The organism is Streptomyces sp. NPDC034085 (assembly GCF_055575555.1).
This window is the reverse complement of record NZ_JBVISL010000001.1, coordinates 1,071,184-1,111,557: the sequence shown is the minus strand read 5'-3', so window position 1 is coordinate 1,111,557 and position 40,374 is coordinate 1,071,184. Positions and strand designations below refer to the sequence as shown.

Sequence of the window (40,374 nt, the reverse complement as noted above, 5' to 3'; positions counted from 1 at the left end):
CAGATGTGGAAGCCCGGTAACGGGTGGAGCTGACTGGTACTAATAGGCCGAGGGCTTGTCCTCAGTTGCTCGCGTCCACTGTGTTAGTTCTGAAGTAACGACCGTGTTGTCATCCGGTTGGTTAACTTCATAGTGTTTCGGTGGTCATAGCGTTAGGGAAACGCCCGGTTACATTCCGAACCCGGAAGCTAAGCCTTTCAGCGCCGATGGTACTGCAGGGGGGACCCTGTGGGAGAGTAGGACGCCGCCGAACAATCATTGTGGGAAAGCCCCGCACCTTCTGGTGCGGGGCTTTTCTGCGTTTGCGGCCCTTTATGCGTGAGCACCGACGCCTTCCTGTTCCTTCACCAGTCGGCGGGGTAGCTCTTCAGGCTGCTGGTGTCGAGCGTCCAGCGGCCGGCGGTGACGGTGTCCCCGAAAGCGTGGGGGACCTTCTTGCGGTAGCGGATGCCGTCGGGCCCTTCCGAGGGTTCGCTGTGCACCGTCACGGTCTTCTTGTCCCTGCGGGGGTCCACGACGACGTACAGCGGGACCCCCATCCTCGGGTAGTCGTACAGCTTGTCGCGGATGTCGGTCAGCGAGTTCGTACGGGAGACGACCTCCACCACCAGCAGGACGTCGCGGGAGTTCACGACCTTCGCGGTGTCGTCGGTGTCCTCCTCGGCGATGACGCGGCTACAGGCGGCCCGCGGCTTTCAGGGCGAGGTAGGTGTCGGCCAGGGCGGGGGCCAGGTCGTCCGGGGTGGCGTCGACGACGTGGACGCCGTGGCGGCTGAGCTGCTCCGCCGTGCGGCGGCGCTGGGACTGGGTCTGGGTGGCGGCCGCGGCCTCGTAGACGGCGTCCAGGGAGCCGCGGGACGCGGCCATGGCGGCGATGTGGGGGTCGGCCACGGAGGCCAGGACGACCGTGTGGCGCTGCGTCAGCTGGGGGAGGAGCGGCAGGAGGCCCTCTTCCACGGGGGCGGCGTCCAGGCTCGTCAGGAGGACCACCAGGGAGCGGCGCGGGGCGCTGCGCAGGATGGTGGAGACCAGGGTCCGGGAGTCCGTCTCGACCAGTTCGGGTTCGAGGCCGGCCATGGCGTTCACGAAGGCGGGGAGGGTGTCGGCGGCCGATCGGCCCTGGACCTGGGCGCGGAGGCGGCGGTCGTGGGCCAGGAGGTCCACGCGGTCGCCGGCGCGGGTCGCCAGGGCGGCCAGCAGCAGGGCCGCGTCCATGGCGGAGTCGAGGCGGGGCGCGTCGCCGACGCGTCCGGCGGAGGTGCGGCCGGTGTCCAGGCAGATCAGGATGTGGCGGTCGCGTTCGGGGCGCCAGGTGCGGACGGCGACCTTGTGCTGGCGGGCGGTGGCCCGCCAGTCGATGGAACGGGTGTCGTCGCCGGGTACGTAGTCGCGCAGGCTGTCGAACTCGGTGCCCTCGCCGCGGGTCAGCAGGCTGGTGCGGCCGTCCAGTTCGCGCAGGCGTGCGAGGCGGGAGGGGAGGTGCTTGCGGCTGGTGAAGGGCGGCAGGACGCGGACCGTCCAGGGGGCGCTGTGGGAGCCCTGGCGGGCCCACAGGCCGAGGGGCCCGTACGAGCGGACGGTGACGGCCGCGGCCTTGCGGTCGCCGCGCCGGGTGGGGCGCAGGCGGGTCGTCAGGCGGCGTCGTTCACCGGCGGGGACGGTCAGCTCGTGGCGGGAGGCGGCCGTTTCGGTGCCGGGGGGCCAGCTGCTGGGGGGCCAGGCGTCGCGGATGCGGGCGCGGAGCGTGCGGGTGCCGGGGTTGGTGAGGGTGAGGTGGACGTCGGCGGTCTCGCCGAGGCGGACGGCGGTGGTGCCCGTCCGGGTGAGCCGCAGGCTCCGTACGGGCACCGCGAGGGCGCAGTCGACCGCGCAGGCCAGGGCGAGGGAGCCGTTGACCGCGAGGATGCCCGTCCAGCCCGGTTCGAGGATGCCGACGGGGAGGCTGCCGAGGGCCGCGAGCAGGGCGGCGCGTCCGGTGGGGGCCATCAGCGGGGGACGGGGACGTGGGTGAGGATCGCCGAGATGACGGAGTCGGCGGTGACGCCCTCCATCTCGGCTTCCGGGCGCAGCTGGACGCGGTGGCGCAGGGTCGGCAGGGCGAGGGCCTTCACGTCGTCGGGGGTGACGTAGTCGCGGCCGGTGAGCCAGGCCCAGGCGCGGGCGGTGGCGAGGAGGGCGGTCGCGCCGCGGGGGGAGACGCCGAGGGTGAGGGACGGCGATTCGCGGGTGGCGCGGCAGATGTCGACGACGTAGGCGGCGATTTCGGGGGAGACGGTGGTCTCCTCGACGGCCTTGCGGGCGGCTTCGAGTTCCCGGGCGCCGGCGACCGGGCGGATGCCGGCGGAGTGCAGGTCGCGCGGGTCGAAGCCGGCGGCGTGCCGGGTCAGGACGCCGATCTCGTCCTCGCGGGAGGGCAGGGCGACGGTGAGCTTGAGGAGGAAGCGGTCCAGCTGGGCTTCGGGGAGGGGGTAGGTGCCCTCGTACTCGACCGGGTTCATGGTGGCGGCGACGAGGAAGGGGTCGGGGAGCGGGCGCGCGGTGCCGTCGACGGTGACCTGGCGCTCTTCCATGGCTTCGAGGAGCGAGGACTGGGTCTTGGGGGGCGTGCGGTTGATCTCGTCCGCGAGGAGGAGGTTGGTGAAGACGGGGCCGTCCTGGAAGGAGAACTCGGCGGTGCGGGCGTCGTAGACGAGGGAGCCGGTGACGTCGCTGGGCATCAGGTCGGGGGTGAACTGGACGCGCTTGGTGTCGAGTGCGAGGGAGGCCGCGAGGGCGCGGACGAGGAGAGTCTTGGCGACGCCAGGGACGCCTTCGAGGAGGACGTGGCCGCGGCACAGGAGTGCGACGACGAGACCGGTGACGGTGGAGTCCTGTCCGACGACGGCCTTGGCGATTTCGGTGCGGAGCGCTTCCAGGGAGGAGCGGGCGCTGTCCGTGGTGGCCGTCATGAGGTGCGGACCTCTCTTTCGAGGGCGTCGAGGTGGTCGGTGAGCGCGACGAGTGCCGCGTCGTCGGCGGGGGTGGCGCCGAAGAGGGTGGTGGCCGGGTCGGGTCCGGCCGCGTGGGGCAGGCGGGCGGAGACGGCGGGGACGAGGGCCTCGGGGTCGTGGGCCCGGGCGGGCGGTACGCCGACCAGGGGGGCGAGGCGTTCGCGGGCGGCGGCGCGCAGCACGGTGGCGGCGCGGTCGCGGGCGGAGGCCTTGCGGTAGAGGCGGGCGCGGCCCTCGGTGGTCTCGGAGGCGCGGATGGCGACGGGCAGGTTCTCGGTGACGAGCGGGCCGAGGCGGCGGGCGCGCCAGAGGGCGGCGAGGACGGCGGCCACGGCCAGCTGGAGGAGGGCCCACAGCCAGCCGGCGGGGACGAGTTCGAGGAGGCTCTTGTCGTCGGCGGGGCCGTCGGGGGGCATGTCCGCGAGGGTGGGCAGGTACCAGACGAGGTGGGGGCGGGAGCCGAGGAGCTGGAGGGCGAGGGAGGCGTTGCCCTGTTCGGCGAGGTGCTGGTTGAGCAGGATCCGTTCGGAGCCGAGGAGGACGGTGTCGCCGCCCTTGGTGGTGCCGGGGAGTACGAGGACCGTGGGGTCGCCGTCGCTGGGGTAGCAGGCGGTGGCTGCGGGGAGGGCGGTGGTGTAGCGGAGGCCGTCGCCGGTGCCGGCGCGGCCGGCGGTGGTGGCGGGCAGGGCGCAGCCGGGGTCGAGGTCGTCGCTGTCGGTGGAGGACTTCGCGTGGGCGGCGGGTGCCAGGTCGGGGAGGCTGAGGCCGGTGGGGGCGATGAGGACGGTGCGGCCGCCGGAGAGGTCGATGGCGGAGCGGATGGCGCGCCGCTGGGGTTCGCCGAGCAGGTCGGGGGCGGTGACGAGGAGGGTGGTGCGGGGTCCGGCCGCGGCGGCGGCCTCGTCGGCGTTGGTGACGACGCGGGTGGTGACGCCGCGTTCCTTCAGGAGCTGGGCGAGGGCGCGGCTGCCGTCCCGGTCGGCGGAGCGGGGGTCGAGGAGGCCGTGGTGGTCGCCCGCCTGGAGGCCGGCGAGGGCGAGGGCCGCGGCGAGGAGGATGCCGAGGGCGAGGAGCAGGCCGCGGGCGCGGGCCCAGAGCTGGGCGCCGGTGAGGGCGGTGGAGGTAGCCGCGCGCCGGTCCGTGCCCTGGCGGGGCGCCGGGGTGGTCCGGGTGGTGTCCGGGCCGGCGGGGGGCGGGGTGGGGCCGGTCATGCGGTGGGTCCCGTCAGGAGCGGCTTGGCGCGTTCCAGGGTGAGGTCGAGGGTGCGCAGGCGGGCGTAGGCGTCGGCGTCGGCGGTGCGGCCGCCGTAGGTGACGTCGTCGAAGGCGCGGGCGGCGGTGCGGAGGTCGTCCGCGTGGGCGGGGAGGGAGACGGCGGCTTCGGCAGCGGCCTCGTCGGCGGTGCGGCCGGGCCGGGGGTCGAGGAGGGTGCGTTCCTCGAGCGAGCGGACGAGGGCGCGCATGCGTTCCTGGACGGCTTCGTTCCAGCGGCCGGCCGCGGCGTGGGCGTCGGCGGCGGCGCGGTGGTCGGCGGCGCTGCGGGGGCCCTCGGCGAAGAGGGTGCCGCCGGCGGCCGGGGTGCGGCGGGGGGTGCCGAGCCGCCACCACAGGGCGGCGAGGACCAGGAGGACCAGTACGGCGATGGCGAGGAGTCCGGCCCAGCCGCCGGGGGTGGCTCCGGAGGCGCGGTCGAAGAAGTCGCCGAGCCACTCCCAGAAGCGGTCCAGGGCACGCTGGAGCAGCCCCGGCTCGTCCTGGTGGTAGGCGGGCTTGGCCAGCTCGCGTTCGGCCGCCTCGCGGGCGGCGTCGCGCGGGGTGGTCAGCGGTGGTGTCTCGGCGGCGGGCAGCAGGGCCGTGGCGCCGGTGGTGATGAGTCCCCCCGTGCTCATCGGTGCGTCAGCCTCCGGGCCGTTCGGCGGCGGTGGGGGTGCCGTAGCCGTCGAGTCCGGCGGCTCGGGCGAGCTCCAGGTCGAGGGCCTCGCGGCGGATGCGCTGGTCGATGTAGAGGAGGGTGGTGACGCCCGTCTGCATGGGCACGGTGACGGTGGCGCCGACGACCCCGCCGATCGCGCTGATGATCAGGAAGGTCCAGCTCGTGGTGGCGGAGCCGTTGAACAGGCTGCTGATGCCTCCGGGGGCCGCGAACAGGGCGATGCCCGCGAAGGGCGTCACGATCACCATGCTGGTGATGGCGCGGATCAGCCAGGTCAGCAGGCTGATGCCGCAGATCCGCCACCAGGAGCCCTTGACCAGTTTGGCGGAGCGCTTGAGGGCGGCGACGGCCGTGCCGCGCTCCAGCATGAGCGCGGGCGGGGCCAGCACGAAGGTGACGTAGAACCAGGCCAGGAGCAGGAAGCCGACGGGGATGCCGAGGGCGGTGAGGGCGGCGCTGCCGGCGAGGATGCCGGGGAGCGTCGGGAGCCCGACGGCGGCGACGGCGCCCAGGAGCAGCAGGGCGATCAGGGCCAGCATGCGCGGTGCGAGGGGGCGTACGGCCTTCAGGGTGCCGGAGACGGTGGAGGCCTGGCCGAGGACCGCGCGGCTGACGACGGGCGCGAGGAGGGCGGTCACCAGGATCAGCCCGAGGATCTCCAGGTAGTACTGGAAGGCGTAGACGAGGGCGGTGTTGCCCATGACGCCGAGGGCCTGGGAGCGGGTGAGGTCCTCGTCGGCGACCGGGAGGCCGTCCAGCCAGGCGCGCTCGACGAGGAGCAGGGCGAGCTGGGAGAGGGCGGCGACGACCAGGCTGACGGAGAGCACGGAGCGCCAGTGGCCGCGCAGGGTGCCGACCGCGCCGTCGAGGATCTCGCCGAGGCCCAGGGGGCGCAGGGGGATCACACCGGGCTTGGCGGCGGGCGGGGGGCCGCCCCAGCCGCCGGGGTACTGGTACGGGGCTCCGGGGGCGGGGTGGGTTCCCCAGCCGGGGGCCTGCGGCTGCGCGGGCGGGGCCGGCTGCGGTGTCCGGGCGGGCGCGGGGCTCGACCACTGGCCGGCCGGCGGCTGGGCCGCGGACCACTTGCCGCCGGGGGTGCCGGCGCCGGGGTCGGCAGCGGAGCCCGGGCCGGATCCCGTACCGTCAGCGGAGCCGGGGTCGGCAGCGGAGCCGGACGGCTGAGCGGCCGGCCGGGCGTCGTCGGGGCCCTGGCCGTCGGACGGGGATCCGGGCGCGGCCCAGCCCGGAGAGTCGTTCATCGTCGCTCCTTCACGTGCACCTGCCGTGGCGGGCGCGCTGGTCGGCTGCCATCGTGCCATGGGGGAGCTCTGCTCGGACCGGCCGTCCCCCCGGATCCCGGGCCGCTCGCCCTTCAATTGTCGCGCGGATCCGGGGCAGACTGGTCGTCCTGATCTCCACGCAGGTCCGAGGGGCGATTTCCAGCCCTTTTGGCTGTGGGACAGCTCACCGCCTGGTAACGATTAGCTAATGGGATGATGTCAACCATGAAGGGACGCGTCCTTGTCGTCGACGACGACACCGCGCTGGCCGAGATGCTCGGCATTGTGCTGCGTGGAGAAGGTTTTGAGCCGTCGTTCGTAGCGGACGGTGACAAGGCACTGGCTGCCTTCCGGGAGGCGAAGCCGGACCTCGTGCTGCTCGACCTCATGCTGCCCGGTCGGGACGGCATAGAGGTGTGCAGGCTGATCCGTGCCGAGTCGGGCGTGCCTATTGTCATGCTCACCGCCAAGAGCGACACGGTGGACGTGGTCGTCGGCCTGGAGTCCGGTGCCGACGACTACATCGTCAAGCCGTTCAAGCCCAAGGAGCTGGTGGCCCGCATCCGGGCGCGCCTGCGCCGGTCGGAGGAGCCCGCGCCCGAGCAGCTGGTCATCGGTGACCTGGTCATCGACGTGGCCGGACACTCGGTCAAGCGCGACGGCGCCTCCATCGCGCTGACCCCGCTCGAGTTCGACCTGCTGGTCGCCCTCGCCCGCAAGCCCTGGCAGGTCTTCACCCGCGAGGTGCTGCTGGAGCAGGTCTGGGGCTACCGGCACGCGGCGGACACCCGCCTGGTCAACGTCCACGTACAGCGCCTGCGCTCCAAGGTCGAGAAGGACCCGGAGCGCCCCGAGATCGTCGTGACGGTGCGCGGTGTCGGCTACAAGGCCGGACCCAGCTGACGTGCAGCCCGGCAAGGCCCGGAGCGGCTCCCGCCGGGGAGCGCTGCGGGGCGGCCGGCAGCTCCGTCAGATCGCCGACGGAGCACCCGGCGGCCCCCTCCTGCGGCTGTTCGTACGCCTCGTACGCCGGCCGCTGCTCCCGGCTGTCCGGATCTGGCGGCGCAACATCCAGCTGCGGGTGGTCGCGGCGACCCTGCTGATGTCGCTCGCCGTGGTCCTCGCCCTCGGTTTCGTCGTCATCGCCCAGGTCTCCAGGGGGCTCCTCGAAGCCAAGGAGGAGGCCGCCCAGAGCCAGGCCGCGGGAGGCTTCGCGGTCGCACAGGAGAAGGCCAACACGCCCTTCGCCGCCGACGGGCCCGACGCCACCGACAACAAGGTCGGCCGGGACGCCAGCACCTGGATGAACTCGCTCGTCAAACAGCTCGCCAGCGGCGGCCAGACCGCCTTCGAGGTGGTCGCGCTCGGCGCCGGCACCGGTGAGCAGGCCGCCCCGGGCGCCCAGGGCGTCAAGGGCGCCCGCGCCTCCGGGAACGTCGACCCGACCGCCAGCGTCCCGCCGGCGCTGCGCCGCTCCGTCAACCACGCCACCGGCACTTTCAAGACGTTCTGGCAGATCCGGTACACCGCCGGGGCCGGGGAGAAGCCGCCGGCGCCCGCGCTGGTGATCGGCAAGCGGCTCACCGACATCAACGGCGACCCGTACGACCTGTACTACCTCTTCCCGCTGACCCAGGAGGAGGAGTCCCTCAACCTGGTCAAGGTCACCATCGCCACGGCCGGCGTGTTCGTGGTCGTGCTGCTCGGCGCCATCGCCTGGCTCGTGGTGCGCCAGGTCGTCACTCCGGTCCGGATGGCCGCCGGGATCGCCGAGCGGCTCTCGGCCGGGCGGCTCAAGGAGCGGATGAAGGTCACCGGCGAGGACGACATCGCCCGCCTGGGCGAGGCGTTCAACAAGATGGCCCAGAACCTCCAGAACAAGATCCAGCAGCTGGAGGACCTGTCCCGGCTGCAGCGCCGGTTCGTCTCGGACGTCTCGCACGAGCTGCGCACCCCGCTGACGACCGTCCGCATGGCCGCCGACGTCATCCACGACGCCCGGGTCGACTTCGACCCGGTCACCGCGCGCTCCGCGGAGCTGCTCGCCGGACAGCTCGACCGGTTCGAGTCGCTGCTCTCCGACCTGCTGGAGATCAGCCGCTTCGACGCCGGCGCCGCCGACCTCCAGGCCGAGCCCATCGACCTGCGGGACGTCGTACGCCGTGTCATCGACGGGGCCGAGCCGCTCGCGGAGCACAAGGGCAGCCGCATCCGGGTCCTCGGCGACACCCAGCCCGTCATAGCCGAGGCCGACGCCCGGCGCGTGGAGCGGGTGCTGCGCAACCTCGTCGTCAACGCCGTGGAGCACGGCGAGGGCCGTGACGTGGTGGTCCGGCTCGCCTCGGCCGGCGGGGCCGTCGCCGTCGCCGTCCGCGACTACGGCGTCGGACTCAAGCCCGGCGAGGCCACCCGCGTCTTCAACCGCTTCTGGCGGGCCGACCCCGCCCGGGCGCGCACCACCGGCGGCACGGGCCTCGGCCTGTCCATCGCCGTCGAGGACGCCCGCCTGCACGGCGGCTGGCTCCAGGCCTGGGGCGAGCCCGGCGGTGGGTCCCAGTTCCGCCTCACCCTGCCCCGCACCGCCGACGAGCCCCTGCGCGGATCGCCGATCCCGCTGGAGCCCGAGGACTCCCGGGCCAACCGCGCCCGCGCCGCCGCAGAGGCACCCCGGCCCGGCGGCGCCGCCGGGCCGGGCACGCGCCCCGGAGGCGGTGCCGAGCGCGCCGACCGCTCCCCGATACCGCCCAGGCCGGCGGTCACCACCGCCCTGCCGGTGCCCGCCGACCCCACGGCGCTGCCCGGCAACGGCTCCCGGGTCGTCGCCAGGCCCGCCGATCAGCCCGCAGCACAGGAGGATGGACCCGGTGGAGGACGCTGAGCGCGCGTCGGCAGGAGTACGGGGCGGACGGGACGCCGGGGGCGGGCGCGGTCAGCGGGCCCGCACGGGCCGACGGCACCGCGGCACCCGGGTGGCGCTGGCCCTGGGAGCCGTCGGTCTGCTGATCGGCGGCTGCGCCTCCATGCCCGACCGCGGCGAGATCCGCCGGGTGGAGGCCTCGCAGGGCGTCGACTCGCAGGTCCGCGTCTTCGGGGTGCCGCCGGCCGACAAGGCCAGCCCGGCCGACATCGTCGACGGCTTCCTCGAGGCCATGACCAGCGACGACCCGAAACTGGCCACCGCCCGCAAGTACCTCACCGAGGACGCCGCGAAGAACTGGCGGCCCGGCTCCGCCGTCACCGTCCTCTCCGCCGGCCTCGACCGGGTCCCCGTCCAGGGCGACAGGGAACCCGAAGAGCCCCGCTGGAAGATCTACGGCAAGAAGCTCGCGACCGTGGACGAGCGCAGCGCGTACCAGCCGGAGACCGGCGGCGGGCGCTACGAGGAGTACCTCCAGCTCGTCCAGGTCGACAAGCAGTGGCGGATCTCGACCCCGCCCAGCAACCTCGTCCTCAGCGAGTCCGACTTCCAGCGCATCTACAAGCCGGTCAACAAGTACTACTTCGCGGGCAGCACCCTCGTCGCCGACCCGGTGTACGTGCGCCAGCGCACCGACCCCGACACCCGCATGGACCCGACCACGCAGACCGTGCAGTCCCTGCTGGCCGGCCCCTCCAAGTGGCTCGGCCCGGTCGTCTCCACCGCCTTCCCCACGGGCAGCGAACTGCGCACGGGCACCAAGTCCCTCTCGTACGACGGCCAGAACACCCTGCGCGTCCCGCTCAACGGCAGCGCCGCCAACGTCGCCCAGCCGCAGTGCCAGAAGATGGCCACCCAACTCCTCTACACCGTCCGCGACCTGACGACCTCCAAGCTGGACCGGGTCGAACTGCTGCGCCCCGACGGCACGTCCTCGCTGTGCTGGGTCACCGGCTCGGCCGCCGCGGCCATCGCCAACCGGCCGCCGTCGCCGGAACACCAGTACTACGTGGACAAGGACTACAAGCTCGTCCGGATGACCCTCGACGCCAACACCGAGGAGCAGCAGCCCTACAAGCCGGAGCCCGCGCCCGGCCCGCTGGCCACCGCCGCGGGCTTCAAGGTGGGGTCGGCGGCCGTGACGTACGACGAGAAGCGCGCCGCGGTCGTCTCCGACGACGGGCACGGCCTGTACGTGGTGACGCTGACGACGGCGGGGCAGATGCCGCAGGCCCTGCTGACCAGCAAGTCGGGCAAGTTCACCGCGCCCAGCTGGGACGCGCAGGGCGACCTGTGGGTCGCGGACCTCGACCCGCAGGGCCAGGGCCTGTGGCGGGTGCCCGGCGGGACCGGCACCCCGCAGAAGGTGGACGTCGCCGGGCTCGACGGAGGGCGGATCAGCGGGCTGCGGGCCTCCTCGGACGGGGTGCGCATCGCGTTGCTCGTCGAGAAGGAGGGCGGCCGCAGGAACCTCTTCATCGGGCGGATCGAGCGGCCCGAGGGCAAGGGGGACGCCTCCCGGGTGTCGGTGCGCGAGCTGCGCCCGGCGGCCCCGCAGATGGCGGAGGTGACGGCGATGAGCTGGGCGCCGCGCGGCCGGCTGCTGGTGGTGGGCCGGGAGAGCGGCGGGGTGGACCAGGCCCGCTACATGCTGGCCGACGGGTCGCTGGTCGCCGCGAGCCTGCCGGGCGCGACGGGGCTCAACGGGATCGCGGCCGCCGAGGACGAGGCGAAGCCCGTGGTGGCCTCCTCCGGTGAGGACGGCATCGTGTGGCTGCCGCCGGGCGCGCAGTGGCGCACGGTGGCGGCGGGCGGCCGGGCCCCGGTGTACCCGGGCTGACGGGCGGGCGCCGTCCACAGGGGTCGCGGGGCCGGGTGCGGCGCGGCAGGGTGGACGCATGCGGGATTGGTGGCGTGAGGTGGCCGGGCTAGTCCTGCCGGCCGACTGCGCCGGCTGCGGGGCGGCGCGCGTCGTGCTGTGCGGGGCGTGCCGGGGAGCCCTGAGCGGAGCCGGGGCGGGGCGGGTGCGCCCGGTGGCACGGCGGGCGGGGCCGGCGGGGCTGCCGGAGGTGTACGCGGGAGCGCGGTACGAGACGGCCGTACGGGCGGTGGTGCTGGCGCACAAGGAGCGCGGGGCGCTGCCCCTGGCGGCCCCCCTGGGAGCTGCCCTGGCGGCGGCGGTGGCGCTGACGGGGGCGGGCGCGGCTGCGGCCGGGTCCCGGGGCGGGTCCGGCGAGCTCGCCCTGGTGCCGGTGCCGTCCGCGCGGCGGACGCTGCGGGCGCGCGGGCACGACCCGGCGCGCAGGATCGCCCTGGCCGCGTCCCGGCGGCTGCGCGGGGCCGGTGGGGCCGCGCGCGTGGCGCCCGTACTGCGGCTGCGGCGGGCCGTCGCGGACCAGGCGGGTCTGGGGGCGCGGGAGCGGCAGGAGAACCTGGCGGGGGCCCTGGAGGTGCACCCGGGCGGGGCCGCGCTGACGGCGGGCGCTCGGATCGTGCTGGTGGACGACGTGATCACGACGGGGGCCACGCTCGCGGAGGCGGCCCGGGCACTGCGGGCGGCGGGGCTGCGGGCGGACGCGGCGGCCGTGGTGGCGGCTCCGGCGCGGTCGTTCGCGCCGGCCCGGGGACCGGCGGCAACCCGGACAGAGCAAAAATCTTGTGAATAGATTTGGAACCCCTGGGGAATGCGCATCGTTGCAGGTAGTAAGAGGGAACACCCACCTGATCGGAGGTACGTTTCGGTAGCGGGTGCCGACAACCGGCTATGAGAGATATGTTCGGTTGTGAGGAACTGGCGATCCTTCGGCCCCAGGCATCGGAGCACCAGTCCGTCTCTTTATTGGAATCTTCGTCAGTGCCTGCAGGGGGGCTCTCTCACTCCGAAGTCGGTGGGATGTGGATCTTGCCGATGGGGGAGGAGGAGGTGAAAGTCGCCAAGTCCGAGGCTCCGGTGTTCACCGGAGCCTGGTGCGAAAGGGAGACGCTTCGCCGTTGGTGGCGGAGGTCTCCGGGAACGGAGTTCTGCGTGGACATCGTCGTCAAGGGCCGCAAGACCGAAGTACCCGAGCGGTTCCGCAAGCACGTGGCCGAGAAGCTGAATCCCGAGCGGATCCAGAAGCTCGACGCCAAGGTGATCAGCTTGGATGTCGAGGTGTCCAAGGAGCACAACCCGCGCCAGGCCGACCGTTGCGACCGCGTGGAGATCACCCTGCACTCGCGGGGCCCGGTGATCCGGGCCGAGGCCGCCGCCGCAGACCCCTACGCGGCGCTCGACCTGGCACAGGACAAGCTGGAGGCCCGGCTGCGCAAGCAGCACGACAAGCGCTTCACCCGCCGTGGCACCGGGCGTATCCCGGCGGCCGAGGTCGCCGACCGCGTGCCGGGCGTCGCCACCCTCAACAGCAACGGCGAGCCGGTCTACGAGGACACGGAGGAGGGGATTCCGGTCAAGCGGATCGGATCCCTCGAAGTGCAGGGCGAAGGCCCGCTCATCGTCCGCGAGAAGACCCACTCGGCCCGGCCGATGTCGCTCGACCAGGCTCTGTACGAAATGGAACTGGTCGGCCACGACTTCTATCTGTTCGTCGACTCCGAGACCAAGATGCCCAGCGTCGTCTACCGGCGCCACGCGTACGACTACGGCGTCATCCACGTGGACCCCGACGGCGCGTCCAGCTCGGAGCCCTCGGGATCGGGCGCGGGCGGCGCGCTCGGAGGCTGAAATTCACCCCCTGCCCCTGCGGATCGCACGGCGTTCCGCAGGGGCACCTGTATGACTCGTATGAGCCAGATGGATTCCGCCGGATCCCCGCCCGGCAGGGCGGGCATGGAATCATGTCGGACAGTCAACCGGCGGCCGACCCCGCCGGATTGGCCCAGCAGCTCAGCACATGCAGGGGGAGGAACGATGGCGGACAGCTTCGGGCCGGCGCGCGGTGACGACGGCGGAGCCGGCTGTCGCGAGGCGGGGGACCCGGCCGGCGAGCCCATCCGGGTACTCGTGGTCGACGACCACGCCCTCTTCCGGCGCGGACTGGAGATCGTCCTCGCCCAGGAGGAGGACATCCAGGTCGTCGGCGAGGCCGGGGACGGGGCGGAGGCCGTCGACAAGGCCGCCGACCTGCTTCCGGACATCGTGCTGATGGACGTGCGGATGCCCCGGCGCGGCGGGATCGAGGCGTGCACCTCGATCAAGGAGGTCGCCCCCTCCGCGAAGATCATCATGCTGACGATCAGCGACGAGGAGGCCGACCTCTACGACGCGATCAAGGCGGGCGCCACCGGCTACCTGCTCAAGGAAATCTCCACGGACGAGGTCGCGACGGCCATCCGCGCCGTCGCCGACGGGCAGTCGCAGATCAGCCCGTCGATGGCGTCGAAGCTGCTCACCGAGTTCAAGTCGATGATCCAGCGCACCGACGAGCGCCGGCTGGTCCCGGCGCCCCGGCTGACCGACCGGGAGCTGGAGGTCCTCAAGCTGGTGGCCACCGGGATGAACAACCGGGACATCGCCAAGCAGCTGTTCATCTCCGAGAACACCGTGAAGAACCACGTCCGCAACATCCTGGAGAAGCTTCAGCTGCACTCCCGGATGGAAGCCGTCGTGTACGCGATGCGGGAGAAGATCCTGGAGATCCGCTAGCCGTTCCCCGGGAGGGGCGGGCCCGGCCGGCTACGGCCGCCGGGCGGCCAGCTCCGCCGAGACGGCAGCCGCCTCCCGGGCGTCCTGGGCGCGCTCCACCCGCACCTCCTCGCACCCCACCCACCGGGCGGCCTCCCACAGGGCCTCGGCCATCGCGCCCGCCGCCCCCGGCGTGGCCAGCGAGAGCTGGCGGGCCACCAGCGTGCGGCCCTCGCGGCCCGGGTCGACGCGCCCCTGGAGCCGGCCGCCGGCCAGCAGCGGCATCGCGAAGTACCCGTGTATCCGCTTCGGCTTGGGGACGTACGCCTCCAGGCGGTGCGTGAACCCGAAGATCCGCTCGGTGCGGGGCCGGTCCCAGACCAGCGAGTCGAAGGGCGACAGCAGCGTCGTACGGTGGCGGCCGCGCGGGACGGTGGCCAGCGCGCCGGGATCGGCCCAGGCCGGCCTGCCCCAGCCCTCCACCGTCACCGGCACCAGACCGGAGTCCGCGATCACCGCGTCGACCTGCTCCCCCTTGAGCCGGTGGTAGTCCGCGAGGTCGGCGCGGGTGCCCACCCCCAGGGACTGCCCGGCCAGCGCGACCAGCCGGCGCAGGCACTCGCGGTCGTCCAGGTCGTCGTGGAGGAGGGCGTCCGGCACGGCCCGCTCGGGCAGGTCGTAGACCCGCTTCCAGCCCCGCCGCTCGCAGCAGACCACCTCACCGGTGTCGAGCAGCCACTCCACCGCGATCTTGGTCTCGGACCACTCGAACCACTCGCCGCCGTTCTTCGCGCCGCCGAGCTCGGTGGAGGTCAGCGGGCCGTCGGCCTTCAGCCGGTCCAGGACCGCCCGCGTCGAGCGCTCCTTGTCCTGGAGGACGTGCCAGCGGTGGCCGCGCGCCCGGTTGGCCCGGCGGCGGAACGCGAAGTGCGGCCACTCCTCGATCGGCAGGACGCACGCCGCGTGCGACCAGTACTCGAAGGCGTGGCTGTCGCTCCAGTACGCCTTCTCCACCGCCTCCCGGCCCACCGCGCCCAGGCGCGCGTACGGGATCAGCTCGTGCGAGCGGGCCAGGACCGAGATGGTGTCCAGCTGCACTGCGCCCAGGTGGCGCAGCACCCCCCGGACGCCGCCCCGGCGGTCGGGCGCCCCGAGGAACCCCTGCGCACGCAGGGCGATCCGGCGGGCCTCGTCGGCGGACAGCGAGAGCATCGTCATGCCGCGAGCCTAGGAGGTGGCACTGACAGCGGGCAGGTACGGAAGGCGGGAGGGCAGGCCGAGGTCGCCGGGGAGCAGGGCGGCGACCCAGCAGTCGCGCAGGGTGCCGCGCACGTCGAGCGCGGCGCGCAGGGTGCCCTCGACCCGGAAGCCGGCCTTCTCCGCGACGGCCCGCGAGGCGGCGTTGCCGACGGCGGCGCGCCACTCCAGCCGGCCGGCGCCGACCTCGGTGAACAGCCAGCGGGCGACCCCGCCGACGGCCTCGGTCACGTAACCGCGGCCGCGGTGCTCCTCGACGGCCCAGAAGCCGACCTCGTACGCCTGGGGGCCGCGCACGTGCACGCCCACCGCGGCGACCAGCGGGCCACCGGCCCCGAGCCGCACCGCGAACCCGTACTCGCGGTCCTCGCGCCAGCCGCCCGGGGAGAGCTCGGTGACCCAGGCGCGCGCGTGCGCGCGCTCGTACGGGGAGGGCACGACCGTCCAGCGCTGGATCTCGGGGTCCTGGCAGGCGGCGTACACCTCCTCCGCGTCGTCGGGGGCGAAGGGCCTCAACAGGAGGCGTTCGGTGGTCAGCGTGACGGGTTCCATGCAAGGGAGTGTGGCCGCCCCGGGTAACCCGGGCGAGGGGTTTTCGCTCCCACCGGCACCCAAAGCGTCCCCCGTACGTTCTCATTCCGGGCGCCCGTGCCCTGCGGACACGGCGGACCTCCCGACGCGACCACGTCCTCGCTTACGATGGCCGTTGCGGTGGGGCCCACCTGCCGTGCCCGGCTACGTAAAGTGCCCAGGCCCGACCGGCAAGGAGACAAACCTCGGTGTCCGTCTTCAACAAGCTCATGCGTGCAGGCGAAGGCAAGATCCTGCGCAAACTGCACCGCATCGCGGACCAGGTCAACTCCATCGAAGAGGACTTCGTCAACCTCTCCGACGCCGAGTTGCGCGCACTCACGGACGAGTACAAGCAGCGCTACCAGGACGGCGAGAGCCTCGACGACCTGCTGCCGGAGGCCTTCGCGACCGTCCGCGAGGCCGCCAAGCGCGTCCTCGGCCAGCGGCACTACGACGTGCAGATCATGGGCGGCGCGGCGCTGCACCTCGGCTACGTCGCCGAGATGAAGACCGGTGAGGGCAAGACCCTCGTCGGCACGCTGCCCGCGTACCTGAACGCCCTGTCGGGCCTGGGCGTCCACCTGATCACGGTGAACGACTACCTCGCCGAGCGCGACTCCGAGATGATGGGCCGCGTCCACAAGTTCCTCGGCCTGGACGTCGGCTGCATCCTGGCGAACATGTCGCCGGCCCAGCGCCGCGAACAGTACAACTGCGACATCACGTACGGAACGAACAACGAGTTCGGCTTCGACTACCTGCGCGACAACATGGCGTGGTCGAAGGACGAGCTGGTGCAGCGCGGCCACAACTTCGCCGTGGTCGACGAGGTCGACTCGATCCTCGTCGACGAGGCCCGCACCCCGCTGATCATCTCCGGCCCGGCCGACCAGGCCACGAAGTGGTACGCCGACTTCGCGAAGCTGGTCACCCGCCTCACCAAGGGCGAGGCCGGCAACCCGCTCAAGGGCATCGAGGAGACCGGCGACTACGAGGTCGACGAGAAGAAGCGCACCGTCGCCATCCACGAGGCCGGTGTCGCCAAGGTCGAGGACTGGCTCGGCATCGACAACCTCTACGAGTCGGTGAACACCCCGCTCGTCGGCTACCTCAACAACGCGATCAAGGCCAAGGAACTGTTCAAGGCCGACAAGGACTACGTCGTGATCGACGGCGAGGTCATGATCGTCGACGAGCACACCGGCCGCATCCTCGCCGGCCGCCGCTACAACGAGGGCATGCACCAGGCGATCGAGGCGAAGGAAGGGGTGGACATCAAGGACGAGAACCAGACCCTCGCCACGATCACCCTGCAGAACTTCTTCCGCCTCTACACGAAGCTGTCCGGCATGACCGGTACGGCCATGACCGAGGCCGCCGAGTTCCACCAGATCTACAAGCTCGGCGTCGTCCCGATCCCCACCAACCGGGACATGCAGCGCAAGGACCAGCCCGACCTCATCTACCGGACCGAGGTCGCCAAGTTCGCCGCCGTCGTCGACGACATCGCCGAGAAGCACGAGAAGGGCCAGCCGATCCTCGTCGGCACCACCTCGGTCGAGAAGTCCGAGTACCTCTCGCAGCAGCTCTCCAAGCGCGGCATCCCGCACGAGGTCCTCAACGCCAAGCAGCACGAGCGCGAGGCCGCGATCGTCGCCCAGGCCGGCCGCCGCGGCGCGGTCACCGTCGCCACGAACATGGCCGGCCGCGGTACCGACATCAAGCTCGGCGGCAACCCGGACGACCTCGCCGAGGCGGAGCTGCGCCAGCGCGGCCTCGACCCGGAGGAGCACATCGAGGAGTGGGCGCACGCCCTGCCCGAGGCGCTCCACCGCGCGGAGGCGGCGGTCAAGGCCGAGTTCGAAGAGGTCAAGGAGCTCGGCGGGCTGTACGTGCTGGGCACCGAGCGGCACGAGTCGCGCCGCATCGACAACCAGCTACGCGGCCGCTCCGGCCGACAGGGCGACCCGGGCGAGTCCCGCTTCTACCTGTCGCTGGGCGACGACCTGATGCGCCTGTTCAAGGCGCAGATGGTCGAGCGGGTCATGTCCATGGCGAACGTGCCGGACGACGTCCCGATCGAGAACAAGATGGTGACGCGCGCGATCGCGTCCGCCCAGTCGCAGGTCGAGACGCAGAACTTCGAGACCCGCAAGAACGTCCTGAAGTACGACGAGGTCCTCAACAGCCAGCGTGAGGTCATCTACGGCGAGCGCCGCCGCGTCCTGGAGGGCGAGGACCTGCACGAGCAGGTGCGCTTCTTCATGGACGACACCATCGACGCCTACATCGCCGCCGAGACGGTCGAGGGCTTCGCCGAGGAGTGGGACCTCGACCGGCTGTGGGGCGCCTTCAAGCAGCTCTACCCGATCAAGGTGACGGTGGAGGAGCTGGAGGAGGCCGCCGGCGACCGGGCCGGCATCACCGCCGAGTTCATCGCCGAGTCCGTCAAGGACGACATCCACCAGCAGTACGAGGCACGCGAGAAGGCGCTCGGCTCCGAGGTCATGCGCGAGCTGGAGCGGCGCGTGGTGCTGTCGGTGCTGGACCGCAAGTGGCGTGAACACCTGTACGAGATGGACTACCTGCAGGAAGGCATCGGCCTGCGGGCGATGGCCCAGAAGGACCCGCTGGTCGAGTACCAGCGGGAGGGCTTCGACATGTTCAACGCCATGATGGAAGGCATCAAGGAGGAGTCCGTCGGCTACCTGTTCAACCTGGAGGTCCAGGTCGAGCAGCAGGTCGAGGAGCTCCCGGTGCAGGACGTGGCCCCGTCCATGGTGAAGGAGCCGGTGCCCGCGGCGCGCCCGGAGATCCGCGCCAAGGGCCTGGACACCCCGCAGCGCCCGGACCGGCTGCACTTCTCGGCTCCGAGCGTCGACGGTGAGGGCGGTGTCGTCGAGGGCGACTTCGACGCCGACGGCGGGGGCGACGGCCTGACGCGCGCGGAGCGCCGCAAGGCCCAGAAGGCCTCGGGCGGCCGGCGCCGCAAGAAGTAACCGCGCTGACCCGCTGACCCGCTGGGGGCAGCACGCACACGGCCGGGGCCGGACACCATGGGGTGTCCGGCCCCGGCCGCTGTAGGGGCGGGTGCCTTCTGGGGGGGGGCTGGGGGCGGGGGGCTGGGGGCCGGGGATGGGCGGTGGTCCCTGGGGCGGTGTCAGGGCTGGTTCGGGGGTTTCCCGTCAGTCCCATCGTCGTTCCGTGTCGGGCCGGCCTGTCAAGGGCGCTCGCTGCGCTCGCGTCACTGCGTGATCGCCTTCGGCGACCCTTGACAGCCCGTCCCGCCCCGGAAAGCCGAAAGACTGCCGGGAAGCCCCCGAAAGAACGGTCACAGGGGCACGAATGACAGGGGCGGCCCCGTCAGGGATGAGACGAGGGGCCGGGCGTCGCCTTGCCGGGCATCCGGGCCCCCTCACAGTGATCGGCGCCGGGGCCCGCACCAGATCGCTACGCGCTTCTCTCGATTTGGCGTCCGGCGGCCGCCGTGGGCTGATACCTGCACGAAACGTTGATCAGGGGCACGTTCGGACGTCTGACGGTCCGGGATGGGCTTCTCATCAACGTTTGGTGCGGGTAGCGGCCCCAGACGGTCGTCGGTCGCCAAACCAAGAGGAGCACGTAGCGATCTGGCGCGCCTGGGCGCTTCCCGCGCTGCCCTGGTCGCTGGTTGGTGGGGGGTGTGGCCCCCAACCCCTCGCCTCGTCCCTGAGGGACCCGCTCCTGCCTGTCCTCCCTGGTGACCGTTCTTTTGGGGGGTTCCCGGCAGTCTTTCGGCTTTCCGGGGCGGGACGGGCTGTCAAGGGTCGCCGAAGGCGATCACGCAGTGACGCGAGCGCAGCGAGCGCCCTTGACAGGCCGGCACGACACGGAACGACGATGGGACTGACGGGAAACCCCCGAACCGGCTGTGAGGCGGCTCCGCGAGAACCCGCCCCCTGGGCCCCTCGGGTGGGGCCGGGAGGGTGACGGGGGCGTACCCCATCGAGCACATCGTGGCGGGGCTCAGGGCGTCCACCTGAGGGCCGGACGGAGGGTTCCCGGGGGCTTGGGGGAGGGGCGCCGCCACTCGGATAGGTGAACCTGGACGGTGTCGTGAGCAGCGCCCGTCGGCGGTTGCGGAGCGTGTTCGGCGGTCGTAGAAATCCCGCATCAAGTTACCGCCTGGTACCCGCCGGGCCCGGTTTGATCGGGGGAAACGCCATGGACACCACCACGCGCGGCACCATCGGCGGCGAGGGCAGCCGCAGCAGGCCCGGAGGGGCCGACCGGACCCGGCCCGCCGGGCGGCGGGACCAGCGGCGCCCGGCCGGGGCGCCGCGGACGGTGCGCCGGCCGGCGCCGCACGACTGGTTCGCGGAGCGCCTGCTGGCCGTGCTGAGCGGTCAGCGTCCCGTCCACTCGCTGCTCGGCCTCACGGTCGGCGAGGCGTACGAGCAGCTGGTCACCCTGGCCCCCGCCGGACCCCGGCGCGACCGCCTCCGGCCGGTGCTGCGCCACTGCGGCCGTTTCCACCCCGGCCCCGGGGTGATCGAGGCCTTCGCCCGCATCGCGACGGGGGACCGCGTCTCGGCGATGGCCTTCCGCCTGGAGCAGGGCCCCGACCGCCGCTGGCGCTGCGCCGCCGTGGAGATCGGCGGTCCGAGGCCGTAGGCGTGCCTCCCGCCGGGCGCCCGCCCCTCACCCCCGGACCGGACCCCGCCCCGCGGTCCCGCAGTCGTATCCTGGGGGCGTTTTCCGACTACCGAAAGCAGCCGGCCATGCGCGTGTACGTCCCCCTGACCCTCCCCGGGCTCGCCGAGGCGCACAAGGCGGGCGAGTTGGGGCCCGCTCCGCTGCGGGCGTACGCCGTGACCCCCGCGCTGCGGGAGTGGTACGTGTCGGACGACCTCGAGGAGCTGGAGTACGCCGCCCTGAGCCGGGCCGCCCTCGCCTCGCTGCGGATGCTGGCCGCCGACGCGGCCGCCCCGCGCAGGCGGGTCGTCGTGGCGCTCGACGTCGACGACAAGGCGGCCACCGCCGCGTCCGGCCTCGACGGGGCGACGCTCGGGCAGGTCACCCTGGCCGCCGCCGTGCGGCTGGCCGTGGCGGCCGCCGTGCACGTCGACGCCGACGACGCCGAGGCCGACGTGGCCGCCGCCGCGTCCGCGCTGGAGGCGGCGGACGCGGGGGACGACGACGCGCAGTTCACCGTGGACGGCGCCGAGGACCACGAGCTGCTCTGGTTCGGGGTCCAGGAGATTCCGGGGCTGCTCTCGTGAGACCGCACATCGTCTGGGACTGGAACGGCACCCTGCTGCACGACATCGACGCCGTCATGGTCGCCACCAACGCCTCCTTCGCCGAGCTCGGCCTCGACCCGATCACCCTGGAGCGGTACCGCGAGCTGTACGTCGTGCCCGTGCCGAAGTTCTACGAGCGGCTGATGGGCCGGCTCCCCACGGACGCCGAATGGGTGGTGATGGACGAGGCGTTCCACCGGCACTACTGGGTCGCCGCCGAGGAGGCGGGGCTCGCCGACGGGGCGCGGGAGCTGCTGCGGGACTGGCAGGCGGACGGGCTCACGCAGTCCCTGCTGTCCCTCGCGCCCCACGACAAGCTCGTGCCGCTGGTCCGCGGCTACGGCATCGACGGGCACTTCCTGCGCGTCGACGGGCGTACCGGTCCCTCGCACACGTCCAAGGCGGGGCACCTCGTACGCCATATGGCGGCATTGGAGGCATCCGGTGTGACCGCCGCCCGTACGGTCCTCGTGGGAGACGCCGTGGACGATGCGACGGCGGCGCAGCACGTCGGAGCGCGCGCGGTGCTGTACACCGGGGGCTCCCACAGCCGGGCCAGCCTGCAGACCGCCGGCGTCCCGGTCGTGGACAGCCTCGCCGAGGCCGTGGCCCTGGCCCGTGAGCTGGCCGGATAGCGGTCGGCACCACCCGATCCGGCCACGTCGCTGGCCAGACTGTCCAGGTTTTCCCCCCGGTTTTGTACAGATGCAGTGAATGACGACCGGGGGGTGGGGCGAGATAGCCTTGTACCCGTGATCAGCGCGATAGTCCTCGGGGGCACTGACGCCCCCGGCCCGCGCCCGGCGCACATCCGTGGCCGGGCCTTCGCTGATCCCAGCCGCCGGGACCTGCCGATCATCGAAGCCTTCCCGGGCGGCCCTTCCGACGCCACGGCGTCGGCCACTCATCCGGACGGACATCCCGCCTCATCGCGGCGCTTTGTCATTCCTTCCTTCACCACCTACGTCACGCAATGGCGCGCGACAGGAGCCAGAGGACATGCAGACCAAGCTGGACGAAGCAAAGGCCGAGCTGCTCGCGCGGGCGGCACGGGTAGCTGAGAACAGCCCGGCCGGGGGGCTACTTCCGACTGGGTCCGAGCAGGGGGAGCGGCCCGACCGGGACACGACGCTCTCCTACCTCCAGCGCTACTACCTGCACACCGCCCCCGAGGACCTCGCGGACCGGGACCCGGTCGACGTCTTCGGTGCGGCGCTCTCGCACTACCGGCTCGCCGAGAACCGGCCGCAGGGCACCGCGAGCGTGCGCGTGCACACCCCCACGGTCGAGGAGAACGGCTGGACCTCCAGCCACTCGGTGGTCGAGGTGGTCACCGACGACATGCCGTTCCTCGTGGACTCCGTGACGAACGAGCTGTCCCGCCAGGGCCGGGGCATCCACGTCGTGATCCACCCGCAGGTCGTCGTACGCCGTGACGTCACCGGCACGCTGATCGAGATCCTCGGGCCCGACTGCGACGCCCACGGCCCCAAGACCGCGCGCCCGCACGACTCCCTCGTGGAGTCGTGGATCCACGTCGAGATCGACCGCGAGACCGACAAGGCCGACCTGAAGCAGATCACCGGCGACCTGCTGCGCGTCCTGTCCGACGTCCGCGAGGCCGTCGAGGACTGGGAGAAGATGCGCGACGCCGCCCTGCGCATCGCCGACGACCTCCCGAACGAGCCCTGCGCCCCCGACCTGTACGAGTACGAGCAGGAAGAGGCCCGGGAGCTGCTGCGCTGGCTCGCCGACGACCACTTCACCTTCCTCGGCTACCGCGAGTACAACCTGGTCGACGGCGACGCCCTGACCGCCGTGCCCGGCACCGGCCTCGGCATCCTGCGCTCCGACCCGGTCCACCACGGCCAGGAGGACGCGCACCCCGTCTCGCCGTCCTTCAACCGGCTGCCCGCCGACGCCCGCGCCAAGGCCCGCGAGCACCGCCTGCTGGTGCTGACCAAGGCCAACAGCCGCGCCACCGTGCACCGCCCCTCGTACCTCGACTACGTGGGCGTGAAGAAGTTCGACGCCGACGGCAACGTGGTCGGCGAGCGCCGCTTCCTCGGCCTGTTCTCCTCCGCCGCGTACACCGAGTCCGTACGCCGCGTCCCGGTGATCCGCCGCAAGGTCTCCGAGGTCCTCGAGGGCGCCGGCTTCTCGCCCGCCAGCCACGACGGCCGCGACCTGCTCCAGATCCTGGAGACCTACCCGCGCGACGAGCTGTTCCAGACCCCGGTCGACAAGCTCCGCGAGATCGCCACCTCCGTGCTGTACCTCCAGGAGCGTCGCCGGCTGCGGCTGTACCTGCGCCAGGACGAGTACGGCCGCTACTACTCGGCGCTCGTCTACCTGCCGCGCGACCGCTTCACCACCGGTGTGCGGCTGCGCCTGATGGACATCCTGCGGGAGGAGCTCGGCGGCACCAGCGTCGACTTCACCGCCTGGAACACCGAGTCGATCCTCTCCCGCATCCACTTCGTCGTCCGCGTCCCGCAGGGCACCGAGCTGCCCGCGCTGACCGACGCCGACGTCGAGCGCGTCGAGGCGCGCCTGGTCGAGGCCGCCCGTTCCTGGGCCGACGGCTTCGGCGAGGCGCTGACCGCCGAGCTGGGCGAGGAGCGCGCCGCCGAGCTGATGCGCAAGTACGGGACGTCCTTCCCCGAGGGCTACAAGGCCGACCACTCGCCGCGCGCGGCCGTGGCCGACCTGTGCCACCTGGAGCGGCTGTCCGCCAGCGACCAGGAGTTCGCGCTCTCCCTCTACGAGCCCGTCGGCGCGGGCCCCGGCGAGCGCCGCTTCAAGATCTACCGCACCGGTGAGCAGGTCTCCCTCTCCGCGGTCCTGCCGGTCCTCCAGCGCCTGGGCGTCGAGGTCACCGACGAGCGGCCGTACGAGCTGCGCCGCACCGACCGGGTCAGCGCCTGGATCTACGACTTCGGCCTGCGGATGCCGCTGCCCACGACGGGCGGCGACGCCGCGGCCACGTCGGGCTACCTCGGCGACGACGCGCGCGAGCGGTTCCAGGAGGCCTTCGCGGCCGTGTGGACCGGCGAGGCGGAGAACGACAACTTCAACGCCCTCGTCCTGGGCGCCGGCCTCACCTGGCGCCAGGCCGTCGTGCTGCGCGCGTACGCCAAGTACATGCGCCAGGCCGGCGCCCCCTTCAGCCAGGACTACATGGAGGACACCCTCCGCAACAACGTCCACACCACCCGGCTGCTGGTCTCGCTCTTCGAGGCGCGGCTGTCGCCCGGCCGCCAGTCCGCCGGCACCGAGCTGATCGACGCCATGCTGGAGGAGCTGGACGGGGCCCTGGACCAGGTCGCCTCGCTCGACGAGGACCGCATCCTGCGTTCCTTCCTCACGCTGATCAAGGCGACGCTGCGGACCAACTTCTTCCAGCTCAACAGCGCGGGCGAGCAGCACTCGTACGTGTCGATGAAGTTCGACCCGCAGGCCATCCCGGAGCTGCCGGCCCCGCGCCCCGCCTTCGAGATCTGGGTGTACTCCCCGCGCGTCGAGGGCGTCCACCTGCGCTTCGGCAAGGTCGCCCGCGGTGGCCTGCGCTGGTCGGACCGCCGCGAGGACTTCCGTACGGAGGTGCTCGGCCTGGTCAAGGCGCAGATGGTCAAGAACACGGTGATCGTGCCGGTCGGCGCCAAGGGCGGCTTCGTCGCCAAGAACCTGCCGGACCCGTCGGTGGACCGCGACGCCTGGCTCGCCGAGGGCATCGCCTCCTACAAGATCTTCATCTCGGCGCTGCTCGACATCACCGACAACATGGTCGGCGGCGAGGTCGTACCGCCCAAGGGCGTGGTCCGCCACGACGAGGACGACACCTACCTGGTCGTCGCGGCGGACAAGGGCACCGCGACCTTCTCCGACATCGCCAACGGCGTCGCGGAGTCGTACGGCTTCTGGCTGGGCGACGCCTTCGCCTCCGGCGGCAGCGCCGGCTACGACCACAAGGGCATGGGCATCACCGCCCGCGGCGCGTGGGAGTCCGTCAAGCGGCACTTCCGCGAGCTCGGCCACGACACCCAGACGCAGGACTTCACCGTCGTCGGCGTCGGTGACATGTCCGGTGACGTCTTCGGCAACGGCATGCTGCTCTCCGAGCACATCCGCCTGGTCGCCGCCTTCGACCACCGGCACATCTTCATCGACCCGACGCCGGACGCGGCCACCTCCTACGCCGAGCGCCGCCGCCTGTTCGAGCTGCCGCGCTCCTCGTGGGCGGACTACGACACCGCTCTGCTGTCGGCGGGCGGCGGGATCCACCCGCGCAGCGCCAAGGCCATCCCGGTCAACGCGCAGATGCGCGCGGCCCTCGGCATCGAGGCGGGCGTCACCAAGATGACCCCGGCCGAGCTGATGCAGGCCATCCTCAAGTCCCCCGTGGACCTGCTGTGGAACGGCGGCATCGGCACGTACGTCAAGGCGACCGCCGAGACGCACGCCGACGTCGGCGACAAGGCCAACGACGCCATCCGCGTCAACGGCTCCGACGTCCGCGCCAAGGTCATCGGCGAGGGCGGCAACCTGGGCCTGACCCAGCTGGGCCGCATCGAGTTCGCCCGCACCGGCGCCGGCGGCGAGGGCGGCAAGGTCAACACCGACGCCATCGACAACAGCGCGGGCGTGGACACCTCCGACCACGAGGTGAACATCAAGATCCTGCTCAACGCGGTGGTCGCGGACGGCGACATGACCGTCAAGCAGCGCAACAAGCTGCTCGCCGAGATGACCGACGAGGTCGGCACCCTGGTGCTGCGCAACAACTACGCGCAGAACACGGCCCTGGCCAACGGCGCCGCCCAGGCCCCCAGCCTGCTCCACGCCCAGCAGCGCTTCATGCGCCGCCTGGGCCGGGACGGCCTGCTGGACCGCCAGCTGGAGTTCCTGCCCAACGACCGGCAGATCCGCGAGCTGCTCAACACCGGCAAGGGCCTGACCCAGCCGGAGCTGGCCGTGCTGTTCGCCTACACCAAGATCACGGTGGCGGACGAGCTGATCCACACCGAGCTGCCGGACGACCCGTACCTGCGCCGCCTGCTGCACGCGTACTTCCCCGCCGCCCTGCGGGCGAAGTTCCCCGAGCAGATCGACGGGCACGCGCTGCGCCGCGAGATCATCACGACCCTGCTGGTCAACGACACCGTCAACACCGGCGGTTCGACCTTCCTGCACCGCCTGCGGGAGGAGACCGGAGCCTCCACCGAGGAGATCGTGCGGGCGCAGCTCTCGGCCCGCGAGATCTTCGGCCTGGCCGAGGTGTGGGACGCGGTCGAGGCGCTGGACAACAAGGTCGCGGCCGACGTCCAGACCCGGGTGCGGCTCCACTCGCGGCGTCTGGTGGAGCGCGGCACGCGCTGGCTGCTGAACAACCGGCCGCAGCCGCTGCAGATCACCGAGACCATCGAGGTGTTCGGTGCCCGCGTGGCGGAGGTCTGGTCGGAGCTGCCGAAACTGGTGCGCGGCGCCGACCTGGAGTGGTACCAGTCGATCATGGACGAGCTGACCGGCGAGGGCGTGCCGGAGGAGCTCGCGGCGAAGGTGGCCGGCTTCTCGTCCGCCTTCCCGACGCTGGACATCGTCGCCATCGCGGACCGGACGGGCGTGGACCCGCTGTCCGTCGCCGAGGTGTACTACGACCTCGCCGACCGGCTGGACATCACGCAGCTGATGGACCGCATCATCGAGCTGCCGCGCTCCGACCGCTGGCAGTCGATGGCCCGCGCGTCCATCCGCGAGGACCTGTTCGCGGCGCACGCGGCGCTGACCGCCGACGTGCTGTCCGTGGGCAACGGCTCCTCCACTCCCGAGGAGCGCTTCAAGGCGTGGGAGGAGAAGAACGCGGCGATCCTGGGGCGGGCCCGGACGACCCTGGACGAGATCCGGGGCTCGGACGACTTCGACCTGGCGAACCTGTCGGTGGCGATGCGGACGATGCGCTCGCTGCTGCGCGTGCACGCGTAGCCGCCGGCGCCGGCCGGCGCCGGGGCGTACGGACACGGGCCGGGCCCGGGACCCTCGCGGTCCCGGGCCCGGCCCGTCCGGTTCACCGGTGGTGTTCCGGCCTCTCGAAGCCGGGCAGCTCGTGGCCGGACGGGCGGCCGCGGCCCGGGGGGTCGTGCTGCGCGGAGGTTCCGGGGCCCCGGTGGCGTTCGTCCTGGCGGGCGGTCAGCAGGTTCGGGTCCTGCCGGGTGACGACGGCGGCGCTGGGCACGTACACCTTGTGGCCGCGCACGGCGACGGAGGTCGGGTTGGACAGCCCGTCCCTCGCGGTCAGCACGACGGTGTGGGTGCCGTCGGGGCGGACGAGGGCCAGCTCGCTGGTGCCGCTCAGGGCCGCGAGCACCGTGTCGCCCGGCCCGTTGAACGCGAAGTCGTCGACGGTCGTGAGGCCGCGGGCCCGGATGGCGGCCGGCCCCGCGCCGCCGTCCCGGGTGACGGGGATCCGGAGCAGGGTCCCCCGGTCGTAGTTCGACACCCAGACGGCGCCGCGGTGCACCTTGATGCCGTTGGCGCCGATGAAGGCGGTCCGGTCCAGTTCGGGGCCGGTGGCCCAGCGGGTGACCTCCGCGCCGTCCAGGGTGACGCGCCACACCGCGCCGAGCACCGAGTCGGCCGCGTACAGGACCCCGTGCTCCTCGTCGATGGCGAGGCCGTTGGCGAACCCCTGCGGGGGCAGCGCGGCGAAGTGGGAGAGGCGGCCGTCGGGGGTCAGGCGCCAGATGCCGTTCTCCGCCTCGGTGCCGGTGACGTAGACGACGTAGAGGGTTCCGTCGCCGGTGCGCACGAGCCCGGTGGTGACGGCCGCGCCGACCGGGGTCGAGGGGTGCTCGACGGCGGGCAGGGTGGCGAGGACCTCGGTGCGGCCCTTGGGGGAGACGCGGGCCACCTGGCGGGCGAACGCGAAGGTGAGGTCGGCGGCGCCGTCGGGCTCCAGGGCGATGTTCTCGGGCGTCTGACCGGCGGCGAAGTCGAAGTGGGTCACGATCCGGGGCCGGGACAGCGGGGGAGCGGCCGGGGGTCCGGCCGCGGTCGACGCGGGCGCGGCCGCGGCCAGGGCGAGCACGACGGCACCGATGCCGATGCCGATGCCGATGCCGACGCCTGCGGCGCGGGTCCGGCGGACCGTACGGGGCACGGGGGTCTCCTTTTCCCGCCGCGCGGGCGGACGCGGCGCATGCGGGCCCAGGGGACCACGGCCGGGTGCCGCCGGTTGCGCGTCACGCGGCGCGGGACCCCGGAGGTCGCCCGTGCGGGTGCGTCCCGGTGCTGCACCCGGGTCGCGGCGGGAGCGGGCGAGCCGCCGGGAGGTCAGCGGCGGGTGAAGGCCTCGTACGCGTCGCAGACCTCCTCGGAGGGGCCGTCCATGCGCAGGACGCCCGACTCCAGCCAGATCGCCCGGTCGCAGGTCTCGCGGACGGTGCCGATGCCGTGGCTGACGAGGAAGACGGTGCCGGCGCGGGCGCGGAGCTCCTCGATGCGGGCCTGGCTGCGGCGCTGGAAGGCGGCGTCGCCGGTGGCGAGGGCCTCGTCGATCATCAGGACGTCGTGGTCCTTGGCGGCGGCGATGGAGAACCGCAGCCGGGCGCCCATGCCGGAGGAGTAGGTCCGCATGGGCAGGGAGATGAAGTCGCCCTTCTCGTTGATCCCGGAGAAGTCGACGATGTCCTGGTAGCGCTCGCGGACCTGCCGGCGGGACATGCCCATCGCCAGACCGCCGAGGACCACGTTGCGCTCGCCGGTGAGGTCGTTCATCAGGGCGGCGTTGACGCCCAGCAGGGACGGCTGGCCGTGTGAGTACACCGCCCCGCGCGCCACCGGCTGGAGGCCGGCGATGGCCTTGAGGAGGGTGGACTTGCCCGAGCCGTTCGAACCGATCAGGCCGATCGCCTCGCCCTTGTACGCGGTGAAGCTGACGCCCTTGACGGCGTGGACCTCGCGGACGCCGGGGGCGGCCCGGCGCGTCAGGAGCCGGCTGAGGGCGGCGGTGGCGCCGCCCTTGCGGGCGCCGGCGCCGTGCACCGTGTAGACGACGTGGACCTCGTCCGCGATGACGGTCGGGATGCGGGTGCGGGTGTCAGCCACGGCCGTATTCCTCCTCTGCCTTCCAGAAGTAGACGAAGCCGCCGACGCCGGCGAGCAGCGCCCAGCCGATGGCGATCGGCCACACGTGGTGCGGGAGCGAGCCCGCCGGGAAGCTGTCGATCAGGGCGAAGCGCATCAGGTCGATGTAGACGGCCGCCGGGTTGGTCTTGAGCATCAGCGAGACCCAGTGCGGCAGGTCGTCGGTCCTGAGGACGGAGTCGATGGACCACATGACTCCCGAGGAGTACATCCAGGTGCGCAGGACGAACGGCATCAGCTGGCTGACGTCGGGGTTCTTGCTGCCGATGCGGGCCATCGCCATGGCGCAGCCCGCGCAGAAGACGGCCATCAGCAGCAGCGCGGGGACGGCGATCAGCCAGGACGCGGAGGGGGTCTGGCCGAAGGCCAGCAGCAGGACGACCAGCGCCGCCATGGTGACCAGCAGCTGCTGGAAGAGCTGGGCGACGGAGGCGAGGGGAAGGCTGGCGCGGGGGAAGTGCAGGGCCCGGACCAGGCCGAGGTTGCTGTGGACGGCGCGCGTGCCGGCGTTGACGGAGCTGCCGATGAAGTCCCAGACGAAGACGCCGGTGATCAGGAACGGCACGTAGTCGGGGACGGCGTTGCCGGCGCGCATCACGACGCCGAAGACGAAGTAGTAGACGGCCGCGTTGAGCAGCGGCGTCATCAGGTGCCAGACCTGGCCGAGCCTGGCCGTGCTGTACGTGGCGTGCATGCGGGCGGTGGCGTACGCCGTCACGAAGTGGCGGCGGTTCCACAGCTGCGCGACGTAGCGGGGGAGGGAGGGGCGGGCGCCGCTGAGGGTCAGGCCGTGGGCGGCCGCCAGCTCCGCCGGGGAGGGCGGCGCGGGGTGCGCGGTGGTCACGGTGGTCACGGGATCGCTTTCGACGGGGGCGTCACATGACGACGGGACGGGTCCGTATCGTCGCTACGGCGACGGTAGGGCGTGGGTCGTCGGAACGCAACCGTATCGTCGTCACGGGTGGGTGCCGTCCTGCGCCGCTATGCTCTGTGCATGACCAACGAGCCCGCCGCCGCCCCCTCAGCCCGCCGCGCCCCCGCCGGCGCCGCCGTCCTGCGCGAGGACGTGACCGAGGCGATCCGCGCCGCGGTGGTGGAAGAGCTGGCCGCGGTGGGCTTCGCCCGGATGTCGATCGAGGGCATCGCGCGGCGCGCCGGCGTCGGCAAGACCGCCGTGTACCGGCGCTGGAAGTCCAAGCTCCACCTGGTCCTGGACCTGGTCGGGATGTTCGCCGCCGACGGCATCCCGGTCCCCGCCACCGGGTCCCTCTACGGCGACGTACGGGCCCTGCTGGAGGTGATGTCACACGTGCTGCGGCACCCGGTGGCGTCGGCGGTCATCCCCGACCTGCTGGTCGAGGCCGCCCGGAACCCGGAGATCGCCGACGCGGTGCGCGGGGCGCTGCTCGACGGGCAGCGCAGGCTCGCCGAGGGCATCGTCGCCGACGCCGTCGGCCGGGGCGAGCTGCCGCAGTCCGCGTGCCCCGACCGCGCCCTCGACCTGGCGATCGGGCCGCTGTACTGGCGGCAGGTGGTGGTACGCGACGCCGTGCCGGCGGGCTACCTCGACGAGCTCGCCCGCTCGGTGGTCGCGGGGCTGCGCGCCGGCTGAGACCGCCGCGCCGCACAGGTCAGGGCCACAGCCCCGCCGTGAGCGGGGTGAGGTCCGGGGCCGAGGCGGCGGGCGCGGGCCGGCGCTCCTCCAGCGGGATGACGGCCGGTACCGGCGCGCTCTGCCCCAGGAAGACCCGGCGCACCACGCGCTCGGCCGCGTGGCCGTCGTCGTACGAGCAGAAGCGCGAGCGGAACGCGGCGCGCAGCTGCGCCGAGCGGGAGCCCTGCCAGTGGCCGGTGGCGAAGATGTCCACCAGCTCGTCCTCGGTGCGGGCGATCGCGCCCGGCGGACAGGAGCGCAGGTCGAAGTAGGTCCCGCGGGCGGCCTCGTACGCCTCCCAGTCGTCCGCGTGGATCACGATCGGCCGGTCCAGCGCCGCGTAGTCGAACATCAGGGACGAGTAGTCGGTGACCAGCGCGTCCGACGCCAGGCACAGCTCCTCCACCGACGGGTGGCCCGAGACGTCCAGCAGGCGCGGGTGCGGCTCCCAGGTGCCGGGGCTGTCCGCGTAGGTCAGGTGGGTGCGGACGAGCAGGGTGAAGCGCGGGCCCAGGTCCCGCAGGACCCGCTCGAAGTCCAGGTGATCGGGCCTGCTGCGCCGGTAGTCGCGGTGGGTGGGGGCGTACAGGACCGCGGTGGTGCCCGGCGGGACGCCGAGGCGCTCGCGCAGGGCGAGGACGTCCGCCTGGGTGGCCCGGTGGAAGGCGTCGTTGCGGGGGTAGCCGTACTCCAGGGTGGTGTACGAGGCGGGCACGGCCCGCTCCCACACCAGGGTGGAGTGGCGGTTGGAGGACAGCAGGTAGTCCCACTGGTCGGCGCCGCGCAGCAGGTTGGCGAAGTCCGAGGTCGGGGTGGCCGCCGGGCGGTCCTGGAGGTCGAGGCCGACCCGCTTGAGGGGGGTGCCGTGCTGCGTCTGGAGCAGGACCTGGCCCCGGCGCTTGACCAGGGCGCGGTCGAAGCTGACGTTGCTGGTCAGGTACCCGGCCCGGGCCAGTGCGCTCCAGTACGCGGCCGAGCCGGGCCGCAGCGCGGTCGTCCCGGGCGGCAGGGTGGCGTTGTGCCGGGGGTCGCAGATCCACGCCGTCCGCATGCGCGGGGCCAGTTCCCGCAGCTTCGCCTCGATCGCCGCCGGGTTGCAGGCGTAGCCGCCGTGCCAGTACGCGGAGAACACCGCCAGTTCGGGGCGCAGCGGGAGCAGCCGCTGCACGCGGTAGTGCAGGCGCAGCGCGCTCTCGCGCAGCCCCCGCCCGAGGGCCGAGCCCGCGCGGCCCGCGGCCAGGGCCGCCGCGCGGACCGCGGAGCCGAGCCGGTAGGCGCGCCGCAGTCCGAGCCGCATCAGGGTGTGCCGCAGCCGGTCGGTGCGGGTCAGGGACAGCGGCGGGGATCCGGCGCGGCCCGGGACGCGGTGGCGGCGCAGCAGGGCCGAGGCCCGGGCGAAGAACTCGGCGCGGGCGGCACGCGGCAGGCGGCGCGGGTCGGCGTACACGGCGCAGAAGTGCTCGGCCATCCGCCGGTGCACCGCGGGGCGCCAGCGCTCCAGTTCGGGGCGGGCGGCGAGCTGGGCGAAGACCCGCTCGTACTGGTCGAAGACGTCGAGGTGGCGCCGGCTGGTGGTGGTCAGGATCGAACCGGTGCGCCGCTGGCGGTAGTGGACGCAGACCCGGTCGAGGACGGCCACGGACTCGGCGGCCAGCAGCGCCGGGTAGGTCCAGGGGGTGTCCTCGTAGAGGCCGGGCGGGAAGGTGAGCTGCTCGCGCTCCACGTACTCGCGGCGGTAGGCCTTGTTCCACACCACCATCAGCATGCCGAGCAGGCCCGGGCGGTCGGCGAGCCGGAAGCTCGCGGGGCCCTCCTCGGACAGCCGGCCGGAGAGGCGGTTGCGGACGACCTCGCCGGTCCAGAAGACGCGGGCGTAGTCGTAGACGAGGACGTCGGGGGAGCCGGTGGCCTTGAGCCGGTCGGTGATGGCCTGGAGGGCGCCCGGGGCGAGGGTGTCGTCGCCGTCGAGGAAGAGGACGTAGTCGCCGGTCGCCCGGGCCAGGCCCGCGTTGCGGGCCGGGCCCAGCCCGAGGTTGTGCGCCAGGTGCACCGCGGTGACGCGGGGGTCGCGGGCCGCGTACTCGTCGATGATCGAGCCGCAGGCGTCCGGGGAGGCGTCGTCGACCGCGATCAGTTCCAGATCCGGGTACGACTGGGACAGGACCGACTCCAGACCCTCCTGGAGGTATGCCTGAACCTTGTACGCGGGCACGATGACGCTGAACCGGGGCACGGCACATCCAGGGGTCGGCGCGGGCATATGGCCCAGGAACCGCGCCCCCGGCGATCGGGTTACGCAGGGTGTGGCATTCGGGTTACGCAGCGTCAACACCCCATGTCGGAGCCGGTCGCCGCGCTGCCCGTGGGCTACTTGACCGCTCCGGCCATCACCCCCGTGACGAACTGCCGCTGGAACGCGAAGAACACCAGCAGCGGCACCACCATCGACAGGAAGGCGCCGGGCGCCAGGACGTCGATGTTGTTCCCGAACTGCCGCACCTGCTGCTGGAGCGCCACCGTGACGGGCGGGTGCGCGGAGTCGGCGAAGACCAGCGCCACCAGCATGTCGTTCCACACCCACAGGAACTGGAAGATGCCGAGCGAGGCGATCGCCGGGCCGCCCAGCGGCAGCACCACCCGTGCGAACAGCCGCAGTTCGCCCGCCCCGTCGAGACGGGCCGCCTCCAGCAGCTCGCGCGGGATCTCCGCGAAGAAGTTCCGCAGCAGGAACACCGCGAAGGGCAGCCCGAACGCGGTGTGGAACAGCACCACGCCCGCCGTCGTCTCGAACAGGCCGATGGAGCCGAAGAGTTCGGACACCGGGATGAGCGCCACCTGCACGGGGACCACCAGCAGCCCCACCACCACCAGGAACAGCCCGTCCCGGCCCGGGAACTCCAGCCAGGCGAAGGCGTACCCGGCCAGCGAGCCCAGGACGAGGACGAGCAGCGTCGCCGGCACGGCGATAGCGGCCGTGTTCAGCAACGAGCCGGTGATGGTGTCGTTGGCCAGCAGGTTCGCGTAGTTGGACGCGGTCAGCCGCGACGGGGCGGTCAGCGCCCGCCACCAGCCGCCCCGGTTCAGGTCGCCCGGGGACAGGAACGAGGACACCAGCAGGCCCAGCGTGGGCAGCAGCCAGAACAGGGCGGCCAGGACCAGGAAGACGCGCAGCACCACGCTCCCCGCCAGGCGCCGCAGCGCGCTCACCGGGAGGCCTCCTTCCGGATCCGGCGGACGTTGATCAGCATCACCGGCACCACCAGCACCAGCAGCAGCACCGCGATGGCGCTGCCCAGCCCCGGATCGGCGTCCGTCCCGAAGGAGGTGCGGTACAGCTGGAGCGCGAGCACGTTCGCGTCGTCCTGCACCGCGCCCGGCGCGATCACGAAGACCAGGTCGAAGATCTTCATCACGTTGATGACCAGCGTCACCAGGACCACCACCAGCACCGGCGCCAGCAGCGGCACCGTGATCCTGCGGAACACCTGCCACTCGCCCGCCCCGTCCACCCGCGCCGCCTCCAGCAGCTCGCGCGGCACGGCCGCCAGCCCGGCCCCGATCAGCACCATCGCGAACCCGGCCCACATCCACACGTACGCCCCGATCACCGCCGGGGTCACCAGCACCGGGCCCAGCCACTCCACCCCCGCGTACGCGGCCCGGAAGTTCGACGCCGGCATCCGCAGCAGCGCGCCGTCCGCCTCGGCGGGCAGCGTGAACGTGCCGTCGGCCCCCGCCGTCGCCGAAGCCACCACCCGGCCGTCCCGCACCGCCTCCACACGCATCCCCGACAGGCCCGACTCCGTCGGGTCGACCGCGTTCACCGTGCCGCCCCCGCCCCGGGTGAAGTCCTGCCAGACGGTGCCGGTCACCTTCCCCGCCGCGGCCGCGGCCCTCCCCGCCGTACGGGTCCCCCCGGGCAGGGCCTCCGGCGCCATCCCGACCAGCGGCAGCAGCACCGGCACGCCCGCCCGTACCGGCGTACGCGTCACCAGGGCGCCGCCCGCGGCGGGCTCCAGCGGCGAGTCCCGGCCCGGACGGGCCCCCGGGAAGGCCGAGGACTGCGCGAACGTGTCGTGCACCCCCACCCACACCGCGTTGGCCACGCCCCGGTGCGGGTCGTGGTCGTACACGAGCCGGAAGATGATGCCCGCCGCCAGCATCGAGATCGCCATCGGCATGAACACCAGCAGCTTGAACGCCGTCCCCCAGCGCACCCGTTCGGTCAGCACCGCGAAGACCAGGCCCAGGGCGGTCACCGTGGCCGGGGCCAGCACCACCCACACCGCCGTGTTCCGCAGGGCCGTACGGATCACCGGGTCGCTCAGTATCCGCCGGTAGTTGCCCGCCCCCACGAAGCCGTCCCCGGAGCGGTCGAAGAGGCTGCGGTAGAGGGAATAGCCGATGGGCTGCACCACCAGCGCCCCCAACAGCACCAGGGCCGGCAGCAGGAACGCCAACGCGACCAGCCGCCGGCGCCCGCCGCCCTGCGCACGGGCCCGCGTCCGGCGCCGCTCCGGCGCACCGGAGCGGCCCCCCGTCGTCGCCGTCACGGCCTCAGCCCCCGTAGGCCTTGGCCGCTTCCGCCTCCAGCCTCGCCTGGGTCCCCGCCACGTCCGACGGGTTCGCCAGGAAGTCCTGCAGCGCCTTCCACTCACCGGCGCCCGGCGTCCCGCCGAACGCCGCCGGAGCCCGGTCCGACATGTCGAAGCGGAAGTCGTCGCCCGCCGCGATCAGCGCCTTCGCGATGCCGCGCTGGATGTCGTTCGGGTACGCGGAGAAGTCCACCGCCTTGTTCGGGGAGATGAAACCGCCCTCCCGGGCCTGGATCTGCGCCGCGTCCGCCGAGGCCAGGAAGGTCAGCAGCGCCTGCGCGCCCTTCGAGGGCTTCAGCGCCACCGCCACGTCACCGCCCGACACCACCGGCGCCTTCGCGCCCACCGCCGGGAAGGGGAAGACCAGGGCGTCCTCGCCCACCTTCGCCTCGGTCTGCGCGATGTTCACCGCCACGAAGTCGCCCTCGAAGACCATCGCCGCCGCCGGCCGGTCCCCGCCCGTGAAAGTCTGCGTCACCGACTTCGGGAACTCCGTCGACAGCGCCCCGCTCGGGCCGCCCGCCAGGAAGTCCTTGCGGCCGAACAGCTGGCCGAGGGTGGTCAGCGCCTGCGTGACGCTGTCGTCCGTCCACTTGATCCTGTGCTGGGCGAGCTGGTCGTACTTCTCGGGCCCCGCCTGCGAGAGGTAGACGTTCTCGAACCAGTCCGTGAGCGTCCAGCCGTCCGCACCGGCCACCGACACCGGCGCCGTGCCGGAGGCGGACAGCGTGTCGGCCGCCGCGAGGAACTCCTTCCAGGTCGCGGGGGGCTTCACGCCCGCCGCCTCGAAGGCCTTCGCGTTGTACCAGACCAGCGACTTGTTGGCCGCCTTGTAGTAGACGCCGTACTGGGTGCCGTCGACCGCCCCGAGCGTGCGCCAGCCCGGCGAGTAGTTCGCCTCCAGCTGCGCCTTGGCCTCCGGACCCACCGGCTGCGCCCACTTGTTGCGCACCGCCGAGGCCAGCGCCCCGACCTGGGGGAGCAGCGCCACGTCCGGGGGCTGACCGCCCGCGATCTTGCTGCCGAGGAAGGTGACGATGGGGTCCTGGGCCGGGACGAAGGTGACGCTCGCACCCGTCCGCTTCTCGAACTCCTTCAGCACCTTGGTGAAGTTCGCCTGTTCGGGTCCCGTCCAGACGGCCGCGACCTCCAGCTTCTCGCCGGGCAGCTTCGGTAAGTCGACGGTGGGCGGCTTCTGCTGCCCGGCCGGCGGGGTCTCCCCCGTGCCGCCGCCGTCCGCGCCCCCGCCGCAGGCGGTGAGCGCGAGCGCGCCCGCCGCGGCCAGCGCCGCCCAGGCTCTGGCCGCCGTACGTTTCGTGTGGCCGGTTCCGTGCTGTACGCGCATGGTCTCGCCCCCGATGCCGTCGTGCTCGTGGTGTGTTGCGTGCCACAAGGTCTACGCCGACCCGCGCACCCCCGCAATAGCGCGTCGCGGGGGAGCAGCGCCGCTCAGGGGGCGGCCGGGAACGGCACCGGAGTCGCCGAGACCAGGTGGGAGGCCCGTTCGAGGGCGCTGGCCAGGAGCGCGAGGTCGGTCGGCCCGTTGCCCAGCTCGCGCAGCGGCCGGCGGGCCGGCGGGTCGCCCATCCGCTCCCACTCCACCGGGACCACGGTCGGCCTCAGGGTCGCCGTGCGCGGGATCCGGCCGGTGACCCGGCCCGCCTGGAAGGGCACCGCCCGGCCGTCGGCGTACAGCAGCCGCCCCCGGCCCGGCCCCGGCTGATCGGGCGCGTCCAGCTCCACCCGCAGCGTCGCCAGCCGGGCCGGCTCGGTCTCGGCGGTCCGCTCGGGGCGGGCGCTGGCGACCACCAGGTGCACCCCCAGCCGGGTGCCCTCCCGGGCCACCGCCTCCAGCACCCGCACCACCGAACCGGCCGCCGGCCGGCCCGGACTGCCCAGCGCCGGAGCCACCAGCGCGTCGAAGTCGTCCACCAGCACCACCAGCCGCGGCAGCGGGCTCGGACCGGCGGCCGTCTCCGTGCGGGGGGCGGCCGCACGCAGCCGCAGGGTGCCGGTGCGCTGGGATTTGAGGTCCCCCCGCAGCTCACCGGGGCTGGGCCGGCGGGGCGAGACCATCCGGCCGGACACCTCCCGCCGGGCGTGCCACTCGGCGAACGGCACGCCGTCCAGCAGCTCGTGGCGGCGCTTGAGCTCGGCCCCGAGGGCCTGCGCGAACTCCCGCATGCGCACCGGGTCCGAGGCCACCAGGTGGGCCGACACGTGCGGGAGTTCCGTGCACGGCAGGAGGCCGTCGCCGCGCTCGCCGCCGGCGCCGTCGAGGAGGAGGAGGCCGAGGCGGTCGGGGCGGGCCGCCGCGGCCAGGGAGGCGGCGACGGAGCGCAGCAGCTCCGTGCGGCCGCTCCCGGCGGGACCCTGCACGAGCAGGTGCGGGCCGTCGTGGACCAGCTCCGCGCCGACCGCCCCGCGCCGGCCGGCGCCGAGCACGATCTCGGCGAGGCCGCCGACGCCCTGGCCCTGCTCGGTGGCCTCCGCCCAGCGGGCCATCAGGGAGGCCGGGGTGGCGCGGGCCAGCCCCAGCTCGTCCAGCAGCCGTGCGGCCGCCGGGAGGCTGGCGGCCGCCGGACGGCACGCGCCGCCCTCCGGCGCGGCGCCGTCCGCGCGCAGCGGGGCCAGCGCCCGGGCGAAGCGCTCCGCCCAGGCTGCCGAGACGCCGTCGGCGACGGCCGTACGGCCCGCCGCGACCGGCCGGCCGCCGCTCACCGCGAAGCTCCGTACGGCCGTCGCCACGTCACCGCTGAGCAGCGCGACGCGGCCGCAGGAGCGGAACGCCGGGGTGGCCGCGCAGGCCGTCTCGTACGTCGCCGCCACCGGGGAGGCGGGGGTGGCCGCCGGGGCCTCCGCGAGCACCAGCAGGTGGATCCCGGCCGCGGCCCCGTGCGAGGCCAGCCGTCCGGTCAGGTCGCGCAGCGCCGCCGTGCCCGGGTCGCCGTCCAGGACCACGAGCGTGCGCGGCCCCTCGTACGCGGCGGCCGCCTGCCGCAGCGCCGCCGGGTCGGCGGTGCCCCAGCCGGGGCCCAGGGGGCTGTCGTCCAGGCGCCGGGTCAGCTCCCCGGTGCGGGCCGCCGCCTGGTCGCGGTCGTACGCCAGCAGCAGCCGGCAGTCCTGGCCGTGCGCCGGGCGTACGTGGGGCAGCCAGCCGAGCCAGCCCCAGTCCCGGCGGCGTTCCGCCACCGGGCGGGCGCGGTCGGCCGCCAGCAGGACGACCTCCAGCCGGGCCGGCGCGTGCAGCGCCACGAGCTGGGCGACCACCGACCGGGCCACCCCCGTGAGCCGCGCGCGGGGTCCGGCGACGCCGAGCGAGCCGCACTCGGGCAGCGTGACCCGGCTGCCCGCGCCGAGCCCCGCCTCCAGGAACCGGGGGTGCCCGGCCCCGCGCGACCACAGCCGCTCCGTCGGCCCGAGCGCCGCCAGGAGCAGCGCCGCCGGGTCGTCCTCGTCCGGCGCGGCGGCCGCCACCGCCTCCGGCTCCGCCGGCTGCTCCGGGGCGTCCTCCTCGCCGCGCACCCACTTGCGGGCCCAGGCCCCGAGGCCGCCGCGCCGGCGTCTGGCCGCGCCGGGGACGCCGTCGGGGTGGGCGGTGGCGGTGCCGCTCCCGCTGCCGGGGATGCCGGCGCGGGGGGTGCCGGGGCGCAGGCCCAGGGCGGGATCGGGTCTCCGGGCGGAGCCGGGGCCGCTTGCGCCGGCTCCCGCGTCACCGCCGGAGCCGGCCGGGCGACCACCCACCCGGCCCGCACCGCCGCCGACCGACTCTGTACCGCCGACGCCGCCGACGTGGCCGCCCGCGCCGCCGGAGACCCCGGCGTGGCCGCCCGCGCCGCCGGAGACCCCGGCGTGGCCGCCCGCGCCGCCGGAGGCCCCCGCGTGGGCGCCCGTGCCGACGCCGGAGGCGCCCGTGCCGGCTGCTTCCTCGCCCGAGGCGCCCGGCAGGCAGAGGTGGCCCTCCAGGTCGGGGGCCACCGCCAGCGGCGGCTCGCCGCCCCCGGGGGCCAGTCGCAGCGTGGACTCGCCGATCCGCAGCAGCGCGCCGGGGGCCAGCGGGACCGCCGCGGCCCCCACCTCGGCGCCGTCCAGCGCCGTGCCGTTCGTCGACCCGAGGTCGGCCACCGTCACCCGGCCGTCCGGCAGCACCGTCACCGCGCAGTGCAGCCGCGACACGTCGGGGTCGTCCAGCGGTACGTCGGCGTCCGCCGAGCGCCCGATCCGCACGGCCCCGGGGTGCAGCAGGTGCACCCCGCCGGCGTCGGGACCGGCCACCACGTGCAGCTGCGGGGTGCCGGGGCCGTCCCCGGCCGGGACGGCGGCGGCGTCCGGTCCCGGCGTGTGCAGGGCCAGTACCGCCCCGTCGACCAGCGGCGGCTCGCCGAGGACGGCCCGCTGGGGGTCGAGCCGGCGCGAGCCGGCGTACAGCACCACCGTGCCTCCGGTGTCGGGCCCGCCCGCGGCCGCCGCGAGTCCGGAGGCCACCGCGGCCAGCGCGGTGCCGGCGGGCGCGGTGACGAGCACGTCACAGCCGGCGGGCGCGGTGGCGGTCTGGTGGCCGCTGCGCGACCCGAGGACGGTCAGCCGGATCTGCATCGCCGTCAGCGGTCCCTTCTGCGCGGAGCGCAGTGCGCGGTGCGTGCGTGCGCCCGGCAGGGAAACGGCGGGACCTGCCCCACCCGATCGACCCCCCGCCCGGCACGGACGCCTCGTCCGTTCAGGTCTGCCGGAAGGCAGGGCTCCCGTCCCGGCCGTTCCGTACGGGTGCATCCTCGCACCTGTCGCCCGCAACACGCCCGGCGCCCGACTACAAATGATCTTGGAGTTCGGTGGCGCACTTCACCCGCCGTGCGGCCGGGGCCACCCCGGCGCGGGAAATCCGGGGGAAATGCGCCCCCGGCATACCCCGCAAAACTCACCCTTCGCACATATGTGCGGCAACCAACCTTCGCCGACCCGCGTCTTCCACCGGGACACCCCCTAGAGTTGGGCCGGAAACCCACTCGGCGGAATCAGCCGGAAAGACGACAGCAGGGAGCGCGAGACGTGCGGCCAGTCGGCAGCAAGTACCTGCTCGAGGAGCCGCTCGGCCGCGGCGCCACGGGCACCGTCTGGCGTGCCCGCCAGCGGG

At 73.5% G+C, this 40,374-nt stretch carries 29 protein-coding genes and 1 rRNA gene (1 of these 30 only partly in view); 14 read left to right on the top strand and 16 right to left on the bottom strand.

Annotated features, from left to right (window positions below):
• Window positions 1-136: 136 nt before the first annotated feature.
• Window positions 137-253, top strand: a 5S ribosomal RNA gene (gene rrf / locus ACZ501_RS05145).
• 91 nt (window positions 254-344) lie between these two features.
• Here rrf and ACZ501_RS05140 read toward each other — a convergent pair.
• From ACZ501_RS05140 to ACZ501_RS05115, 6 genes are read right to left on the bottom strand one after another with little or no spacing between them, the layout of a single operon-like run.
• Window positions 345-632 carry a Uma2 family endonuclease gene (locus ACZ501_RS05140; RefSeq protein WP_468792621.1) on the bottom strand — a complete coding sequence of 96 codons (288 nt, stop codon included), beginning with the start codon at window positions 630-632 and terminating at the stop codon, window positions 345-347.
• A gap of 43 nt (window positions 633-675) precedes the next feature.
• Window positions 676-1,986, bottom strand: coding sequence for a DUF58 domain-containing protein (locus ACZ501_RS05135; protein ID WP_361609790.1), 1,311 nt, complete (start codon window positions 1,984-1,986; stop codon window positions 676-678).
• Window positions 1,986-2,948 carry an AAA family ATPase gene (locus ACZ501_RS05130; protein ID WP_468792618.1) on the bottom strand — a complete coding sequence of 321 codons (963 nt, stop codon included), beginning with the start codon at window positions 2,946-2,948 and terminating at the stop codon, window positions 1,986-1,988. Before ACZ501_RS05130 ends, ACZ501_RS05135 begins: the two co-directional genes overlap by 1 nt.
• The gene (locus tag ACZ501_RS05125) at window positions 2,945-4,201 is read right to left on the bottom strand and encodes a DUF4350 domain-containing protein (RefSeq protein ID WP_468792615.1); all 1,257 of its coding nucleotides are present in this window, start codon (window positions 4,199-4,201) and stop codon (window positions 2,945-2,947) included. Before ACZ501_RS05125 ends, ACZ501_RS05130 begins: the two co-directional genes overlap by 4 nt.
• Window positions 4,198-4,878 (bottom strand): DUF4129 domain-containing protein, encoded by a 681-nt coding sequence (locus ACZ501_RS05120; RefSeq protein WP_468792613.1) that lies wholly within the window; start codon window positions 4,876-4,878, stop codon window positions 4,198-4,200. The genes ACZ501_RS05125 and ACZ501_RS05120 overlap by 4 nt, the downstream gene beginning before the upstream one ends.
• A 7-nt stretch (window positions 4,879-4,885) precedes the next feature.
• The gene (locus tag ACZ501_RS05115) at window positions 4,886-6,181 is read right to left on the bottom strand and encodes a hypothetical protein (protein ID WP_468792610.1); all 1,296 of its coding nucleotides are present in this window, start codon (window positions 6,179-6,181) and stop codon (window positions 4,886-4,888) included.
• Window positions 6,182-6,415: 234 nt separating this feature from the next.
• Between ACZ501_RS05115 and mtrA the strand changes: the two genes are divergently transcribed.
• From mtrA to ACZ501_RS05085, 6 genes are all read left to right on the top strand, one after another.
• Window positions 6,416-7,105: a two-component system response regulator MtrA gene (gene mtrA, locus ACZ501_RS05110; protein WP_007264442.1), complete on the top strand. Its 690-nt coding sequence runs from the start codon at window positions 6,416-6,418 to the stop codon at window positions 7,103-7,105.
• 1 nt (window position 7,106) lies between these two features.
• The gene (gene mtrB / locus ACZ501_RS05105; RefSeq protein WP_468792608.1) at window positions 7,107-9,080 is read left to right on the top strand and encodes an MtrAB system histidine kinase MtrB; all 1,974 of its coding nucleotides are present in this window, start codon (window positions 7,107-7,109) and stop codon (window positions 9,078-9,080) included.
• On the top strand, window positions 9,067-10,959 hold the full coding sequence (locus ACZ501_RS05100) for an LpqB family beta-propeller domain-containing protein (RefSeq protein ID WP_361611443.1): 1,893 nt from the start codon (window positions 9,067-9,069) through the stop codon (window positions 10,957-10,959). The genes mtrB and ACZ501_RS05100 overlap by 14 nt, the downstream gene beginning before the upstream one ends.
• Window positions 10,960-11,038: 79 nt before the next feature.
• Window positions 11,039-11,785 carry a ComF family protein gene (locus ACZ501_RS05095; RefSeq protein WP_468792605.1) on the top strand — a complete coding sequence of 249 codons (747 nt, stop codon included), beginning with the start codon at window positions 11,039-11,041 and terminating at the stop codon, window positions 11,783-11,785.
• A gap of 359 nt (window positions 11,786-12,144) precedes the next feature.
• Window positions 12,145-12,840, top strand: a complete 696-nt coding sequence (gene hpf / locus ACZ501_RS05090; protein WP_361610226.1) for a ribosome hibernation-promoting factor, HPF/YfiA family — start codon at window positions 12,145-12,147, stop codon at window positions 12,838-12,840.
• A 186-nt stretch (window positions 12,841-13,026) separates the two neighbouring features.
• Complete coding sequence (locus ACZ501_RS05085) at window positions 13,027-13,761, top strand: response regulator transcription factor (RefSeq protein ID WP_361610224.1); 735 nt, start codon at window positions 13,027-13,029, stop codon at window positions 13,759-13,761.
• Window positions 13,762-13,791: 30 nt separating this feature from the next.
• On the opposite strand, the gene ACZ501_RS05080 is transcribed toward ACZ501_RS05085, so the two are convergent.
• The gene (locus tag ACZ501_RS05080; RefSeq protein WP_468792689.1) at window positions 13,792-14,952 is read right to left on the bottom strand and encodes a winged helix-turn-helix domain-containing protein; all 1,161 of its coding nucleotides are present in this window, start codon (window positions 14,950-14,952) and stop codon (window positions 13,792-13,794) included.
• Between the two features lie 15 nt (window positions 14,953-14,967).
• Complete coding sequence (locus tag ACZ501_RS05075) at window positions 14,968-15,549, bottom strand: GNAT family N-acetyltransferase (RefSeq protein ID WP_361610223.1); 582 nt, start codon at window positions 15,547-15,549, stop codon at window positions 14,968-14,970.
• 227 nt (window positions 15,550-15,776) lie between these two features.
• On the opposite strand from ACZ501_RS05075, the gene secA reads away from it, so the two are divergent.
• From secA to ACZ501_RS05050, 5 genes are all read left to right on the top strand, one after another.
• The gene (secA, locus tag ACZ501_RS05070; RefSeq protein ID WP_468792603.1) at window positions 15,777-18,569 is read left to right on the top strand and encodes a preprotein translocase subunit SecA; all 2,793 of its coding nucleotides are present in this window, start codon (window positions 15,777-15,779) and stop codon (window positions 18,567-18,569) included.
• Between the two features lie 1,204 nt (window positions 18,570-19,773).
• Window positions 19,774-20,223 carry an Rv3235 family protein gene (locus ACZ501_RS05065; RefSeq protein WP_361611584.1) on the top strand — a complete coding sequence of 150 codons (450 nt, stop codon included), beginning with the start codon at window positions 19,774-19,776 and terminating at the stop codon, window positions 20,221-20,223.
• A gap of 107 nt (window positions 20,224-20,330) precedes the next feature.
• Window positions 20,331-20,831 (top strand): DUF6912 family protein, encoded by a 501-nt coding sequence (locus ACZ501_RS05060; protein ID WP_468792600.1) that lies wholly within the window; start codon window positions 20,331-20,333, stop codon window positions 20,829-20,831.
• Window positions 20,828-21,487, top strand: coding sequence for an HAD family hydrolase (locus tag ACZ501_RS05055; protein ID WP_361604646.1), 660 nt, complete (start codon window positions 20,828-20,830; stop codon window positions 21,485-21,487). The genes ACZ501_RS05060 and ACZ501_RS05055 overlap by 4 nt, the downstream gene beginning before the upstream one ends.
• A gap of 364 nt (window positions 21,488-21,851) precedes the next feature.
• The gene (locus ACZ501_RS05050; protein ID WP_468792598.1) at window positions 21,852-26,834 is read left to right on the top strand and encodes an NAD-glutamate dehydrogenase; all 4,983 of its coding nucleotides are present in this window, start codon (window positions 21,852-21,854) and stop codon (window positions 26,832-26,834) included.
• Window positions 26,835-26,916: 82 nt separating this feature from the next.
• Here the strand turns inward: ACZ501_RS05050 and ACZ501_RS05045 are convergent, their stop codons facing one another.
• The 3 genes from ACZ501_RS05045 to ACZ501_RS05035 all read right to left on the bottom strand — a co-directional run bounded on the left by ACZ501_RS05045 (window position 26,917) and on the right by ACZ501_RS05035 (window position 29,847).
• Entirely contained in the window at window positions 26,917-28,008 is a 1,092-nt protein-coding gene (locus ACZ501_RS05045) for an NHL repeat-containing protein (RefSeq protein ID WP_468792595.1), read from the bottom strand.
• A 173-nt stretch (window positions 28,009-28,181) separates the two neighbouring features.
• Window positions 28,182-28,955, bottom strand: coding sequence for an ABC transporter ATP-binding protein (locus ACZ501_RS05040; RefSeq protein WP_468792593.1), 774 nt, complete (start codon window positions 28,953-28,955; stop codon window positions 28,182-28,184).
• Window positions 28,948-29,847, bottom strand: a complete 900-nt coding sequence (locus ACZ501_RS05035; RefSeq protein ID WP_361604658.1) for an ABC transporter permease — start codon at window positions 29,845-29,847, stop codon at window positions 28,948-28,950. Before ACZ501_RS05035 ends, ACZ501_RS05040 begins: the two co-directional genes overlap by 8 nt.
• Window positions 29,848-29,988: 141 nt before the next feature.
• Between ACZ501_RS05035 and ACZ501_RS05030 the strand changes: the two genes are divergently transcribed.
• Window positions 29,989-30,606, top strand: coding sequence for a TetR/AcrR family transcriptional regulator (locus ACZ501_RS05030; protein WP_468792590.1), 618 nt, complete (start codon window positions 29,989-29,991; stop codon window positions 30,604-30,606).
• Window positions 30,607-30,625: 19 nt separating this feature from the next.
• Here ACZ501_RS05030 and ACZ501_RS05025 read toward each other — a convergent pair whose 3' ends face one another.
• The 5 genes from ACZ501_RS05025 to ACZ501_RS05005 form a co-directional block, all read right to left on the bottom strand.
• A complete protein-coding gene (locus ACZ501_RS05025) occupies window positions 30,626-32,908 on the bottom strand; it encodes a bifunctional glycosyltransferase/CDP-glycerol:glycerophosphate glycerophosphotransferase (RefSeq protein WP_468792587.1) in 2,283 nt (760 codons plus the stop codon).
• A gap of 107 nt (window positions 32,909-33,015) precedes the next feature.
• Window positions 33,016-33,855 (bottom strand): carbohydrate ABC transporter permease, encoded by an 840-nt coding sequence (locus ACZ501_RS05020; protein WP_468792585.1) that lies wholly within the window; start codon window positions 33,853-33,855, stop codon window positions 33,016-33,018.
• Window positions 33,852-35,201, bottom strand: coding sequence for a carbohydrate ABC transporter permease (locus ACZ501_RS05015; protein WP_468792582.1), 1,350 nt, complete (start codon window positions 35,199-35,201; stop codon window positions 33,852-33,854). Before ACZ501_RS05015 ends, ACZ501_RS05020 begins: the two co-directional genes overlap by 4 nt.
• Before the next feature lie 4 nt (window positions 35,202-35,205).
• A complete protein-coding gene (locus tag ACZ501_RS05010; protein ID WP_361604667.1) occupies window positions 35,206-36,588 on the bottom strand; it encodes an ABC transporter substrate-binding protein in 1,383 nt (460 codons plus the stop codon).
• 104 nt (window positions 36,589-36,692) lie between these two features.
• Window positions 36,693-39,839: an FtsK/SpoIIIE domain-containing protein gene (locus ACZ501_RS05005; protein ID WP_468792580.1), complete on the bottom strand. Its 3,147-nt coding sequence runs from the start codon at window positions 39,837-39,839 to the stop codon at window positions 36,693-36,695.
• Between the two features lie 450 nt (window positions 39,840-40,289).
• Here ACZ501_RS05005 and ACZ501_RS05000 point away from each other — a divergent pair, with 450 nt between their 5' ends.
• Window positions 40,290-40,374 carry the 5' end (the start) of a serine/threonine-protein kinase gene (locus ACZ501_RS05000; RefSeq protein WP_468792577.1) on the top strand. It continues 1,694 nt past the right edge of the window, so 85 of the gene's 1,779 nt are visible here — the first part of the coding sequence; the start codon lies at window positions 40,290-40,292; the stop codon falls past the right edge of the window.

What these genes read in the sequence shown, in the direction of transcription:
- ACZ501_RS05135 (WP_361609790.1), bottom strand. Translation starts at nt 1,986, where the DNA reads ATGGCCCCCACCGGACGCGCCGCCCTGCTCGCGGCCCTCGGCAGCCTC.
- ACZ501_RS05130 (WP_468792618.1), bottom strand. Translation starts at nt 2,948, where the DNA reads ATGACGGCCACCACGGACAGCGCCCGCTCCTCCCTGGAAGCGCTCCGC.
- ACZ501_RS05125 (WP_468792615.1), bottom strand. Translation starts at nt 4,201, where the DNA reads ATGACCGGCCCCACCCCGCCCCCCGCCGGCCCGGACACCACCCGGACC.
- ACZ501_RS05120 (WP_468792613.1), bottom strand. Translation starts at nt 4,878, where the DNA reads ATGAGCACGGGGGGACTCATCACCACCGGCGCCACGGCCCTGCTGCCC.
- ACZ501_RS05115 (WP_468792610.1), bottom strand. Translation starts at nt 6,181, where the DNA reads ATGAACGACTCTCCGGGCTGGGCCGCGCCCGGATCCCCGTCCGACGGC.
- mtrA (WP_007264442.1), top strand. Translation starts at nt 6,416, where the DNA reads ATGATGTCAACCATGAAGGGACGCGTCCTTGTCGTCGACGACGACACC.
- ACZ501_RS05085 (WP_361610224.1), top strand. Translation starts at nt 13,027, where the DNA reads ATGGCGGACAGCTTCGGGCCGGCGCGCGGTGACGACGGCGGAGCCGGC.
- ACZ501_RS05080 (WP_468792689.1), bottom strand. Translation starts at nt 14,952, where the DNA reads ATGCTCTCGCTGTCCGCCGACGAGGCCCGCCGGATCGCCCTGCGTGCG.
- ACZ501_RS05075 (WP_361610223.1), bottom strand. Translation starts at nt 15,549, where the DNA reads ATGGAACCCGTCACGCTGACCACCGAACGCCTCCTGTTGAGGCCCTTC.
- ACZ501_RS05065 (WP_361611584.1), top strand. Translation starts at nt 19,774, where the DNA reads ATGGACACCACCACGCGCGGCACCATCGGCGGCGAGGGCAGCCGCAGC.
- ACZ501_RS05060 (WP_468792600.1), top strand. Translation starts at nt 20,331, where the DNA reads ATGCGCGTGTACGTCCCCCTGACCCTCCCCGGGCTCGCCGAGGCGCAC.
- ACZ501_RS05050 (WP_468792598.1), top strand. Translation starts at nt 21,852, where the DNA reads ATGCAGACCAAGCTGGACGAAGCAAAGGCCGAGCTGCTCGCGCGGGCG.
- ACZ501_RS05030 (WP_468792590.1), top strand. Translation starts at nt 29,989, where the DNA reads ATGACCAACGAGCCCGCCGCCGCCCCCTCAGCCCGCCGCGCCCCCGCC.
- ACZ501_RS05025 (WP_468792587.1), bottom strand. Translation starts at nt 32,908, where the DNA reads ATGCCCGCGCCGACCCCTGGATGTGCCGTGCCCCGGTTCAGCGTCATC.
- ACZ501_RS05010 (WP_361604667.1), bottom strand. Translation starts at nt 36,588, where the DNA reads ATGCGCGTACAGCACGGAACCGGCCACACGAAACGTACGGCGGCCAGA.
- ACZ501_RS05005 (WP_468792580.1), bottom strand. Translation starts at nt 39,839, where the DNA reads ATGCAGATCCGGCTGACCGTCCTCGGGTCGCGCAGCGGCCACCAGACC.